This is a genomic window from Streptomyces sp. NPDC001617, from assembly GCF_053596855.1.
In genome coordinates, this window is record NZ_JBSFHA010000084.1 from 1 (window position 1) to 49,333 (window position 49,333).

Sequence of the window (49,333 nt, forward strand, 5' to 3'; positions counted from 1 at the left end):
CGAGCCCCTCACCACCGAGCAGATCGAGCCCAGGCCCCCGCTTCGGCCTGAACGGCCTCGTCCTCAAACGCCGGACGGGCTGGAAGTGGCTGGACCGGTCTTGTTGCTGAGCGTCGGACGGGCTGGAAGTGGCTGGACTGGTCTTGTTGCTGAGCGTTGGACGGGCTGGAAGTGGCTGGACTGGTCTTGTTGCTGAGCGTTGGACGGGCTGGAAGTGGCTGGACCGGTCTTGTTGCTGAGCGTCGGGCGGGCTGGAAGTGGCTGGACCGGTCTTGTTGCTGAGCGTCGGACGGGCTGGAAGTGGCTGGACCGGTCTTGTCGCCGAACGCCGGATGGGCTGAGAGTCTCAGCCCATCCGGCGTTCGCATGTCCGGTTACTTGTCGCCGACCCGGATGCCCCGCAGCGCCCGCGCCGCCGGCACCGCCGCTCCCGCCAGCAGTACCGCCCCCGCGATCGCCGCTCCCTGCATCCCGCTGGTGAACGCCTCCCGGGCCGCCGTCGCCAGGGCGTCTCCCGCGCGCCCCGGCAGCCGGCCTGCGATCGCCAGCGCGCCGCCCAGGGTCTCGTGGGCCGGAGCCGGGGCCGAGTTCGGAATGTCGTGGCGGTAGATCGCCGTACCGATCGAGCCGAGGATCGCCATGCCCAGCGCCCCGCCGAACTCCGCGGCGGTCTCCATCAGGGACGCCGCCGAGCCCGCACGCTCCACGGGAGCGCTGCCCATCGCGAGGTCGGTGATCTGGGAGATGACCATGACGATGCCGGAGGCGAGGACGCCGCAGGCGATGAGGACGAGCACGAGGGAGTCCGTGCCGGCGAAGGCCAGGAGGGCGTATCCGGCGGCCCCGATGACGAAGCCGGCGGTGACGACGTAGGCGCGGTTCACTCCCTTCTGGACCAGGGCCGTCGCCAGGGGGGCCGTCATGCCGATCGGCACCGAGGGGAGCAGCGCCCACAGGGCCGCCTCCAGCGCGCTCTTGTCGAGCACCGACTGCAGGTACTGCGTGGTGAAGAACGCCGAGCCCATCATGCCGAAGGCGGCGACCAGGTTGAGGGCGACGGAGGGGGCGAAGCCCCGGCCACGGAACAGAGCCGGATCGATCATCGGGTTCGCGGCCGTGCGCTGGCGGTGGACGAAGAGAGCGGCGAAGAGCAGGCCGATGGTGATGGAGACGACGTACTGCGCGTGCCAGCCCTCGGACGGGATCTCCTTCAGGCCGTAGATCACGGGGAGGACCGCCGCCATCGACAGCGGGACGCTCGGCCAGTCGAAGCGGCCGGGGTGGGGGTCGCGTGACTCCGGCAGCAGGAACGGGCCCAGGACCAGCAGCAGCGCCATCGCGGGCAGGTTGACCAGGAAGACCGAGCCCCACCAGAAGTACTGGACCAGGACACCGCTCATGACCGAGCCGAGGGCGATGCCGGCCGTCATCACGCCGGACCACATGCCGATCGCCTTCGCGCGCTGGGCGGGGTCGGTGAACATCGTGCGGATCAGCGCCATCGTCGACGGCATCAGGGTCGCGCCGCCGATGCCGAGGGCCGCGCGGGCCACGATCAGGGTCTCGGCGCTGTCCGCGTAGGCCGCGATCAGGGACGCGGTGCCGAAGGCGGCGGCGCCGACGAGCAGGAGCTTGCGGCGGCCTATGCGGTCGCCGAGCGAGCCCATCGTCATCAGCAGGCCGGCCAGGACGAAGGCGTAGATGTCGAAGATCCACAGCTGCTGGGTGCCGCTCGGTTCCAGGTCCGCGCTGATCGCCGGGATCGCGAAGTAGAGGACCGAGACGTCCATCGAGACCAGCAGCAACGGGAGCATCAGCACGCCCAGTGCGGTCCATTCGCGGCGGCCGGCGCGGGGGCCGGCCGGGGTTGTGGTGGTGCTCGGCGGGTCCGTTCGGTTCGTCGAGTTCGTCATGCCGAGGAATGTACGCGCGTCTTAAACGCTTGTCTATGACGCATGTATAAATCGCTCGTCTAGGACGGTTGTATGGATGCGGGGGTACGGTGGTGGCATGGGACACCGTGAGGATCTGCTCGAGGGCGCCAAGCGCTGCCTGCTGGAGAAGGGGTTCCTGCGGACGACCGCGCGGGACATCGTCAAGGAGTCGGGGACGAACCTCGCCTCGATCGGATATCACTACGGGTCGAAGGACGCGCTGCTGGCGCAGGCGTATGTCTCGTTGGTCGAGGCCACCGGTCACCGGTTCGAGCCCGGCGGGGAGGGTGCGATGGCGACGCCTCCCGGGTCGCTGGAGCGCTTCCAGGAGGTGTGGGAGAACATCGTCGGCGCCGTGGGTGAAGCGCGCGCGATCTGGCTGCTGAGCTTCGAGCTGATCGTCCAGGGCGACCGGATGCCGGAGGTGCGCCGGATGCTCGTCGAGGCGGAGGAGCAGGGGCGGACGGGGCTCCTGCCCCTGTTCAACGGCATTCCGGAGGACGAGCAGAGCAAGGAGGCCGCCGAGACCGAGGGCCGCTTCTACCAGACCCTCCTCCAGGGGCTCATGGTGCAGTGGGTCTTCAACCCGGACACGGCGACCGGCGCCGAACAGCTGACGGAGGGCCTGCGCCGCGTCATCGCGGGCGTCGAGAACGCCTGAGCCGGCCGCGGTCCCGCAGCGCCGGGACCAGCGCGGTCAGCATCAGCACCCCCGTCAACGCGAAGGCCCACGGATAGCCGGTCAGCCCCGCGAGGACGCCGAAGCCGGCCGCGCCGACGCCCATTCCGCCGTCGTAGGCGAGGTTCCACAGCGCGCTGACCGTGCCGTACGAGGCGGGGGAGACGTGGGTGTACATGAGCGCGAGGGTGGAGTTCTGGGCGACGCCGAAGCCGGCCCCGAAGAGGGCGGTGCCGGTGAGGACGGCGGCCGGGCTCCCGGTGGCCGCGAGCGCGGCCCGCCGCACCGCCCTCGTCGCGTCCCTCGCCCAACACGCCCCGGCGGTGCGGCTGTCGGGGCTCGCGGCCGGGTTCCACGCGGTGGCGCATCTGCCGTCGGGGGCGGACGAGGAGGCGGTCGTGACCGGGGCCCGCCACCGCGGGGTCGGCCTGTACGGCATGAGCGCGTGCCGTACCTCGGGCGCCACGGCTCCGCCCCAACTCGTCCTGGGATTCGGCAATGTGACGGAGCGGGCGATCACGGAGGGCGTCGCGGCGGTGGCGGATCTGCTCGACGGGGAGCAGGGGGCGGCCGTGGGGGAGGAGGGGTAGCGCCCGGCGCCGGATCAGCGCGGGGCGGCGGTCACGTGACGGATCGCGGCGGCGGTGTCCGGGGTGACATGGGTGGGCCGGTACGGCACGTCGGGCCATGGCCGATCGCCCGACACCCAGACACTCCGTGCCCCGACACCCACCGCACCCTGGATGTCGGCATGCGCCGAATCGCCGATCACCCAGGCGCCGTCGAGCGAGGCCCCGACCGTGTCCGCCGCCGCCCGGAAGATCTCCGGCGCGGGCTTCTTGCAGCCCAGTGCCTCGGAGACCACCCAGCCACGGACGAGCCGGTCCAGTCCGGTGCGCCGGATCTTCGTCTCCTGCTGGGCGACCCGGCCGTTGGTGACGATGACGCAGGTCCAGTCGGCCGCGGCGGTCTCGGCGAGGGCGTGGCGGGTGGCCTCGGCCAGGGTGACGTGAGCGGCCGCCCCGTGATCGAGCAGATCCTGGACCGCCGCCTCGGGAACGGCGCTCGCGTACCGCTGCAGCATGGCCCGGCCCACCTCCAGGCGGGGTGCGTGGCCGCTCGCGTCGAGGGCCGTCAGCCAGGCGAGGTCCGCGGCGGGCAGCGCGTGGTCGGCCAGGAAGGAGGCCGCGGCCGTACGGAAGGCCGCGTCCCGGTCCACGAGGGTGTTGTCGAGGTCGATCAGCAGAAGGGCCATACCGGTAGGTTCCCCGATCGTCGGTTGCCGAAGGCCGACCGCGGGGCTCCCGCGACGACGCCGCCGGACGCGAGGCCTACAGGCGAGCCCCCTTCAACGCCATGTGCAGCAGCAGCCGGTCCTCCCCGTCGTCCAGGTCGAGGCCGGTCAGCTGCTCCACCCGGGACAGGCGGTAGTACAGCGTCTGGCGGTGGATGCCCAACTCCGCCGCCGTGCGGCCGGCCTGGCCCGCGCGGTCGAGGTACACCTCGGCGGTGCGGGCGAGTTCGTGGTGGGCGGGGGAGAGCAGGGTGTGTACGGAGGGGTCGCGCACCGCGTCCGGGGACAGCGAGGTCAGCAGTCGGTACGGGCCGATCCGGGCCCACTCGGCGACCGGCCCGAACCGCGGCTCGGCGAGCGCGGCCCGCGCCGCCGCCGCCGCCTCCTGCCAGGCGGCCCCCAGCTCGGCCAACCCGGCCCGCGCCGAGGCGACGCCGGCGGCGGCCGATCCGGTACCGGAGCCCGACGCGGTACCGGCCGCGCCCGACCGGGGCCCGCCGCCCCGAGGTGCCCCCACCCCGCCCCCGTCCGACAGCCCCGCCCGCTCCAGCAGCCGCCCCGCCGCCGCGGTGGCCGGCGTCAGCGCATCCGCCGACCTCAGCCGCACCAGCAGCGCCAGACACTGGCCCGCCGCTCCCCACGGCACCGTGCACAGCGCCGTCGCCCCCGGCACCGTCCGCACCGAAGGCGCGTCGTCCGGGTCCGCCGAGGGCCAGGGGGCCACGCACACCACCGTGTGCAGACCGTCCGCGCGGGAGCCGAGGGCCGTGCGGAGTTCGGCCACCGCCATGTCCCGCCGCCAGTCCCGCTCGGCGACCAGCACGGCCCGCAGTTCCCGGCTCAGGTCCGCCCCGTGCTGGGCCTCGTCCGCGAGCAGCGCGCCGATGCGGAGCGTCACCTCCATGGCCGCTGCCAGCTGCCGCTCGGTCGGCCCGGGGTCGGAGTCCAGCAGCCAGACGTAACCCAGGACGACGCCCCGATGCCGTACGGGGAGACAGATCCGCCCCCGGTACACCCCCGCCTCCGGAGTCGGCGGAATGCGCACCGGGCCCGTCGCCCGCGTGATGCCGAAGCCCTCGAACCAGGTCCGGACCGCCGCCGTCGAGCGCCGGGTCAGGATCGAGCGGGTGCGCACCGGGTCCAGCGCCGACGCGTCGAGGTCGCCCTCGCTGTCGTAGGCCCCGAAGGCGATCAGCTCGAAGTCGCGGTTCTCCAGCGTCGCGGGGGCGCCGAGGAGCTCCGAGATCTCGTCGACCAATTCCTGGTAGTCACCTCTGTTGTCGGGTGTCACTCGGGCATTCTCCCGCATAATCACCGGCCCTTCATACATCTGTCTGAGATCTGCGGCACGGATGCGTGACAGCTGTCGATGGCTGACGATCGGAGGGATCCTTAGGTTTCACGGTGGTTCTATCTGCTGGTCTGTGGAGGTGCCCCGTGCTGGGTCCCGTGATTCTTGCCGCGTCGCGCAGCGACCGGATGCGACGTCTGATCTCGGCGGCCCCGGTGACCAAGCAGGTCGTCGAACGCTTCATCCCGGGCGAGACGGTCGACGACATCGTGCCGATCGTCCAGGAGCTCACCGGGCGGGGCCTGGAGCTGACCATGGATGTGGTCGGCGAGGACATCACCCGGCCGGCGCAGGCCGCCGCCGCCCGGGACGCGTACCTGGCGCTCATCGACCGGCTGAAGGAGCTGGAGCTGGGTACCAGGGCCGAGATGTCCGTCAAGCTGTCCATGTTCGGCCAGGCGCTCGAAGGCGGCCACGAGCTCGCTCTCGCCAACATCCGGCCCGTCGTCGAGGCGGCCGCCGCCATCGGCACGACCGTCACCCTCGACGCCGAGGACCACACCACCCTCGACTCGATGTTCGCCATCCACGAGGAGCTGCGGAAGGACTTCCCGCAGACCGGCTGTGTCATCCAGGCCTACCTCTTCCGCACCGAGGCCGACGCAAGCCGGCTCGCCGCGGCCGGCAGCCGGGTGCGGCTGGTGAAGGGCGCCTACAAGGAGCCCGCCGAGGTCGCGTACCAGCAGAAGCACGAGATCGACAAGGCGTACGTACGGATCCTGAAGATCCTCATGGAGGGCGAGGGGTACCCGATGATCGGCTCCCACGACCCCCGGCTCATCTCCATCGCCCAGGAACTCGCCCATCGCGCCGGCCGCAAGCCCGACGAGTACGAGTTCCAGATGCTCTACGGCATCCGGAGCGACGAGCATCTGCGCCTCGCCGCGGAAGGCCACCGCATGCGCGTCTACACCGCCTACGGCACCGACTGGTACGGCTACTTCATGCGCAGGCTCGCGGAGAAGCCGGCGAACCTGCGGTTCTTCGCACGCTCGATGATCAGCAAGGGCTGAGCCCGAACACCCGCTCAAGTTCAAGGAGTTACGGAACCCATGGACGCTGTGACCCAGGTCCCCACCCCCGTCAACGAGCCGGTGCACGGCTACGCCCCCGGCACGCCCGAGCGCGCCCGCCTTGAGGCCAGGCTCAAGGAGCTGGCCGAGAACCCGGTCGACCTGCCGATGACCATCGGCGGCGAGAAGCGGCTGGGCGGCGGCGAGCCCTTCCAGGTGGTCCAGCCGCACAACCACAAGGCCGTCCTCGGTACCGGCCGGCACGCGACCCGGCAGGACGCGCAGGACGCCATCGACGCGGCCCTCGCCGCCGCGCCCGCCTGGCGCGCGATGGCCTTCGACGACCGTGCCGCGATCATCCTGCGCGCCGCCGAACTCCTCTCCGGCCCCTGGCGCGAGACCATCGCCGCCTCCACCATGCTCGGCCAGTCCAAGACCGCCCAGCAGGCCGAGATCGACACCCCCTGCGAGCTCATCGACTTCTGGCGCTTCAACGTCCACTACGCCCGCCAGATCCTCGCCGAGCAGCCCCCCGCCAACTCCCCGGGCGTCTGGAACCGCCTCGACCACCGCCCGCTGGAGGGCTTCGTCTACGCGATCACGCCCTTCAACTTCAGCGCGATCGCGGGCAATCTGCCGACGGCTCCGGCTCTCATGGGCAATGTGGTGGTCTGGAAGCCGTCCCCCACCCAGACCCACGCGGCCGTTCTCCTCATGCGGCTGCTGGAGGAGGCCGGACTCCCCAAGGGCGTCATCAACCTCGTCACCGGCGACGGCATCGAGGTCTCCGCGGTCGCCCTGGAACACCGCGACCTCGCCGGGATCCACTTCACCGGCTCCACCAAGACCTTCCAGTACCTGTGGAAGACGGTCGGCAACAACATCGAGAAGTACCGCTCCTACCCGCGTCTGGTCGGCGAGACCGGCGGCAAGGACTTCCTGGTCGCCCACCCGAGCGCCGACCGCGCGGTCCTCAAGACGGCGCTCACCCGCGGTGCCTTCGAGTACCAGGGCCAGAAGTGCAGCGCGACCTCCCGCGCCTACATCCCGGCGTCCATCTGGAACTCCGGTTTCAAGGAGGAGTTCGCGGCGGAGGTCGACCATCTGACCATGGGTGACGTCACCGACCTCGCCAACTTCATCGGCGCCGTCATCGACGAGCGCGCCTTCGCCAAGAACAAGTCCGCGATCGACCGCGCGAAGTCCGACCCGACCTGCACGATCGTCGCGGGCGGCAGCTACGACGACTCGGTGGGCTACTTCGTCCGCCCGACCGTCGTCGAGTGCGGCGACCCGGAGAACGAGGTCTTCCGCACCGAGTACTTCGGCCCGTTCCTCGCCGTGCACGTCTACGAGGACGACAAGTACGACGAGATGCTGACCCAGATGGAGTCCGTCTCCGACTACGCGCTGACGGGCTCGGTCGTCTCGGGCGACCGTGCGGCGGCGGCGTACACGATGGAGAAGCTGCGCTACGCGGCCGGCAACTTCTACATCAACGACAAGTCCACCGGCGCCGTCGTTGGCCAGCAGCCCTTCGGCGGCGGCCGCGCCTCCGGCACCAACGACAAGGCCGGCGCCCCGCAGAACCTGCTGCGCTGGACCCTGACCCGCGCCATCAAGGAGACGCTGGTCGCGCCGACCGACTACGCGTACCCGCACATGGGCTGACCCGTCATCAGGGCAGACTGCCCCCATGACGGGGACGGAGAGGGAGAACGAGACCCCGACCGTGGTGGCCGACGACGGCGTACGTCTGTGGGCCGCGCGGTCGGGGGAGGGCGAACCCCTGGCGCTGTGTCACGGCGGGCCCGGCCTCTGGGACTACTTCGAGGACGTGGCCGAGCGGCTGGCCGACCTGACCCCGGTCGTGCGCTGGGACCAGCGAGGCTGCGGTCGCTCGGAGCGGGAGGTCACCGGGCCGTGGACGATCGACCGCTTCGTCGCCGATCTCGACGCCGTACGACGGCACTTCGGGCTGCAGCGGATACGGCTGCTGGGCCACTCGTGGGGCGCGTATCTCGCGTTGAGGTACGCGCTGGCCCATCCCGAGCGGGTGAGCGGCCTGATGTATGTGGCCGGCACGGGTGTCGGCCCGGACTCCGACTGGCACCCGGCCTTTGTGGCCAACCTCCTCGCCCGGCTCGGCGGGCGACCCGAACGCCTCGCCCGCTGGCAGGAGTTGGCGGAACAGCCCGTGCGATCCGAGGGGGACGACCGGGAGTGGGCGGTGCTCCAGTGGTCGGCCGAGCTGGAGGAGCGCGAGCGGGCGCAGGAGCGGGCCGAGTGGATGGCGGACCCGTGGTTCGGCATCAACCACGAGTGCAGCGGGGCCCTTGAGGAGGAACGCAGGCGCACCTGCGGCACACCCGAGCTGTACGACGCCTGCCAGGCCCTCGACGTGCCGGTCCTGATCCTCGACGGAGCCCAGGACATCCGCCCGCGCTCCGCCGTGGACTCCCTGGAACGCGCCCTGCCCCGAGTCCGGCGGGTGACCCTGCCGGACGCGGGGCACATGGTGTGGACGGACGACCCGAAGGGCTTCTGGGAGGCGGTCGCGTCGGCGCTGGGCTAGCCGGGCATCTCCGTCCGCTCCCACCACTCGTACACCGGGAGGCTGCCCTCCGCGGTGTTCGCCTGGCGCGAGGTCGCCCTGAAGTGCTCATAGCCGTTCCGGAGCTCGATCTTCAGGTCCGGTCCGGAGGTGTCGACCGGGACGATCCGTGCGGGCAGATCCTGCGGGCCGCCCTCGAGAAGTGCCTTGACCGTGTCGGGCATGACCTCACCCTTCCCTCGGTTGGATTCCGGCACAAAAGACATTACTCCTCGCGCACCAGGATCTTCCCGCCGACGAAGACGTCGATGCCGGACGGGGCGGCCTTCGCGAGGAGGTCGGCGACCGCGCCCGTGTGGTAGTCGAAGGCCTCGTCGTAGCGCCCCCGTTCGGTGAGGTACCGGACCTTCTCCGAGGAGCCCGCGCTGCCGATAGCACGCCTTCGTGGTGCGGCAGCCGTCTCACCTCGGCCGGCGTCACCACCGTGTGCGTCCGCCAGCCCCGACGCTGGAGGACGATCTCGCCCTCGGGCAGCGAGGGTTCGCGCGAGGCGACGATCCGGCCGAGCGTGCGGCCCTCCAGCGGGGCGTTCAACTCGAAGTCCCCGTCGATCATTTCGCGATGGTAGGGGTCCACGGACCAGTAGAGGTTCTCGACCAGCGCCGTGCCGGGCAGCAGGGCCGGGACCGGTGACTCGAAGAAGCGGAAGTGGTCGGGGGTGAGCAGTGGTCTCGGAATGGCGATCATGCCCGCCCTCTCCCTGACCGGAGCACCGCTCGCAACAGAGATCACCGATCTCGGTCCGGGGCGGCCCACCCGGCGGGTCGGGTACGTCACCACACCGGAACTCGCCGCCACCGCGGCCGTTCGGGCGCTCGTACGGGAGCGGCGGGAGACACGGGCTCAGGCGAAAGGCCAGCTCAGGGCGGTGTGACCCAATCCACCGTCTCAGATAGTAGGAAGTCCGAGTATTTGTGGAGACAGACCGGGGGCGCTCCCTTACTTTTGTAGGAGCCGAACGTCTCGCTCGACCAAGCGAATGGCGGTCGTGAGCGTGCCCCGTGCAGGCAACCCCTGCGGCACCGCTCCCCGCCCCTTCCGGCGTCTCGTACCCCCTTTCCGCACTCCCGGATTTCGAAGGAGTCGATTTCCCATGGCCGAGACGACCGCACGCCGCCGAGTCCGTCACATCTCCCGCACGAGCGAGTCCGACCGCAAGAACGCCGCAGCCGCCCTCCAGCGCGCCCTGGATCGCAGGGACAACGGCGGTTCGACCGGCCACTGAGCCGGGCATCACTCAAGAAGCCGGGAGCCGCACCCGCACGGGGTGCGGCGCGGGCTCACGCCCCGCGCCGCACCTCGAAATGGTCGATGCGCTCACCGCTCTGCGCCAGTGCCGACACCTTGAGGGCCGGCCGTGTGCCGCCGACGGCCTCCACCGACAGGAACGAGAAGCCGCGGTAGCGCACCCGCGACCACTCCACCGTCTCCTTCGCGGCGGACTGCCCCTGCGCCCACGAGAAACCGTGCACGGCGTCGTGGCGCGTCACATGGCCCTCGTAGCTCTCCTTCACGCCTGACGGGAAGCCGTACAGATCACGGCCGCCGCCGCCCGCCGTGACGTAGACGATCCCGTCCTTGGTCGGGTCGGTCGACGCCCCGATGGGGACCGCGCGGCCGACCCCGCCCTTCCTGATCGCGTCCGTGCGCTCGTAGACGTGGTTGTGGCCGTTGATCACCAGGTCCACCTGGTGCTTGGCGAAGAGCGGCAGCCACGCCGCCCGCACCCCGCCGTCGGAGGCGTGCGTGGACGTCGAGTAGGCGCAGTGGTGGAAGAAGACGACGATGAAGTCGACGTTCTTCGCGCCCCTCAGTTCGGCGAGCTTCCTGTCCAGCCACTGCGTCTGGCGGCCGTCGGTGTAGCCGAGGTTGGCGGGGATCTCGTACGACACGTCGTTGGCGTCCAGTGCGACGAAGCCGACGTTGCCGTAGGTGAAGGCGTACACCCCGGGGGCGTGGCGGGCGTCGAAGCCGCTCGTCGGGAGGGACCAGCGGGCCAGCTGGCCGCCGTAGCCGTCGGGCGAGTACCAGGCCTCCATGTCGTGGTTGCCGGTGGTCACCATCCAGGGGACGGTCTTCGCCACCGACTCGTTCTGCTTGAGGAACAGGTCCCAGTACGAGGGGTCGTAGCCGTCCGACTTCTTGCCCTGGCCGTTGGTGTCGGCGTAGCAGATGTCGCCGGCGTGGAGGTGGAAGGCGGGCTTCTGGCGCAGCAGGACGTGGTCGTTGGCGGCGGCCGCCTGGCTGACGCCCTGGTCGCCGAAGGCCGTGAAGACGAACTTCTCGGGGGTGGCCGGTGCGGTGCGGAGGGTGGAGATCGTCGCGCGGTGGGCGGGGGAGGCCGGGTCGAAGCCCTCGTGGCCGACGCCGTAGTAGTACCTCGTGCCGGGGCGCAGACCGTCCAGGGCCGCGTGCAGGTAGTACTGGTCCAGGGCGAGGCGTACACCGGTGACGCCGGGCGTGTGCAGGTCGCGGACCTCGGCCTCGATCTTGCGGCTCAGGTCGTCGGGCCGGGTGCCGATGCGCACGTACGGCTTCTTCACCGCGAGCGGCACCTGCCAGGACACCCGCATCTGGGTCTTCGGGTCGGCGCCGAAGGCGAGATGGCGGCCGAAGGGGGAGACGACCGAGCCGTGCACCGTGGAGGCCGACGGCGAGGAGGTGGTCGTGCCCTGCGAGGCCGAGCCGTTGCCCCCGCAGCCGGTCAGCAGGCCGCCCGCCGCCACCGCGCCCGCCGTCACCAGCGTGCGGCGCCGCATGAGCTTCGTGCGCAGGTACTCGTGCTGCTCGGCCATGCTCATCCGGCGCGCGAGCTGCGGCGGGATGCCGAAGTCGGGAATGTCCATGGAAGGGAACTTCCCAGCGATGGCCAACGGCCGCCATACGTAGGGGTGAACGGGTGGCGACCAGTTGACGCCCTCCGTCGTCACCCAGTCCGTATCGCGGACATGGTGTGTCATCCCATGGGACGAGGAGTAGGGTGCCGACATGTCTCGCAGCATCAATCTCGCAGTGATCCCCGGTGACGGCATCGGCCAGGAGGTCGTGGCCGAAGGTCTCAAGGTCCTCTCCGCCGTCCTTCCGCAGGATGTGAAGCTGGAGACCCAGGACTACGACTTCGGCGCCAAGCGGTACCACGACACCGGTGAGACCCTCACCGACGCCGACCTCGACGCGCTGAAGAAGCACGACGCCATTCTGCTCGGCGCCATCGGCGACCCGTCGGTCCCCTCCGGTGTCCTGGAGCGCGGCTTCCTGCTCAAGCTCCGCTTCGCCTTCGACCACCACGTCAACCTGCGTCCGTCGAAGCTGCTCCCGGGTGTGGCGACCCCGCTCGCCGGTGAGCCGGAGATCGACTTCGTCGTGGTCCGCGAGGGCACCGAGGGTCCGTACACCGGCAACGGCGGCACCATCCGCAAGGGCACCCCGCACGAGGTCGCCACCGAGGTCTCGGTCAACACGGCCTTCGGTGTCGAGCGCGTGGTCCGTGACGCCTTCGCCCGTGCCCAGGCCCGTCCGCGCAAGAAGCTCACCCTCGTCCACAAGAACAACGTGCTGACCTTCGCCGGCCACCTGTGGACGAACATCTTCAACAAGGTGGCCGAGGAGTTCCCCGAGGTCACCACCGACTACATCCACGTCGACGCGGCGACGATCTACCTGGTCACCGACCCGGGCCGGTTCGACGTGATCGTCACCGACAACCTGTTCGGCGACATCATCACCGACCTCGCCGCGGCCGTCTCCGGCGGCATCGGCGTCGCCGCGAGCGGGAACATCAACCCCTCCGGCGAGTTCCCCTCGATGTTCGAGCCGGTCCACGGTTCCGCGCCCGACATCGCCGGCCAGGGCAAGGCCGACCCCACCGCCACGGTCCTGTCCGTCGCCCTGCTCCTGCGCCACCTCGGCTACGAGGCCGAGGCCGCCCGGATCGAGGAGGCCGTCTCGGCCGACCTCGGCGAGCGCACCGGCAAGCCCGCCCGCAGCACCAGCGAGATCGGCGACGCGCTCGCCGTACGAGTAGCCGGCTGACCCCGCGCTCACTCGAAACCTTTCGAAGCCGCCGGGTCACATCGCACCCGGCGGCTTTCGTTTGTCCCCCGCCGGGTGCCACCATCATCCCCTGGGTCGCATTCACGCCGTTTTCTCCCCCAGTGCTTAACGCCTGGGCGGTGCCCCCACCGGCACCGCGCGCGCGATAATCGAACGCGGAGCCGCGGAATGAGGGAATGCTCGGACGTCCTAGCACTGGTCACTGACAGTAAAGGGGCGTGAGCGCGGCCCGTCACTACACAACCGGTGAAGGACAACCACTCATGACGACGCCCACGATCGAGCTCAAGCCCTCGGCCTCGCCACTTTCCGACGCGGAGCGCGCGGCGATCCTGGCGAACCCCGGATTCGGCCGCCACTTCACCGACCACATGGTGATCATCAAGTGGACCGAGGGCCGCGGCTGGCACGACGGCCAGCTCGTTCCCTACGCGCCGATCTCCCTCGACCCGGCCACCATGGTCCTGCACTACGCGCAGGAGATCTTCGAGGGACTGAAGGCCTACCGCCAGCCCGACGGCTCCGTCGCCACCTTCCGCCCTGAGAAGAACGCCCTGCGCTTCCAGTCCTCCGCCCGCCGCCTCGGCATGCCCGAGCTCCCGGTCGAGACGTTCATCGAGGCCTGCGACGCGCTGGTGAACCAGGACGAGGGCTGGGTCCCGGCGCACGGCGGCGAGGAGTCCCTCTACCTCCGCCCGTTCATGATCGCGACCGAGGTCGGCCTGGGTGTGAAACCGGCCAACGAGTACCTCTTCATGGTCATCGCCTCCCCGGCCGGCGCCTACTTCCCGGGCGGCGTCAAGCCCGTCTCCATCTGGGTCTCCGAGGACCACGTCCGCGCCGTGCCGGGAGGCATGGGCGACGCGAAGACGGGCGGCAACTACGCCGCCTCCCTGCTCGCCCAGGCCGAGGCCGCCGCCGAGGGCTGCGCCCAGGTCTGCTACCTCGACGCGGTCGAGCGCAAGTGGGTCGAGGAACTCGGCGGCATGAACCTGTACTTCGTCTACGGCGACCGGATCGTCACGCCGTCGCTGACGGGCTCCATCCTGGAGGGCGTCACCCGCGACTCGCTGCTCGCGGTCGCCCGCGACCTCGGCTACACGGCCGAGGAGGGCCGCGTCTCCGTCGACCAGTGGCAGCGCGACTCCGAGAACGGCACCCTCACCGAGGTCTTCGCCTGCGGTACGGCCGCCGTGATCACCCCGGTCGGCACGGTCAAGCGCGCGAGCGGCGAGTGGCGGCAGTCGGCCGGCGAGCCGGGCGAGGTCACACTGAAGCTGCGGCAGGCGCTGCTGGACATCCAGCGGGGGACGGCCGAGGACAAGCACGGCTGGATGCACAGGCTCGGCCGGTAGCCAGGTAGTTCGTTCGACGCGTATCGCCTCCCTCGTGCGGGTATTCACTTCTTCCGCGGCACACGGGGGAGGGGGCGCTGGGTGAGTGGTGGGCCGATACCGAGACTGAGGTGGCTGCTGCGGGCGTTGCGCAGTCCGAGGCGCCCGCAGAGCCTCACTGTGCTCGTGCTGCTGGCCGTCGTCGCGGGGGTCCTGCTGTGGCGGGCCCGCGCCATGGACAGCTACGGCGCGAACCTGGCCCTCAACCTCGGCACCGACCTCGTCGGCGTGGTCATCACCGTCTTCGTGATCGGCCCGCTGATCTCCCGCGCCCAGGAGGGCCGGGTGCGCGAGCACACACGGCTCGACTACGAGTGGTTCAGCGCCCAGGTCTACGGCGCCACCTCCAACGTCAAAGTGCTCGACACCTTCTCCAACCTCTTCGGCCCGCAGTTCTCCGAACGCCTCTTCCGCGGCGTCAAGGCGGCCACCGCGCACGGCGCCCGGGTCCAGATCCTGCTCCTCGACCCCGACTCCCTCGCGGTCATCCTGCGCGGGCGCGAACTGGGCGAGCGGAGCGACGACATCCGCCGGGACATCCTCCGCAACCTGCGCACGCTGGACCGGTTCGCGCAACGCCTGGACGAGGCATCCCGCCAACTCCTCGAAGTCCGGCTGTGCTCCACCTCCCCCGGCGTCACGCTCTACCGCTGGGACGAGCGCTGCCTGGTCTCCTTCCTCACCGTCGGACGGCTCTCCGGCGAGGGCGTCCAGCTGGAGGTCGCGGTGCGCTCGCCGCTCGGCACCTTCGTGGAGCAGCGGTTCGACGAGCTGTGGCAGCAGGGCAAGCCGATGGAACGGTTCACCCATCTGCCGGTCACCCTGGTCGACGCGGCCGACGGGCGGCGGGAGTTCAGCTGCCGGTTCGTCTTCGTGGACGACTGTCTGTACGTCTCCGGCCCCGACCTCGTCACCTATCTCGCCCGTCACCGCCTGGACCAACTGTCCGCGTTCAGCGAGGGCTTGGGCATCGCCGGGGCGCACGAGGTCCTCGTCGTGGACGACGAGTCCGACCTGCACGGACGGCTCATCCACCACTTCGCCGAGAAGTACGATGCGTCGGCGACCGCGTTCGTCGAGTTGCGGCCGCCGGTCCTGGTCACGGAATAGAGGGCCTTCGCACAGATGAGTTCAGCGCACCACCCCGCTCCCGCCGGGAGCCCCCGCTTTCGCGCCTTCACACCCCGCGACCTGGACGGACTGCTCGAACGCGCGTCTCTGCCACCGGCCGAACGGCTCGCTCTGCGCGCGGTGGCGGCGGTACTCCCCTTCCGGACGAACACGTACGTGATCGACGAGCTGATCGACTGGTCGGCCGTCCCCGACGACGACCCGATCTTCCGCCTCACCTTCCCGCAGTCCGGCATGCTGCCCGCGCCCGACGTCCGCCGGATGGCCGACCTGCTGTCCCGCGACGCGCCCCGCAGGGAGATCCAGTCGGCGGCGCACGAGATCCGTATGCGGCTCAACCCGCACCCCTCGGGCCAGCTCGACGCGAACGTCCCCGTGCACGAGGGGCGCCGTCTCACCGGCCTCCAGCACAAGTACCCCGAGACGGTGCTGGTCTTCCCCCGCCAGGGCCAGACCTGCCACGCCTACTGCACGTACTGCTTCCGCTGGCCCCAGTTCGTCGGCGAGGCCGAACTCCGTATCGCCACCGACGACATCGCGACCACCTCCGCCTACCTCCGCGCCCACCCCGAGGTCACCAGCACCCTGATCACGGGCGGCGACCCGCTGGTGATGAGCACGGAGGTGCTACGGCGGTACGTCGCCCCCTTGCTGGAGATCGACACGATCCGGTCCATCCGCGTCGGCACCAAGTCCCTCGCCTTCTGGCCCTACCGCTTCACGACCGACCGCGACGCCGACGACCTCCTGCGCCTCTTCGAGAAGGTCGTGGCGAGCGGCCGTCATCTCGCCCTGATGGCCCACTTCACCCACCCGCAGGAACTGCGCCCGCCCGTCGTACGGGAGGCGATGCGCCGTGTCCGCGACACCGGTGCCGTGATCCGCTGCCAGGGCCCGCTGGTGGCCGGCATCAACGACAGCGCGGACGCCTGGGCGGAACTCTGGGACACCACGACCACCCTGGGTGCGGTCCCGTACTACCAGTTCGTCGAACGCGACACCGGCCCCCAGGGCTACTTCGGTGTCCCCCTGCACCGCGCCCACCAGATCTTCCGCGACGCCTACGCCCGCGTCTCGGGCCTCGCCCGTACGGTCCGCGGCCCGGTGATGTCCGCGATGCCCGGCAAGGTCTGTGTGGACGGCGTCGCCGAGGTGGCCGGCGAGAAGGTCTTCGTGCTGCATCTGATCCAGGCCCGCGATCCGGAACTCGTCGACCGGCCCTTCTTCGCCGCCTACGACGAGGGCGCGACCTGGTTCACCGACCTGAAGCCGGCGTTCGGGGCGAGCGCGTTCCTGCCGGGGCTGACCGGATAGAACGACACTCCATGTGAGCTTTCCCATGGGGGAGCCATGCCAGCCATGCCTTTCGTTCCCTTACGCCTTTTGGTTAGAGTGTCGCTCTAAGTGAAGGGAGCGACATGCGGCTCACCCCTACCGAACGCGACCGGCTGCTGCTCTTCGGGGCCGCCGAGCTGGCCCGTGCCCGCCGGACCCGTGGCCTGCGGCTCAACGTGCCGGAGGCCACCGCGCTGATCGCGGACACCGTGTGCGAGGCCGCCCGGGACGGGAAGCGGCTGGCGGAGGCGGTCGAGGTGGCGCGGTCCGTCCTCGGGCCGGAGGACGTGCTGCCGGGGGTCGCCGACATCGTCACCGAGGTGCATGTCGAGGCCGTCTTCGACGACGGGTCACGGCTCGCGGTGGTGAGTGACCCGATCGGCGGGGGCGGGCTGGGGGAGCGGGCGCCCGGTGCGCTGCTGCCGGGGCCCGAGCACGCCGAGCCCGAGGCCGCCGTACGGCTCACGGTCACCAACACCGCGACCGTGCCCGTCTCCGTCACCTCCCACTTCCACTTCTTCGAGGCCAACCCGCGCCTCTCCTTCGTACGCGATCAGGCCTACGGGATGCGGCTCGCCGTGCCCGCCGGGTCGTCCGTGCGCTTCGGTCCCGGTGAGTCGCTGGAGGTCGGGCTCGTGCCGATCGGTGGTGAGCGGGTCGCGATCGGGTTCGCCGGGCTCGTCGACGGGCCGCTGGACGCGCCCGGTGCCCGCGAGGAGGCGCTGCGCCGCGCCGCCGCCTGCGGCTACCTGGGGGTCCGTGACGAGGAGGCCGCCCGATGAGCCGTCCCGGAGGCCACCCGGCCGAGGCCCGCCGCCTCACGCCGTACGAGTACGCGGCCACGCACGGCCCCCGCGCCGGCGACCGTGTCCGCCTCGGCGACTCCGGGCTGACCGTCGAGGTCGAGTCCGACTCGCAGGTCCACGGCGACGAGTTCCTCGCCGGCTTCGGCAAGACCGCCCGTGACGGGCTGCACCTCCAGGCCGCCGCCGTGCGGGAGACCTGTGACGTCGTGATCAGCAACGTCGTCGTCATCGACGCCGTGCAGGGGATCCGGAAGGCGTCGATCGGCATCCGGGAGGGGCGGATCTCGGCCATCGGGCGGGCCGGGAATCCCGACACCCTCGACGGGGTCGACGTGGTGGCGGGGACGGGGACGACCATCGTGTCCGGTGAGGGGCTCATCGCCACCGCCGGGGCCGTCGACACCCATGTCCATCTGCTCTCGCCGCGGATCATGGAGGCCTCGCTGGCCTCCGGCGTGACCACGGTCATCGGGCAGGAGTTCGGGCCCGTGTGGGGCGTCGGGGTCAACTCGCCGTGGGCGCTGCGGCACGCGTTCAACGCCTTCGACGCCTGGCCGGTCAACATCGGCTTCCTGGGGCGGGGTTCGTCGTCGCACGAGGCACCGCTGATCGAGGCTCTCGCGGAAGGCGGCGCTTCCGGCTTCAAGGTGCACGAGGACATGGGCGCCCATACGCGTGCGCTGGACACGGCGCTGCGCGTCGCCGAGGAGCACGACGTCCAAGTCGCCCTGCACAGCGACGGGTTGAACGAGTGCCTGTCGGTCGAGGACACCCTGCGGGTGCTGGAGGGGCGCACCATTCACGCCTTCCACATCGAGGGGTGTGGCGGCGGGCATGTGCCAAACGTGTTGAAAATGGCGGGAGTTCCGCATGTCATCGGCTCCTCCACCAACCCCACCCTGCCCTTCGGCCGGGACGCCGTCGCCGAGCACTACGGCATGATCGTCTCCGTCCACGACCTCAAGACCGACCTGCCCGGCGACGCCGCCATGGCCCGCGACCGCATCCGCGCCGGGACCATGGGCGCCGAGGACGTGCTGCACGACCTGGGCGCGATCGGCATCACCTCGTCCGACGCGCAGGGCATGGGCAGGGCGGGGGAGACGGTCCGCCGTACCTTCGCGATGGCCGGGAAGATGAAGGCCCAGTTCGGCGCCCCGGACGCGCACGACAACGAGCGCGTCCTGCGCTACCTGGCCAAGCTGACCATCAACCCGGCCATCGCACACGGCCTTTCGCACGAGGTCGGCTCGATCGAGGTCGGCAAGCTCGCCGACCTCGTGCTGTGGCGGCCGGAGTACTTCGGCGCCAAGCCGCAGCTGGTGCTGAAGGCCGGCTTCCCGGCGTACGGCGTGGTCGGCGACCCGAACGCGGCGACGGACACCTGTGAACCCCTGGTCCTCGGCCCGCAGTTCGGGGCGTACGGCGCCACCCCCGCCGATATTTCGGTGGCTTTCGTCGCGCGCGCCGCCCTCGACCAGGGCAACGACACCATGCCGACGCGCAGGAGAAGGGTCGCCGTACGGAACACCCGCGGCATCGGACCCGCCGACCTGCGCCTCAACTCCCGTACCGGAGCGGTGGAGGTGGACGAGAGGACCGGTCTGGTCACGCTCGACGGCGAACCCCTGAGCTCCGAACCGGCCGAGTCCGTCTCCCTCAATCGCCTTTACTTCCTCTGAGGATCACTCATGTCCGCTGCCGCCGACGGCTTCCGTATGCCCGCCGAGTGGGCTCCGCACGAGCGCACCTGGATGGCCTGGCCCGGCCCCAACCCCACCTTCGACGACCCGGAGGACCTGGCCGCCTCCCGTGCCGCCTGGGCCTCGGTCGCCCGTGCCGTCCGCCGCTTCGAGCCGGTGACGGTGGTGTGCGGGCCCGGACGGTCGGCGGACGCGCGGGCGCTGCTCGGACCGGGCATCGACACCGTCGAACGCGACCTCGACGACGCCTGGATGCGGGACATCGGACCCACCTTCCTCACCGACGGGCGTGAGCTCGCCGCCGTGGACTGGACGTTCAACGGCTGGGGTGCCCAGCACTGGGCCCGCTGGGAGCACGACGCGAAGATCGCCGCGTATGTCTCGGACCTGGCGGGCGCGAGGACGTACGCCTCGAAGCTGGTGAACGAGGGCGGCGCGATCCAGGTCGACGGCGAGGGGACCGTGCTGCTGACCGAGACGGTCCAGCTCGGTCCCGAGCGCAATCCCGGCTGGACCCGCGACCAGGTCGAGGCGGAGATCCACGCCCAGCTCGGCACCCGCAAGGCGATCTGGCTGCCACGCGGCCTCACCGGCGACTACCCTCCGCACGGCTTCGGCACCCTGGGCCATGTCGACATCGTCGCCGCCTTCGCGCGCCCGGGAGTCGTGGTCGCCCACCACCAGCCGGACCCGGCGCACCCCGACCACGAGGTGACGAAGGAGGTCATCGGCTTGCTGAAGTCCCAGACGGACGCGCGGGGCCGGACCCTGGAGGTCGTCGAGGTGCCCGCGCCCACCACCCTGGAGGCCGACGGCCACTGGGCCGATTACTCCTACATCAACCACTACCTCTGCAACGGCGGCGTCGTGCTCTGCGGCTTCGACGACCCGCGCGACGAGATCGCCGCCGGGATCTTCCGCGGGCTGTTCCCCGAGCGGACGGTGACGCTCGTCGACGCGCGGACGATCTTCGCGGGCGGGGGCGGCATCCACTGCATTACCCAACAGCAGCCGAGGGTGACGGTCAGGTAGAACGTACGGGTGAATGTGCTGATGTGCGCCGCCTGCGGAAGCCGGCTGACCGAGCCCGTCCGGCAACTGGACGAGAAGCCCGAGTACCCCGGCTGGGACGGCCTCCCGGGCCCGGACGGCAGCCGGCACGGCCCGCCGAGCGTGCCCCGCGGGACGTACGTGGTCGACGCACGGCCCTTCGGGGCGCCGTTCGTGCCGTTCGTGCCGGCGTATCCCGATGAGGAGTACGACGGGGTCGTGCCCGGCGGCACGTTCATGTCCGACGAGCGGGGCGACCTGGTCTCCGCCGGGCCGCGCGGCACGTACGTCCTGCATCCGGACGACGTCCTGGGCATCGATCCCCACCCCGACCACCGCCGCCTCACGGGCTGCTGCGGTCCGACCGGGGATTACGGGGTCAACCACGTCTGCCGCTGCGGGGCCGAGGTCGCCATCGTGGCCGCCGACTGCTGCAGCGGATACGAGACACGGCTGGTACCGGACGCCGTGCGCGTGGAGGCGGTCGCGTGACCACCCGCCGTCGTACCCCCGCCCCACCCCGCGACCAACTCCTCGCCGCCGCCATGGAAATGATCGCCGAGCGGGGCCTGGAGAAGCTCACCATGGCGGCGCTCGGCCGGGAGGTCGGTATGAGCAGTGGGCATCTGCTCTACTACTTCCGCACCAAGGACGAGCTGCTGCTGCAGACCCTGGAGTGGAGCGAGGGGCGGCTCGGTGCCGAGCGCGGGCGGCTGCTGGGCCGCACGGGCACGGCCCGCGAACGGCTCGACGCGTACGTCGACCTGTACGTCCCCGACGGCCCCCGCGACCCGCACTGGACCCTCTGGCTGGAGGTCTGGAACCGCTCGAAGAGCGCTGCCGCCGAATCGGCCGCCCGCGACCGGCAGTCCGCGATCGAGGGCGCCTGGCACCGGGACCTGGTGGCGCTGATCGCGGAGGGCGTGTCCCGGGGGGAGTTCCGGCGGGTCGACCCCGACCGGTTCGCGACCCGGCTGCGGTCGCTGATGGACGGTTTCTCCATCGACGTGGCGGTGGGACTGCGCGGCTCGGACCGGGCGTATGTTCTCGGCCATGTGCGGGAGTTCCTGGACGAGGGGCTCCTCGCGGACGCGTGAGCCGACGCCCGGGTTGTACGCAATAAGGCCGATTGACCCTGTGGTCGATGGTGCGTTTGCCTCGAAGGGAGCCTCGGCGCGGGGCCGGGGGCGAAGCGCCATCGGGGACCACAGGGGGGAACATGTCCAGCGTCGTACATGTGTCCAGAGGCGTCTTAGGGGCCGCGCTGCTGCTCGCGCTCAGCGGAACCGTCGTGCCGAGTGCGGCCGCCGCGCCCCACGCACCGCGGGTCGAACGGTCCGGCACCGAGCGGGCGAGCACGGCCTCCGACGGCACGCAGGCCGACGGGCCGTCGTCCGGGGCCGCGATCAGTGCCGACGGCCGGGCCGTGGCGTTCACCTCCACCGCGCCGAGCCTCGGCTGCGCGCAGTTCTTCCCGTGCCTGCGCGTGAAGGACGTCGTCACCGGCGAGCTGACCGCGATCGACCTGGGCCCCGGCTACACGTACGGCTCGCCGACGCTGAGTGCGGACGGGCGGTACGTCGGGTTCTCGGCCGGCACCCGGTTCACGGCCCCGTACGTGTACGACCGGGACACGGGCCGGGCACAGCGGCTGTGGCCCGAGAACCCGCCCGGCTTCGACGAGTTGGGCGCTGTCGAGTCCATCAGCCCGGACGGCACACACGTCGCCTACACCATCGGCAACCGCAACGGCCCGGAGAACACGCGGCTGTTGTACGTCCGCTCCATGGCCACGGCCACCGACCACCTGGTCTCGCCGCCCGAGGAGGGTTCAAAGCGCGGGGCCTCGGTGAGCGGTGACGGCGAGCGGGTCGCCTACCAGGTCGCGGGGACCGAGGACGACCCGAACGACGTCTTCGTCAAGGACCTCGCGACGGGCGAGCGCATCCAGGTCGACGCGGGCCTCGGCCAGGGCACCCTCGTCCGCATCACCGCGGACGGCCGCCGTGTCCTCTTCGAAGCCGAGGGCTGGCTGTACGCCTATGACCTGCGGACGCACGAGGCGCGGCGCGTGGTCCAGGGGAACGTCTTCTCGGCCACGGCGGACGGCCGGTACGCCGTCGTCGCGGGCGAGGACGGCATCCGGGTGCGCGACCTGCGGACCGGGCTGCGCGGGGCCGCCCTGCCGGCGGACGCCCAGCTCATGCCGGACGCGCTGGCCGCCAAGGGGCGTGCGGTGGCGTTCGGTTCGGGGGCGTCGCACCTGGTGCCGGGTGACACCAACGGAGCGGCGGACGTGTTCGTCTTCTCGGGCGCGCTTGGGGCGCACCCGGCCCCGATGCCGTCGGTCACCGAGCGGGTCAGCCTGACCCGGGGCGGACAACAGCGGACCGGGGCGTCGTACGACCCGGTGATGGGAGAGAACAAGGTCGTCTCCTTCACGTCGCAGGACGACGTGTTCGTGGACGTACCCGCAGGTGTCTCCCAGGTCAACGACAGCGCACAGGGCCCCGCCCACGAGGGCACGCCCTGCTCCAGCGGCCGCATGGTCGGCTACGTGGCCCCTTACGCACCGGACGGAGGCCCGGGCGTCTACATCCGCAACCGCTCGGTCGGCAAACTGACCGGACTGGGCACCTACCAGGGCGTCCGCTTCACCTGGATGGGACAGCCCAGGGTGGACCCCAGCTGCCAGTGGATCACCTACGCCGCCACGCTCCCCGCCACCGACACGGATCCGCGGCCCCAGCCCCGCGTCTACCGCTTCCGGTTCAACGGCGGTACGACCGACCTGGTCAGCGCGCCCACGGGTGAACCGGCGGGCAACCCGTCGATTGACTACGACGGCCGGTACATCGCCTTCGAGCAGGGTGGTGCCGTCTACGTCCGCGACCTGGACACCGGCACCCTGGAGAAGGCCGGCGATCGTGCCTCGGCCCCCTCGATCAGCGAGGACGGACGCAAGGTCGCCTTCCAGCGGGGCCGTGAGGTCCACGTCCGGGACCTCGACTCCGGGACCACGAACCGGATCAAGGGCACCCAGCCCTCGCTCTCCGGGAACGGCACGCGGATCGCGTACACGCTGCGAGGCGCCGTGTACCTGACCGAACTCGCCACCGGAAAAAGGCAGTTGATCAGCGTCGACCGCTGGGGCGGCCGGAGTGACCTCCCGGCCGGGCACCCGTCCGTCAACGCCGACGGCACGGTCGTCGCCTTCGAGTCGGCGTCACCCGATCTGGTGGCGGGGGACACCAACGGGGTGTCGGACGTCTTCCTGCGAACAGTGCAGTGACAAGCAGCGACCACCACGGGGGAACAACCATGCACAGGAACAAGCAGCGCGCCGCCCTGACGGCCGCCGCCCTCGCCGTCGCCCTCGGCGGCATCGCCACCCTGCCCGCGACGGCCGCGTCGGCGCCGAGGCCGGGGACCGAGCGGATCACCCTGTCGTCGACCGGGGAGCAGCTCGAGGGCGCGACGGGCGGCGGGGAGCTCAGCGCCGACGGGCGCTACGCCGTGTTCGTCTCGGACGACTCCCATGTGGTGCCGGGCGACACCAACGGTCGGAGCGACGTGTTCGTCAGGGACTTGCGCCGGGGAACCGTCGAGCGGGTCGACCTGGCGTCCGACGGAACGCAGGCGGACGGAGACAGCGCCTACGCGCGGATGAGCGCCGACGGTCGGTACGTCTTCTTCATGTCCTCGGCGACCAACCTCGTCGAGTGGCCCGAACGGCCCGAGCACCCCAGCGACATCTATGTGCACGACCGCCGCACCGGCCGCACGGAACGCGTCAGCATCGCCCCCGACGGCGGCTCCGCCTGGGTGTTCGACAACCTCGACATCTCCGCCGACGGCCGGTACGTCGCCTTCGACGCCTCGTCGCACCGGATGGAGGGTGACGCGGGCTACCAGACCCTCGCGTACGTCCTCGACCGCCGCACCGGCACCGTCAGGAGGATCAGCGACCGCATCCCGTCGGACTGGTACGTCTCCAGCCTCACCCTGAGCGCCGACGGCAGCCATCTGCTTTACGCGCAGCGGCACCCGCGCGGCGGACGCGGTGAGCTGTGGCTCGCCGACCTGCGCACCGGAGAGCAGAAACTGGTGAACGCCGGCTCGGACGGCCGGCCCACCAACGGGTCGCCGGCGGGCGGGAAGCTCTCCGCGGACGGCCGTCTCGTCGTGTACTCCTCCTTCGACGAGGCCACGGTCCCCGGGGCGCCGACGTACACCTGGGAGCTGTACCTGTACGACAGCCGTACCGGGAAGACCCGGTGGATGACCCACCACGGCAAGGGCGGGCTGGGCGCCGGTGTCCTGAGTCCCGACGGACGCCGGCTGGCCTACCGGACCGAGACCCCTTCGGGCGACGAGACGACCGTCGAGAACGTCTACGTGCGGGACCTCAGGACCGGCCGGAACCAGCTCGTCACCCGCACCCTCGCGGGCGGACCGCAGGCCACGGGCTACGCGGCGCCCACCACCTTCGCTCGCGACGGGCGCCTGCTCTCCTTCTACTCGACGTCGTCCGAGCTCGTCCCCGGCGACACCAACGGCGTGGGCGACGGCTTCCTGCGCCGTCTTAAGTGATCGACCGCATTCTGAGACGACCGTGAGCGAAGCACGGGGGCTGTGCGAGACTGCCCCCGTGCTCTCGTTCGCCACGATTATTGGCAGCAGGCGCGCCGGTCCGCAGTGACCGCCACGTACGACCAGGTACGGGCGGACACCGTCGTCCTCGACCCGCGCGCAGACCTCTCGCACCCGCGAGAGGTTTTTCGCTTTTCTGGCCCACCTTCAGCCGGAGGTAAAGCGCGAGGGATCATTGGAGGACGGTGGAGCCGGTCATTCCGGTACGACCGAGATCCAACACAGGAGCCTTGACACCATGACCGAAACCAGCGAGCTCGACGATGCGTTCCACGTCTTCGACACCACCCTGCGCGACGGCGCGCAGCGTGAGGGCATCAACCTCACCGTCGCCGACAAGCTCGCGATCGCACGGCACCTGGACGACTTCGGCGTGGGCTTCATCGAGGGCGGCTGGCCCGGCGCCAACCCGCGGGACACCGAGTTCTTCGCCCGCGCCCGGCAGGAGATCGACTTCAAGCACGCCCAACTCGTCGCCTTCGGCGCCACCCGCCGCGCCGGCGCGAAGGCGAGCGAGGACCCGCAGGTCAAGGCGCTCCTGGACTCGGGCGCCGAGGTGATCACCCTCGTCGCCAAGTCCCACGACCGGCATGTCGAACTCGCCCTGCGCACCACCCTCGACGAGAACCTGGAGATGGTCCGCGACACCGTCTCCTTCCTGCGCGAGCAGGGCCGTCGTGTCTTCGTCGACTGCGAGCACTTCTTCGACGGCTACCGCGCCAACCCCGAGTACGCGAAGGCCGTCGTACGGGCCGCCTCCGAGGCCGGCGCCTCGGTGGTCATCCTCTGCGACACCAACGGCGGCATGCTCCCCGCGCAGATCCAGGCCGTGGTCTCCACCGTCCTCGCCGACACCGGCGCCCGGCTCGGCATCCACACCCAGGACGACACCGGCTGCGCGGTCGCCAACACGCTCGCCGCCGTCGACGCGGGCGCGACCCACGTCCAGTGCACGGCGAACGGCTACGGCGAGCGCGTCGGCAACGCCAACCTCTTCCCGGTCGTCGCCGCCCTGGAGCTCAAGTACGGCAAGAAGGTCCTCCCCGAGGGCAAGCTCCGCGAGATGACGAGGATCTCCCACGCCATCGCCGAGGTCGTCAACCTCACCCCCTCCACCCACCAGCCCTACGTCGGCGTCTCCGCCTTCGCCCACAAGGCCGGTCTGCACGCCTCCGCGATCAAGGTCGACCCGGACCTGTACCAGCACATCGACCCCGAGACGGTCGGCAACACCATGCGGATGCTGGTCTCCGACATGGCCGGCCGCGCCTCGGTCGAACTCAAGGGCAAGGAGCTCGGCATCGACCTCGGCGGCGACCGCGAGGTGGTCGGCCGGGTCGTCGAGCGGGTCAAGGAACGCGAGCTCAAGGGCTACACGTACGAGGCCGCCGACGCCTCCTTCGAACTGCTGCTGCGCGGCGAGGTCGAGGGCAAGCCGCTGAAGTACTTCGAGGTCGAGTCCTGGCGGGCCATCGTTGAGGACCGCCCCGACGGCTCCCACGCCAACGAGGCCACGGTCAAGCTGTACGCCAAGGGCGAGCGCATCGTCGCCACCGCCGAGGGCAACGGCCCGGTCAACGCCCTGGACCGCGCCCTGCGCGTGGCCCTGGAGAAGATCTACCCCCAGCTGGCCAAGCTCGACCTCGTCGACTACAAGGTCCGCATCCTGGAAGGCGTCCACGGCACCGAGTCCACCACTCGCGTCCTGATCTCCACGTCCGACGGAACCGGCGAGTGGTCCACGGTCGGCGTGGCGGAGAACGTCATCGCCGCGTCCTGGCAGGCCCTGGAGGACGCCTACACGTACGGGTTGCTGCGCGCCGGGGTGGAGCCCGCGGAGTAACTCCGCCCGCTTCAGCAGGAGTCCGCGGCGAGCTTCTCGAACTCGCCGCGGCTCATGACCCGGCCGTCGGCCCAGACCTGGCCGGGCTTGAGTTTCTTGATGTCCTCGGTGGAGAAGTCGGCGATCCCGTTGTAGGAGTCGCCGACGATGTAGTGGGCGAAGGTCAGCGAATACTCGTGCTTCGGCAGCAGGCGCTGAACACCCCGGTGCCGGGCCTTCCAGTCGGCCGGCGGGGAGAACAGCGGGAAGTCGGCGTCGCCGTGCAGGTTCTCCTTCTTGACCTCCCACCCCGTGGCGGTCGGCCCGTCCTCCGCGGCCCCGGCCCAACCGTCCAGCCACGGCTTCATGTACTCGTCGTCCCCGCACGGCCGGATCAGCGCGTACGGCGCCCCGCCCGCCCCGACCCGCACCCCGGCGAGCGGCAGATCGACGGCCCCGCACCCGCTCAGCAACAGCACCCCACCCACGACCCCGGCCAACGCCGCCCCCGCACGTCTCATGCGTCGAACATGCCAGCGGCGGAACGCCGTACGGCCACGATTGCGCACCGTTGCGGAATCACTTCACCCGTGCGCGCCTCGTCGGGTACGGTCTCGGGGTTGTTTTCCCAGGCTGAGAGCAGGTTTCGCATGGCATGTCGGATCGGTGAACTCGTCCTCGGTTGCCGCGACCCCGAGCTGCTGGCGCGGTTCTGGTGCGAGGTCCTGGGTTACGTCGTGGTCGACCGCGAGGAGGGTTGCGTGGAGATCGGGACGCCGGAAGGGTTCGGCGGTCCGCAGCCCACGATCTTCTTCAGCCGCAGGGACGAGCCGGAGCCGGGCAAGTCCCGGCTGCACATCGACGTCAACCCCACCGACCGCGACCAGGACGCCGAGCTCGAACGCCTCATGAAGCTCGGTGCGCGCCCGGCCGACATCGGTCAGACCGGGGAGGAGCAGTGGCATGTCCTGATGGACCCCGAGGGCAATGAGTTCTGCCTGCTCAAGGCCCGCCTCAACCCCCTCTGAGTCGTCCGGCGCGAGTTCGGCGTTGCCGGGTGCCTTGACGGCTCTGTGGGCTCCCAGTTCACTCACGGCGTGAAGTAAGTCATGAGTGGACTACGAGAGCCAAGGGGAAGCTCCATGCGAAGAAGCGCCCTGCTCGCCTCCGCCACACTCCTCACCGCCTTGATCCCACTGGCGTCCGCGCGGGCGGCCGACGACCCACCGCCCGTACCCGTCGACCGCTTCGAAGGTGAGGTGCCTTTCGCGAGCCAGCCGGCCGAGGGCATCTTCACCTGGGGCAGCGACAGCGACGACCCGCCACAACTCCAGCTGAGCGCCCGCTCCGACGCGCCCGAGGGGGAGAACGTCCTCACCGGCACCTACGACATCAGTGGCTACGGCGGCTTCACCCACGACTACGCCGCCGACCGGACGCCCCACGACTGGTCCGCCCACAAGGGCATCCGCTTCTGGTGGGACGGCGAGGAAAACGGCAAGAAGATCGCCTTGGAGATCAAGGACGGCGGCGCGAACGGCGAGGCCTCCGAACTCTGGACGACCTCCTTCACCGACGACTTCACCGGCTGGAAGCAGATCGAGATCCCCTTCACCGACTTCCGGTACCGCACGGACTACCAGCCCGTCGGCGGGATCGACCACGTCCTCGGGCTGACGCAGATGTGGGGGTACGCCGTCACGCTCCCCGTGGGCGTCAAGGGCCGGTTCGCCATGGACGACGTCGAGTTGTACGGCAAGGCCGACCAGTCGCTCCGGGCTTCCGTCACCACCGACGCCGCCGTCCACCCGGTCAGGGAAGGCGGCACTGCCACCGTCGAGGTCACCGTCGCCACCACCGGCTCCGCGCCCCTCGACGACCCGGTGACCGTCGCCTACAAGACCGCCGGCGGCACCGCGGACCCCGGCAAGGACTACACACCGGTCACCGGCACACTCACCTTCCCGGCCGGCACGGCCTCCGGTGCCACACAGACCGTCCGGGTGCCGACCCTGAAGGACAAGTCCGCCGAACCCGCCGAGACCATCCCCCTCGAACTGACCGTCACCGGCGCCAAGCCACCCACCGAGAAGCCGCAGATCGTCATCGACGCACACGGACTGCCGTACCTGGACGCGAAGTTGCCCGTGAAGAAGCGCGTCACCGATCTCCTGTCCCGCATGTCCCTGGAGGAGAAGGCCGGCCAGATGACCCAGGCCGAGCGGGGAGCCGTCGGGGAAGGGGGCGACATCGCCACGTACGCCCTCGGCTCGCTGCTCTCCGGCGGCGGCTCCACCCCGACCCCCAACACCCCCGCGGCCTGGGCCAGGATGATCGACGGCTTCCAACTCCGCGCGCAGGCAACCCGCTTCCAGATCCCGCTGATCTACGGCGTCGACGCCGTCCACGGCCACAACAACCTGGTCGGCGCCACGATCATGCCGCACAACATCGGCATCGGAGCCACCCGTGATCCCCAACTCGCCGAGAAGGCAGGCGCGGTGACGGCCTCGGAGGTCCGGGCCACCGGCATCCCCTGGGACTTCGCCCCCTGCCTCTGTGTCTCCCGCGACGAACGCTGGGGCCGCGCCTACGAGTCCTTCGGCGAGGACCCGGCTCTCGTCGAGTCGATGGAGACGATCATCCAGGGCCTCCAAGGCCCTGCGGACGGACGGGAGTTGAAGGACGACGACAGGGTCCTCGCCACCGCCAAGCACTTCGTCGGCGACGGCGGCACCGAGTACGGCTCCTCCACCACCGGCACGTACACCATCGACCAGGGCGTCACCAAGGTCACCCGGCAGCAGCTGGAGGCCGTCCACCTGGCGCCGTACCGGACCGCCGTCGACCGGGGCATCGGCACGGTCATGCCGTCCTACTCCTCGCTCGACATCCTCGGCGACGGACAGGGCCCGGTGAAGATGCACGCCCGCGGCGACATGATCAACGGCGTCCTCAAGGGCCGTATGGGCTTCGACGGGTTCGTGATCAGCGACTGGGACGCCATCGATCAGCTCCCCGGCGACTATGCCACGCATGTCACCACGGCGGTCGACGCGGGCGTCGACATGATGATGGTGCCGTACTCCTACAAGGACTTCAGCGCGACGCTCGTCGACCAGGTGAAGGCCGGGCGGATCGGCGAGAAGCGGATCGACGACGCCGTGGCGCGCATCCTCACCGAGAAGTTCAGGCTCGGCCTCTTCGAGAAGCCGTACGCCGACACGAGCAACGCCCCGAAGATCGGCTCCGCCGCGCACCGGGCCGTCGCCCGGCAGGCGGCCGCCGAGTCGCAGGTGCTGCTGAAGAACAGCGGGGGAGTGCTCCCGCTGAAGAAGAACCAGAAGGTGTACGTCGCCGGTTCCGACGCCGACGACCTCGGCAACCAGACCGGCGGCTGGACCGTCACCTGGCAGGGCGCCTCCGGCACCCACACCCAGGGCACGACCATCCTCGACGCGATGCGCAAGGACGGCGACGTCACCTACTCCAAGGACGCCACCGCACCCACCACCGGCTACGACGTCGGCGTGGTCGTCGTCGGCGAGACCCCGTACGCCGAGGGCGTCGGCGACGTCGGCAACGGCCACGACCTCCAGCTGTCCGCCGCCGACGAGGCAGCCGTCGACAAGGTCTGCGCGGCCATGAAGTGCGCGGTGCTGATCGTCTCCGGGCGCCCCCAGCTGATCGGCGACCGGCTCGGCGGGATCGACGCGCTGGTGGCGTCCTGGCTGCCGGGCACGGAGGGCGACGGCGTGGCCGACGTGCTCTACGGCAAGCGGCCCTTCACCGGCCGACTGCCCGTCACCTGGCCCAGGTCGGAGGCTCAGCTGCCGATCAACGTGGGCGACGCCTCGTACGATCCGCAGTTCCCGTACGGGTGGGGCCTGACCACCCTGACCAAGGTCCCGGAGGGCGGCGCGGCCACCCTGAAGGCGCTCGCGGTGGCCGCCGCGGCCGCCGAGAAGGCCGGGGCGGACACGACCGGCCGCGCGCTCGTGGCCAAGGCCCGGCTGATCGTCCAGCGGAAGGTGGGCGTCGGCATCACCGCGGCCGTCGCGAAACCCTTCGCCGACGCGGACCACCTCGCGCTCACCGGGCGGTACGGGGCGGCCGTCCAGCAGTTGATCATCGCCTGGACGGCTGACTGACCTGCCTCGATGACCACTTTTGGGAGGCTTCGGGTAGCTTCGAACCATGAAGCCCGGCGAATGGACCCGAAGCCTCCCGGGGCTGCTGCTGGCCCTGGCGGCGCTCGCCGCCCTGACCGTCCTCCTGGCAGGCGCCCCACCGGCCTCCGCCGCCACCAGCGTCTCCGCGATCGCGCGGGCGCTCCGCGAGAGCCCCGTCTACGTCGACCCGGCCGCCTCGGCCCAGCTGTCGCGGTCCGACGCCGACGCCCTCGCAAAGAAGATCAAGGACGCCGACAAGCCCGTCTTCGTCGCGGTCCTGCCCGCCGGCTACCCGACCGCGAACCTCTTCTCCGACCTGCGCACCGCCACCGGCATCACCGGCCTCTACGCCATCCGCCTCGGCGACCGCTTCGACGCGCGCGCCGACTCCTCGGTCATGCGGCGCACGGCCGTGCAGAACCTCGTCTCCAGCGTCCAGGGCGACAAGGACGCGGCGACCCAGCTGACCGACTTCACCGACCGCGCCCTCACCAACATCGGCGGCTCGGCGCCGTCGAGCTGGGGGTCCTCGTCCGGCAGCGGCGGGGTGTCGGCCACCGCGCTGATCGCCGTGGGCGCGGTGGTGGTGGCCGGGGGCGGGGGCGCGTACGCGCTCGTACGACGCAACCGTCGCCGCCGGGCCGAGGAGCAGCGGGCCTCCCTGGAGCGGCTGCGGGTCGTGGTCGACGAGGACATCACGGCCTTCGGCGAGGAACTGGACCGCCTCGACTTCCACCCGGCGGAGGCGGGCGCCGACGACGCCATGCGCGCGGACTACGAGCGTGCGCTGGACGCCTACGAACAGGCGAAGTCGTCCATGGCGAACGCCGGGAAGCCTGAGGATGTGCGGGCCGTCACCCAGGCCCTGGAGGACGGCCGCTTCTCCCTGGCCCTGCTCGCCGCCCGCCGCGAGGGCCGCACGCTGCCCGAGCGCCGTCCGCCCTGCTTCTTCGACCCGCGGCACGGTCCGTCCGTCACGGACGCCACCTGGACGCCTCCGGGCGGCGCCCCGCGCGAGGTCCCGGTCTGCGCCGCCGACGCGACCCGTCTCGCCGACGGCCGCGACCCCGTCATCCGCGAGGTCGACACCGACCACGGCCGCCGCCCCTACTGGGACGCGGGCCCGGCCTACGGCCCCTGGGCGGGCGGCTACTTCGGCGGCGGCCTGCTCCCCGGCCTCCTCGTCGGCACCCTCCTCGGCAGCATGATGGCGACCCCGTCGTACGCGGCCGACTACGGCTCCGGATACGGGGACTTCGGCGCAACCGGAGGCTACGACGGCGGCGACTCGTCCGGCGCGGACTTCGACCCCGGCGACTTCGGCGGCGGCTTCGGCGACGGCGGGGGAGGAGACTTCGGGGGCGGAGGCGGGGACTTCGGCGGCGGGTTCTGAGCTGATCAGTCCGCCGCGTGGGTCTGCGCGGTCGTCCTCACCTCGTAGGCTCCTCGCCCGCGGCGTTCGCCGCGTCGGCCCGGTCCGGTAGGTGGCACGGCCAAACCTACGGTCAAGTGAGGGTTGAACAGGCGCTGTCGCGCCCGGCCAGGATCACGGTGGCCGTCACCGCGGGCGCGGTCGCACTCGGCGGGATTCTGGGCTACGTCACCCACCGTCCGCCGCCCGCACCACCCGACCCGTCCGCCGCCCTCAGCGTCCATGTCACGGGTGTCATCCAGCCCGAGCGCGGCAGCCCGTTCTTCGGTATCGGCCTGCGGGCCTTGGCGAGTTCCCCCGTCACTCCGGTCGCCGCACGGACGGGCTACGCGGACCTGATCATGTACGTCAGCCCGGTGCCGGGTCCCGAGCTGCGCCCCGGCGGCACACACCGCTGTACGCCGACGCAATCGTCAGCAGCTGCCAGATCCCCCGCCCGCGGCGCGGTACACCCCTGCTGTATGTGACCGTCCGTAACGAGCGCGGTGACCGGCGCGCCCCGATCGTGCCCACGCGCGCCGAGTTCGACAGCCTCGACCACGCCCTCCGGCCGGCCTGCGGGGAATGACCGGCCTCATCTCGTCCGCGGCACGACCAGCCCCGTCTCGTACGCCATCACCACCGCCTGGGTACGATCGCGCAGCCCCAGCTTGGACAGAATCCGGCTGACGTGCGTCTTCACCGTCTCCTCGCCCACCCCCAGCCGTTCGGCGAGTTCCGGGTTGGACAGCCCCTCCGCGAGCAGCCGGAGCACATCGGTCTCGCGCGGGGTGAGCTCCCCGAGCCGTCCCCGAGCCGGTGCCCTGGGGCGGATGCGCGCGAACTCGGCGATCAGCCGGCGCGTGATCGCGGGCGCCAGAAGAGCCTCGCCGGCGGCGACCACCCGTACCGCCTCGAAGAGCCGCTCCGCGGTCACGTCCTTGAGCAGGAACCCGCTGGCCCCGGCGGCCAGCGCGTCGTACACGTGCTCGTCGAGGTCGAAGGTGGTGAGCACGAGCACCCGCGGCGCCCGAGGGGCCTCCTGGAGCCGCGCGGTCGCCCGGATGCCGTCCATGACCGGCATCCGCACGTCCATCAGGACCACATCGGGGGCCTGTTCCCGGCACACCCGCACCGCCTCGGCGCCGTCGCGGGCGGTGCCCACGACCGTGAAGTCGGCCTGGGTGGCGAGGAGTCCGGCGTAACCGGCGCGGACCACCTCGTGGTCGTCGGCGACGACGATCCGGATGCTCGTGCTCATGCCAGTGCCTCCGCGTGGACCGGGAGGCGGGCCTCGACCAGGAAGCCGCCGCCGGCGGCGGGTCCGGTGCGCAGGGTGCCGCCGACGGTCGCCGCCCGCTCGCGCATGCCGAGGAGGCCGTGACCGGGGGAACCGGAGGGGGTCGGCCCCGGACCGTTGTCTCGTATGCGGAGCGCCAACTCGGCTTCGCCGTACCACAGTTCCACATCCACGGCCGCTCCCGGCGCATGCCGGCGCGCGTTGGTCAGCGCCTCCTGGACGATCCGGTACGCGGTGACCTCGATGCCAGGGTCGAGCGGGGCGATGGATCCGCTGACGATCAGCCGCGTCTTCGACCCGGCCGCCTCCCGCGCCTCGTCCAGCAGCTCCAGCAGCTGGCCGAGCCCCGGCTGGGGCGCCAGCTGCACACCGGGGTCCGCGTCCTCGCGCAGCACGCCCAGCAGCCGCCGCATCTCCGTCAGCGCGCTGCGCGCGGTGTCCCCGATGGCCAGGAAGCGGGTGGCGCCCTCGGGCGGCAGACCGGCCGTGGTCAGCCGGGCGTTCTCCGCCTGTACGGCGATCATCGAGATGTGGTGCGCGACGACATCGTGCAACTCCCTTGCGATACGGGCCCGTTCACCCCGCGCGGCATGTTCGAGCAGCGTGTCCGCGAAGGCCTGTTCGGTCGCGCTGTGCGCGAGGGCGGTATGGCGGAGGTAATGGGTGATGCCGGTGGCCGCGGCGGCGGAGGCCGACGTGGCGAGCAGCACGGCGACGATCCGGGTGGTGCCCTCGTGACCGAGCAGGGCCACGACGAGGTACGGCACGACGAGCAGACCGCCGAGCAGCGGCCAGCCCGTCCGCGCCAGCACATACACGCAGACCAGCTGTCCTACGGCGGCGCCGACGGTGAGCGCCTGGAACGGCACGAGCGCGAGCACACAGGCGGCACTCACGGCCATCGCGGACCCCACCCGGCTGCCCCGCCCGGCCTTGAGGACGAAGGCGAGCGGCAGTGTCGTGGCGAGCGCGAGCAGCAGCACGACGGCGAGGCTGCTCCGCGGATCACCGCTGCGGACGAGTCCCTCGCCGACGGCGAGAACGGTCAGCGCGCCCGGCACCACCCGGCGCAGATTCCGCTCCGTCGCGAGGGCGCGCACCCCCACGGCGGAGTCCGGCGGGGCGGAACCGCCCGGTGCCCATCTCACCTCAGCCACCCGGTCATTGTGCCGACCCGCCTCCCACCCGGCGTCCCCCGCGCGAGGGACCTCCCCGGCGTGACGACACCGCACCACCCCGCCCCTAGCCTCCCTCTCCATGAGCGACGCAACCATCGAAGTCCTGAGCCTGCGCAAGCGGTTCGGCCGGACCCTCGCGGTCGACGGCCTCTCCTTCACGGTCGAGCCCGGCACGGTCACCGGCTTCGTCGGACCGAACGGTGCGGGCAAGTCCACCACCATGCGGGCGCTGCTCGGCCTGGACGCCCCCGACGAGGGCCGCGCCCTCATCGGCGGCCGCCCCTACCACGCCCTGCGCACCCCGCTCCTGGAGGTCGGCGCGCTCCTGGACGCCGCCGCCCTGCATCCCGCCCGCCGCGGCCGCGACCACCTGCGCTGGCTGGCCCACTCCCACGGACTGCCCATGAGCCGCGTGGACGGGGTCCTGGAACAGGTCGGCATGGAGACGGCCGCCCGCAGAAGGGCCGGCGGCTACTCCCTCGGCATGCGCCAACGCCTGGGCATAGCGGCCGCGCTCCTCGGCGACCCCCCGGTCCTTCTCCTCGACGAACCGGTCAACGGCCTGGACCCCGAGGGCATCCAGTGGATCCGCACCCTGCTGCGCCACCTCGCCGCGGAAGGCCGGGCGATCCTCGTCTCCAGCCACCTGATGAGCGAACTCGAGGACACCGCCGATCACTTGGTGGTGATCGGCCGCGGCCGTCTGATCGCCGACACGGCGGTGGCCGACCTCCTCGCCGCGGCCTCCGGCGACCGGGTACGACTGCGCACGAGCAGCCGTACCGAAGCGATGGAACTGCTCGCCCGCGAGGGCGGCACGGTAGCGGTCACCGACCGTGACACCCTCACCGTGACCGGCCTGCCCGCCGAACGGATCGTCGAACTGCTCTCCGCGTCCCGAGTCCCCTTCGCCGAAGTGGGCGCCCATCGCGCGACCTTGGAGGAGGCTTACATGGAACTCACCAGAGATGCGGTCGAGTTCACCTCCGCCGCCACGGGCGAGGACGAGGTGGCGTCCCGATGACGACGACACCCACGCGCACCGTCCCCCCGTACCGCTCCGGCCTCCACCCGGCGCACGCCGGCTTCGTCCGGCTGCTGCGCGCGGAGTGGACGAAGTTCTGGACGGTGCGGTCCTGGCTGCTGGTGCTGGCGCTGGCGGCCGTGGTCACGGTGGTGATCTGCCAGCTCAGCGCGAGTGGTTCCACCATCGGCGGGGACGGTCCCCCGATCACCTACGGTCCCGACGGCGAGATCGTCGACGACTCCTTCCACTTCACCCACCGCCCACTGACCGGCGACGGCACGATCACGGCACGGGTCACCGGGCTGAAGGGTACCGACGGCAAGAGCGTGGAGCCCTGGGCGAAGGCCGGCATCATCGTCAAGTCGAGCCTGAAACAGGGCTCGCCGTACGCGGCGGTGCTGGCGACCCCCGCCCACGGCGTCCGTGTGCAGTGGAACTTCACCCACGACACGGCGGGCGGCGGCAGCGACCTGTCCAAGGCCCCGAAGTGGCTCCGGCTGACGAGGACGGGCGACCACGTCACCGCGTACGAGTCGGCCGACGGCGCGAGCTGGACGAAGATCAAGGACGTACGGCTCTCCGGCCTGCCGAAGACGGTCCAGGTGGGCCTCTTCCTCGCCACCCCCGACCACGATGTCGTCCACCGCTCCTTCGGCGGCACGAGCGAGAGGAACGGCGGCGGCCAGGCCACCGGCACCTTCGACCACCTCACCCTGCGGGGCACGTCGGCAAAGACCCGCTGGACGAGCACGGACCTCGGCGCCTCCGACCCCAACAGCCCGACACCCCAGAACGCGCCACCGGGCGCGACGACGGTGTCCGCGACCGGCGTCTACACCCTCACCGGCCACGGCGACATCGCCCCCGACGAGACCCGCCCCGACATGGTCCAGATGAGCTTCCAGGGAGTCTTCGTGGGCCTCCTGTTCATCGTCGCCCTGGGCACGCTCTTCGTGACCGCCGAATACAAACGGGGCCTGATCCGTACGACGTTCACGGCCACGCCGTCCCGGGTGAAGGTCCTGGCGGCGAAGGCGACGGTGATCGCGACCGTGACCTTGGTGACGGGCCTGGTGGCCACGGCCATCGGTTTCACCCTGGCCCAGAGCCAACTGCGCTCCAACGGCTTCAGGCCCCCCGAGTTCCCCGACCTCTCCCTCCTGGAGAACCCGGCACTGAGGGCGGTGGTGGGCAGCGCGGTGCTGCTGTCCCTGGTGGCGGTCCTCGCCCTGGGCATAGGGGCCGTCCTCCGCAACAGCGCGGGCACGATCGCGACGGTGGTCGTCCTGGTCGTCCTTCCCCAGATCCTGTCCTTCGCCCTCCCGCTCCCCGTCGCGCAATGGATGTTGCGGGTGACTCCGGCGGCGGCGTTCGCGATCCAGCAGGGAGTGACGTACTACCCACAGGTCCAGCACAACTGCCTCCCGGAGAGCGGCTGTTACCCCCTGTCCCCCTACAACGGCCTGGCCGTCCTGGTGGCCTACGCGGCGGCGGCCCTGCTGCTGGCGGCCTGGACCGTACGCAGGAGGGACGCGTGAGGGCCCTGCACGCGGAGTGGACGAAGCTCCGTACGGTGCCGAGCACTTGGTGGCTGCTGGCGGCGGCCGTGCTCCTGACGATGGCGCTGGGCGCCGCGGCGGTCGACTCGCTCACGGCGGAGGTGTGCCCGGATCCCGCGGCCTGCCACGAGGACACGGTCAAACTGAGCCTGACGGGAGTATGGCTGAGTCAGGCGGTGTGTCTGGTCCTGGGCGCACTGTCGATGGGATCGGAGTACGGCACGGGCACGATCCGTACGACACTGACGGCGATGCCGGTGAGGTGGCGGGTGATGGCGTCGAAAGCGGCAGCGCTGTCCCTGTTCACGGGTACGGCGGGGACGGCGGCGATCCTGGCCTCCCTGGGGCTGGCCCGCCTGATCCTCCCGTCGAACGGCTTCAAGGCGGCGACGGGCTACCCCCTCCCGACCCTGACGGACGGCGCGACCCTCCGCGCGGCGGGCGGCTCGGTCCTCGTGCTGGTCCTGGTCACGCTCCTGGGCCTGTCCCTGGCGACGCTCCTCCGCGACACCGCAGGCGCGATCACCCTCGGCCTGGGAATCCTCTATGTCGTCCCGCTCCTGGCCGACCTCTTCCACTCGACGCTCTGGCAGCGCCGCCTGGAACGCTGGGCCCCGATGCCGGCGGGCCTGTCGATCCAGGCGACGAGAAACCTGGACCATCTGGTGATCGGTCCGTGGGCGGGGCTGGGGGTGCTGGCGGGGTACGCGGTGGGGTCGCTGGCGGTGGGGGGAGCGCTGTTCAGGGGGCGGGACGCGTGACGAGACCGACACCATGGGGCTCGGCCACCCGGAGCGCCTGTACCGGGCGAATGATCACTCGGCGTCCTAGACTTGGACCACCGCCACGGGGGACCCCCCACCCCAGGAGGACGCCATGTTCCGTCACACCCGTCTGGCAGGGGAATCCGCGGAGTATCTCGCCGCCCGTGAAGAGCTGCGCCTCGCCGAGATCGAGCTCATGCGGCAGCAGGAGAAGGTCACCGCGCGGCGGCGGGCGCTTCCCGAGGGGCCGGCCCTCGACGACTACACCTTCCTCGAGGGTCCCGCCGACCTCGACGCCGGGGACACCCCGGTCCGCGAGGTCCGGCTGAGCGAGCTGTTCAGCAGTCCCGAACGGCCCCTGATCGTCTACCAGTTCATGTACGGCAAGAAGCAGACCGAGCCGTGCCCGATGTGCACGCTCTGGATCGACGGCTTCAACGGTGTCGTCCACCACGTCACCAGGAACGCCGACTTCGTCATCGCGGCGGCCGCCGACCCGCCCACCCTGCGCCGGCACGCCCGCAACCGCGGCTGGCACCGGCTGCGGCTGCTCAGCTGCGCTGACAGCACGTTCAAGTACGACACCGGCAGCGAGGACGAGGACGGCGAACAGGACTCCACCGTCTCGGTGTTCACCCGCGACGGCGACGGCACGGTCCGCCACTTCTACTCCGCGCATCCGCGCATGGCGGGCGACATCGCCGAGCGTGGCATCGACCTGCTGGCCCCCGTGTGGCACCTCCTCGACCTCACCCCGGCGGGCCGCGGCGACTGGTACCCCAGCATCGAGTACCCGTCCAAGTAGGCCGGAATCCGGCCTACTTGCCTCCTACGGTGACGCCATGACCGACCTCGCCCCCGAAGAACCCCGCGCCTTCGCCTCCGCCGCCGACCTGGACGCCTGGCTGGCCTGCCGTCCCGCGCCCCACCCCGGCCTCTGGGTCAAGGTCGCCAAGAAGGACTCGGGTCTGGTCTCGGTCGACTGGGCCGAGGTCAATGACATCGCCCTCTGCCACGGCTGGATCACCGGTCAGCGCAAGGCACTCGATGCCTCGTACTTCCTCCAGAAGATCACCCCGCGTCGGCCGGGCAGCCTCTGGTCGATGGTCAACGTGCGCCGCGTCGCCGAGCTGACCGCCGACGGCCGTATGCACCCCGCCGGCCTCGCGGAAGTCGCCGCCGCGCAGGCGGACGGGCGGTGGGCGGCGGCGTACGAGCCCCAGAGCGAGGCCGGTGTCCCCGAGGACCTGGCGCGGGCCCTGGACCGGAACCCCGGGGCCAGGGCGGCCTTCGACGCCCTCGGCCGTACGGACCGCTACCAGGTGATCTTCGCCCTGCTCACGGCCCGTACGCCCCAAGGACGAGCGGCCAGACTGGCCGCCGCCCTGGAGAGGCTCAGCCGCCCAGCGCCGCCTTCGCGAACTCCATCAACCCGCTGAAGTCGATCGCCCCGGGATCCCCGTGGTCGTTCTCCGGGACGTGCGTGTGACCGCACACCCCCTTGAAGCCGTTCCACTCCCGCCCGCTCATCCGCTGTCCGCCCGCGCTCCCGAACGACTTCGGATACGGCGGCCACGAGGTCGGCCCGCGCAGCGGCACGTCGTGCTCCTCGTGCATCCACGCCAGGAACCGCGCGACCGCCACCAGCGCCCACTCGGGCGCCTCGGGCCAGAAGACGTGCGCCTTGCCCGCCGCCGTCCACCGGGCGTGCGTGTCGGGATCGCAGGTGCCGACCAGTTCGGTCTGGCAGACGTTGAGCGTGTTGGTCTCGACGCCGCCCGGAAGGTTCCGCAGGGCGCGCGAGGAGACGTCGATGTCGAAGTGCTGGTACCAGACGAGCTTCTGGGCGGCGAGGTCCGGCACCGCCGTGAGGTTCGGTGCGATGAGGCCGCCCTGGTAGTCGGGCAGTGTGCGCCCCTCGGTGGTGTGCAGGACGACGACGTTGACCTCCATCGCGTCGCCGGGGTACCGGTTCTGGTACCAGTGGGTGCGGTCGGCTCCCGGGTAGTGCTGTGGTCCTGACTTCTTGGCCATGTGTCCCCCTGGGTCTGTACTCCCACGGACATGACCGAGCGCCCGCCCTTCTGATACAGGGGCGGGCGCTCTCGGGGCTCACGACGTCACGCGGTCTTGATCGCCGAGATGTCGAAGTTCAGCTTGATCTTGTCGGAGACCAGCACGCCACCCGTCTCCAGGGCCGCGTTCCAGGTCAGCCCCCACTCGGAGCGCAGGATCTCCGCCTTGCCCTCGAAACCGACGCGCTCGTTGCCGAACGGGTCCTTCGCGGCGCCGTTGAACTCGAGGTCGATGGTGAGCGGCTTGGTCGTGCCGAGGATCTCCAGGTCACCGGTGATCCGGTAGTCCTCGCCGCCCAGGGACTCCGCCTTGGTGGAGCGGAAGGTCATGGTCGGGAACTCCTCGATCTTGAAGAAGTCCGCGCTCTTGAGGTGACCGTCACGGTCGGGGGACCCGGTGTCGATGCTCTCCATCTTGACGTCGATGGAGGCCGTCGACGCCGACGGGTCGGCGCCGTCCAGGTGCAGCGAGCCGCTGAAGTCGAGGAACTTGCCCTTGACGTTGGTCACCATGGCGTGGCGCACGGTGAAACCGATCGTGGAGTGGGCGGTGTCGATCGTGTAGTCACCGGTCAGGGCGGTCAGGTCGGGGTTCGCCATGACATGCTCCTTCAGATTCGAGGGGATGTTGAATGTTGAACTAATCAACACGGATGACCGTAGACCTATTCCGTACAAGTTTCAACATCATCCGCAAGGTGTTGGCGTGATGACTCTGAGGTGGTAGATGCCCAGGGCATGAACCGACCCGATCGAGCCCCCATGAGACTCACCCGCAGAGCGGTCTTACTCGCGGCGGCGCTCCTGGCCACGGCCACCCCCGCCGCCCGCGCCGCCCCCGAGGACCCGTACGACACCCTCCGCCGCCGCTGGCTCGGCCTCGCCCTCGGCACCGGCTACGACCCCACCGCCGAGCCGTACGCCTCCCGCCTCGCCCGGACCGGCGCACTGGCCCGCGCCTTCCGGACCGTCATGGCCCCCACCCCCACCTCCCTCTGGCCCGGCTACCCCTACGACCCGCCCGCCGGCATCACCCAGAGCTACAGCCGCCTGTGGACGATGACCCAGGCCTACGTCCAGCAGGGCACCGGCTCCACCGCCGACCCGACCCTCCTCGCGTACATCCTGCGCGGCCTCGACCACCTCTCCGCCACGGTCTACAACCCCTCCACCACCCGCTACGGCAACTGGTGGGAATGGCAGATCGGCAGCCCCCGCCTCCTCATGGACATCACAGCGGTCCTGTACGACGACCTCGGCGCCGCCCGTATCGCCGCCGCCTGCGCGGCAGTCGACCACTTCGTCCCCGACACCCTGCTCACCGACTACTCCGGCACCTCCACCGGCGCCAACCGCGTCGACCTGTGCCGCTCGGTCGCCCTGCGCGGCATCCTGGGGCGGGCGGACGACAGGATCGCCCTCGCCCGCGACGCCCTCTCGCCGGTCTTCCCGTACGTCACCCAGGGGGACGGCCTCCACGCCGACGGCTCCTTCGTCCAGCACACCTGGGTGGCCTACTCGGGGACGTACGGACAGGTCATGCTCGACGGCCTCGGCCGCCTCTTCACGCTCCTCGCGGGCTCCGCCTGGGAGGTGACGGACCCGAACCGGCGGATCATCCTCGACAGTGTCGAGCATGCCTACGCGCCCCTGATCCACGACGGGTTGGTGATGGACAGCGTCAACGGCCGCGCGATCAGCCGGGGTTACCTCACCTCCGACGACCTCCACGTCATGCGCAGCGACCACTTCCACGGCCAGGGCATCATCGCCGCGATCGCGTTGCTGGCCGGCGGCGCGAGCCAGGCGGAACGCGAGCGCTGGCAGTCGTACATCAAGGGCTGGATCGAACGGGACACGGTGACACCGATCCTGACGGCCCCTCAGTTCGACGTGGGCGACCTGGCCCGTCTCCACGCGGTCGCCGACGCGCCCGTCCCCGCCGCCCCCGAGCCCGTCGCCCATCACCTCTTCCCGGCGATGGACCGCGCCGTCCACCGCCGCCCCGCCTTCACCGCGAACATCTCGATGTGCAGCGACCGCATCACGTACTACGAGTGCGGCAACGGCGAGAACCCGCGCGGCTGGCACACGGGTGCCGGAATGCTCTTCTGGTGGCCTGCGGGCCGGAGCGGCCGGTCCGATCAGTACACCGACTGGTTCTGGCCGACCGTCGACTGGTACCGCCTCCCGGGCACGACCGTCTCCACCCTCCGCCTCCCCGACCGCGCCGGCGGCGAATGGGGCGCCCCCAAGCCGGACGTCCGCTGGGTCGGCGGCACGACCGACGGCGAGTACGCGGCCGTCGGACAGGACCTCAGAGGCCTCGGCTCGACGCTGCGGGCCCGCAAGTCGTGGTTCTGCGTCGCGGACGCGGTCATCTGCCTGGGCGCCGGAATCACCTGTGCGGACGGCGTCCCGGTGGAGACCGTGGTGGACAACCGGAACCTGGGGGAGGGCGGTACCCAGGAGTTCGTACGGGGCAGGGGCTGGGCCCATCTGGAGGGGCACGGCGGCTGGGTGGTCCCGCGCGGCGAGCTGCGCGCCCTCCGCGAGGACCGCACCGGCGCCTGGTCCGACATCAACACCACCAGTACGACGGAACGGCGCACCCGGCGCTGGCAGACCCTCTGGCTCGACCACGGGACGGATCCGACCGACGCCACGTATGTCTACGTCCTCATGCCCGGCGCCTCCCGCCGTGCGGTCGCGGCGCGCGCCGCAGGCCACCACCGCTGGCTGTCACTCCTCGCCAACGACACCGCCTGCCAGGCCGTCCGCGTCCCCTCGCTCGGCCTGACGGCCGCCAACTTCTGGCAGCCGGGCCGCGCGGGCCCGCTGACCGCCTCCGCGCCCGCGAGCGTCCTCGTACGCCACCACGGCCGCACCGCTACCCTCTGCGTGAGCGAGCCGCCCCGCACGGGGGAACCCTTCGAGATCACCTGGGACCATCCGGTGCGCGAGGCGATCCGGGCCGACGATTCGGTCGAGGTGCTGTCGACGGGACGCCGACTGGCCCTCCGGGTTACCCCGGGCGTGTCATGTGCGACTCACGGATGTGAGCTGACGCTCGGCTGACGCCTTTGTACGGCCCCTACAAGCCCGACGCCCCCTGAGCAGTCAGAAGGCCTGCATGCCGGTCAGGTTCTGTTCAGTGGTACCAGGAAAACGGGCCGGAGACTGTGAGGAGTCGACGGCTCGCTTTCCTTGGTGTCCTTCGTAAGGTCGCTACATGACCGTTTTGGATGAGGCGCCGGGTGAGTCGACGGGTGAGCCGACGGACGCGCGCGGGCGTGTGGCCGAGCTGCACGAGATCCGTGCGCGGGCGCTGGCCGGCCCGAGCGAGAAGGCGACCGAGGCGCAGCACGCCAAGGGCAAGCTGACCGCCCGGGAGCGCATCGAGCTGCTGCTGGACGCGGGTTCCTTCCAGGAGGTCGAGCAGCTGCGCCGGCACCGGGCGACCGGTTTCGGCCTGGAGGCCAAGAAGCCGCACACCGACGGTGTCATCACCGGCTGGGGCACGGTGGAGGGCCGCACGGTCTTCGTCTACGCCCATGACTTCCGTATCTTCGGCGGCGCGCTGGGCGAGGCCCACGCCACGAAGATCCACAAGATCATGGACATGGCCATCGCGGCCGGTGCTCCGCTGGTCTCGCTGAACGACGGCGCGGGCGCCCGCATCCAGGAGGGCGTCTCGGCGCTGGCCGGCTACGGCGGCATCTTCCAGCGCAACACCAGGGCGTCGGGTGTCATCCCGCAGATCAGCGTCATGCTCGGCCCGTGCGCCGGCGGCGCGGCCTACTCTCCGGCCCTGACGGACTTCGTCTTCATGGTCCGCGAGACCTCGCAGATGTTCATCACCGGCCCGGACGTCGTCAAGGCGGTCACCGGCGAGGAGATCACCCAGAACGGCCTGGGCGGCGCGGACGTGCACGCCGAGACGAGCGGTGTCTGCCACTTCGCCTACGACGACGAAGAGACCTGCATCGCCGAGGTCCGGTACCTGCTCAGCCTGTTGCCCCAGAACAACCGCGAGAACCCGCCGCGCGTGGAGGCCACGGACGCGGCGGAGCGCCGTAGCGACGTCCTGCTGGACCTGGTCCCGGCGGACGGCAACCGGCCGTACGACATGGCCAAGGTCATCGAGGAGATCGTCGACGACGGCGAGTACCTGGAGGTCCACGAGCGCTGGGCGCGCAACATCATCTGCGCGCTGGCCCGCCTGGACGGCCAGGTGGTCGGCATCGTCGCCAACCAGCCGCAGACCCTCGCCGGCGTCCTGGACATCGAGGCGTCGGAAAAAGCTGCGCGCTTTGTCCAGATGTGTGACGCTTTCAACGTCCCGATCATCACGTTCCTGGACGTGCCGGGGTTCCTCCCCGGCGTCGACCAGGAGCACGGCGGCATCATCCGCCACGGCGCGAAGCTCCTGTACGCCTACTGCAACGCGACCGTCCCGCGGATCTCCCTGATCCTGCGCAAGGCCTACGGAGGTGCCTACATCGTCATGGACAGCCAGTCCATCGGCGCCGACCTCACCTACGCCTGGCCGACGAACGAGATCGCCGTGATGGGTGCGGAAGGTGCCGCCAACGTCATCTTCCGCCGGCAGATCGCCGACGCCGAGGACCCCGAGGCCATGCGGGCCCGCATGGTCAAGGAGTACAAGTCCGAGCTGATGCACCCGTACTACGCGGCCGAGCGCGGCCTGGTCGACGACGTCATCGACCCGACCGAGACGCGAGAGATCCTCGCTCGCTCTCTGGCCATGCTGCAGACCAAGCACGCCGACCTGCCCTCACGCAAGCACGGCAACCCCCCGCAGTAACCCAGCGGACCCTCCGCGGCACCCCCGCGGAAACCTCTCTCACGGAGACTGAGACCTATGAGCACCCCTGACATCCGCGTCGAGAAGGGCCACGCCGAGCCCGAGGAAGTCGCCGCCATCACGGCCGTCCTCCTGGCCCGCGCCGCCGCCCAGCCCTCCGAGACCCAGACCCACCGAGGCCGCCCGAAGGCCGGCTGGCGCCGCCTGGAGCGCGAGGGCGGCTTCCGGGCCCCGCACAGCTGGCACTGAGCCCCAGGCGCCCGTACGGCCCCGTTCTCCCCTTCCGGGAGAGCGGGGCCGTCGGCATGATGGGGCGCAGTCGGGGAAGTGAGGGGGAGAGCATGGGGGAGTGGGCCGAGCTCGAGCAGCGGGTCGCCCTCGTCGACGCGAGTATCGAACCCATCGCCACCCGACCGGTGGACCTCACCGACCCCGACTGGGAGCGGCGGATGCGGGAGGGGCCGGCCCCGCTGGACGAGGCGGGCGTCCGGTCCGAGGCGGAGTCCGTCGTGCGTGAGCTCATCGGACGCTACGAGCGCGGGGACGAGCGGGAACGGGCCGCCGTACGCGCGCTGTTGAACCGTCGCACGTCGTTCCGCTGGGCCGCCGGCCCGCGCCTGGAGCCCACCGCCGAGGGCTTTCGGCGCTGTCTGCTGTGGATGTCCGCCGTCGACCACGGCAGCGACACCCGGGACGAGTTGCTGACGCTGCACTACTACCGCGAGAAGGCCTCCGCGGCGGGTGTCGCACTGAGGCCCATCCTGCTGCAGGTCGCCGCACTGTCCAGTGCAGAGGACAAGTTCGGGATGGGCTCCATGCGGGACATCCTGCGGGCCGCGGCCGGAGCCTGACGCGCAAGGGCCCCCTCCCGAGGGAGAGGGCCCTTTTCGGCTTGGGTGCCCGGGCTAGCGCAGGCGTGCCATCAGGGCGTGCTCGACGAGCGTGATCAGGGCCGACTTCGCGTCCGCGCGGTGGCGGGCGTCCGTCGTGATGATCGGGGTGTCGGGGCCGATCTGCAGCGCCTCGCGAACCTCGTCGGGGTTGTACGGCTGGTTGCCGTCGAAGCCGTTGAGGGCGATGACGAAGGGCAGGCCCGAGTTCTCGAAGTAGTCGACCGCGGGGAAGCAGTCGGCGAGACGGCGGGTGTCCACCAGCACGATCGCGCCGATCGCGCCGCGGACCAGGTCGTCCCACATGAACCAGAAGCGGTCCTGGCCCGGCGTACCGAAGAGGTACAGGATCAGGTCCTGGTCCAGGGTGATGCGGCCGAAGTCCATGGCGACCGTGGTGGTCGTCTTGTCTCCGGTGTGGGTGAGGTCGTCGATGCCCGCCGAAGCGGATGTCATCACGGCCTCTGTGCGCAGCGGGTTGATCTCCGAAACGGCCCCGACGAACGTGGTCTTGCCCACGCCGAAGCCACCCGCCACCACGATCTTCGCCGAGGTGGTGGAGCGGGAAGGACCGCCGCTAGAGCTTGCGAAGTCCACTGAGCACCCTTTCGAGCAGTGTCACGTCTGGCTGGCCGCCGGCGTTCTCGTCGCCGCCGGGCTGATGGATCGCGACCAGTCCCGCCTCCGCCAAGTCGGCGACGAGGATCCTGGCCACGCCGAGAGGGATCGTCAGGAGGGCCGAGATCTCGGCCACCGACTTGATCTCACGGCAGAGGTTGCAGATGCGCTGATGCTCGGGCAGCTGGCCCTGCATCTGGTGCGGCTGCGCGGTGGTGTGCACCAGCGCCTCGATGGCGAGCTGGTAGCGCGGGCGGGTCCGGCCGCCGGTCATGGCGTACGGACGCACCAGGGGGTTGCTGGCGCCTCCCGCGGGGGAAGGCTCAGGGGAGCGTCGCTGCGGCTGCACGGGCTGGATGCGCGGGGCCGGCGGCTGGTCGTACGGCGACGGACCGGGACCCTGGGGGCCCTGGGGCGCGTACGGGTGCTGACGCCGCTGGCTCGGTGCAGAGGGGAAGTTGTAACGGTTCGGGTTCTGGGAACCGTCGCCCTGGCCCTGGGCAGGGCCGTACGACCAGTTGCCCGAATTCGAACCGCCTGGGGGTGTTGCCACTCTCTTCTCCTCCTCCGACCGTGCCGGGCACCCATACCTGTGGAGCCGCGTCCCGAAACCTTACGGCCCCGGGACGCCAAAACGCACCGTCCGTCTGTCAGTTGAGCAGGCTGCCTTGGAGCTCGGCCCGGAGATCGGGCGTCAGGACCGAACCGGCTCGGTCCACCAGAAGGGCCATCTCGTACCCAATGAGGCCGATGTCCGCCTCGGGGTGGGCGAGAACCGCGAGTGAGGAACCGTCGGATACGGACATGATGAACAGGAATCCCCGCTCCATCTCCACAACCGTCTGGTTCACGGCGCCACCCTCGAAGATCCTGGAGGCGCCCGCCGTCAGTGACGTCAGACCGGAGGCGACGGCCGCAAGCTGGTCGGCGCGGTCGCGCGGAAACCCTTCGGACATCGCCAGAAGGAGTCCGTCGGCGGAGACCACCACGGTGTGGGACACCCCCGGGGTGTTGTCCACGAAGTTGGTGATCAACCAGTTCAGGTTCTGTGCCGCCTGGCTCATCGGGCTCACACTAACGCTCCTGGTTGTAGGTGCTGTCAGGACCGAAGCCCTGGCCGTTCGTTTCACTGCTGCCTGCGCTGCGTCCTCGTTGGACGCCCCGACGCAGGTTGCTCAGCCTGCCCCGGACGTCCTCCGGAGCGCGGGAGACCGACGGGCCTCCCTGGGGGGTGCTTGCGGCGGCTCCCTCGACCAGGTTGGCCTTGGGCACCCGCCGCGGCAGGCCGGAGGAGGTGACCCCGCCCGCCTTGGGCTTCCGGAGCGCGGAGGCCTGCTGCCAGCGCTCGTCGTTCGCCGAACGCCAGTCGCCGCCGGGACCGATTCCGTTGCCGTTGTTTTCCGGTGCGGCGGCCGGAGCCGGCGCTTCCTGGCTCACGTGCTGCCGCGTGCCGTTCGAACCGCTCGTACCGCCCGCGAAGGATCCGCGGCGGGGGAGCCCGGCGTCGGTCAGCGCGTGAGCGGCGGAAGGGGCCGGTCCCGGACGGTCGAAGCCTACGCGGTCGCGCTCGCTCACGTCAGCGGCCTGCACAGGTTCCGCTTCCGGAGCGTACTGGTCCGTGTAGCCGTTCTGGTAGCTGTCCTGCTGCGGCCAGTCGTCCTGCTGACGGCGCTCCTGGAAGGCCGGGAAGGCCTCCGGAGCCGATGCGCGCAGCGGCGCCTGCTCCTCCTGGACCGGCTCCGCATACGAGGGTTCGGGGTAGCCGCCGTTCGACGAGAAGGTGTCGTTCTGCGGCAGTGAGCCGTTCGGCGCGAAGTACGGCTCGTCGTACGACGGCTGCGGGGCCGGCTCCTCGTACGAGGTGCGCTGCTGCTCCTCGTACGGGGACTGCTGCTGCTCCTCGTACGGGGACTGCTGCTGCTCGTCGTACGCCGGGCGGGGGTCGAAGGAGCCGGTGTGCTGCTCCGGGAAGCCGTTGTCGTACGACGGCTGTGCGTCGAAGGCGTCGGCGTACGAGGACGCCTCGGCGCCCTGCTCCTGGGGCTGGCCCTGACCGTGCTGGGCCTCCAGGGCCGCGCGGCGCTCCTCGCGCATCAGCGAGCGGCCGACCGGGTCCAGCTCGCGGATGTCGTCGGGGACGTCGGAGTAACGGGTGTCGTCGAAGCCGAGCTCCGCGGCCGTGCGCATCGGCAGACCGTTGTTGAAGTCCTCACCGTGGAACTGCTGCTCCGGGATGATCTGCGAGACGGTGAACTCGTCGCGGTTGAGCTGCTGCTCGCCGCCACCACCGTGGGTGATCGCGTCCGGCAGCATGACCAGCGAGGTGGTGCCGGCCTGCTCGCCGGAGGGGCGCAGCTGGACGCGGATGCCGTGCCGGTCGGAGAGGCGGCCGACCACGAAGAGGCCCATGCGCTGCGAGATCGCGGCGTCGACGGTGGGCGGGTTCGCGAGCTTGTGGTTGATGTCCGCGAAGTCCTCGGCGGTGAGGCCGATGCCCTTGTCGTGGATCTCGATCATCACGCGGCCGTCGGGGAGACGGGTCGCGGTGACGCGGACCTTGGTCTGCGGGGAGGAGAACGTGGTGGCGTTCTCCAGCAGCTCGGCGAGCAGGTGCACGAGGTCGGTGACCGCGCGGCCGTGGATCTCGGCCTCCGGGACGCCGGAGAGCTCGATGCGCTC

General features: G+C 70.9%; 46 protein-coding genes and 2 pseudogenes. 32 read left to right on the forward strand and 16 right to left on the reverse strand.

Features of this window, described 5'->3' with window-relative positions:
• Positions 1-374 precede the first annotated feature (374 nt).
• Positions 375-1,913 (reverse strand): MFS transporter, encoded by a 1,539-nt coding sequence (locus ACWC09_RS41440; protein WP_450856218.1) that lies wholly within the window; start codon positions 1,911-1,913, stop codon positions 375-377.
• A gap of 97 nt (positions 1,914-2,010) precedes the next feature.
• Here ACWC09_RS41440 and ACWC09_RS41445 point away from each other — a divergent pair, with 97 nt between their 5' ends.
• Complete coding sequence (locus tag ACWC09_RS41445; RefSeq protein ID WP_450856219.1) at positions 2,011-2,595, forward strand: TetR/AcrR family transcriptional regulator; 585 nt, start codon at positions 2,011-2,013, stop codon at positions 2,593-2,595.
• Here ACWC09_RS41445 and ACWC09_RS41450 read toward each other — a convergent pair.
• Positions 2,570-2,791: a hypothetical protein gene (locus ACWC09_RS41450; RefSeq protein ID WP_450856220.1), complete on the reverse strand. Its 222-nt coding sequence runs from the start codon at positions 2,789-2,791 to the stop codon at positions 2,570-2,572. The genes ACWC09_RS41445 and ACWC09_RS41450 overlap by 26 nt on opposite strands.
• Here ACWC09_RS41450 and ACWC09_RS41455 point away from each other — a divergent pair.
• Entirely contained in the window at positions 2,790-3,203 is a 414-nt protein-coding gene (locus tag ACWC09_RS41455) for a hypothetical protein (RefSeq protein ID WP_450856221.1), read from the forward strand. The genes ACWC09_RS41450 and ACWC09_RS41455 overlap by 2 nt on opposite strands.
• A 14-nt stretch (positions 3,204-3,217) precedes the next feature.
• On the opposite strand, the gene ACWC09_RS41460 is transcribed toward ACWC09_RS41455, so the two are convergent.
• Both ACWC09_RS41460 and ACWC09_RS41465 read right to left on the reverse strand, forming a co-directional pair.
• Positions 3,218-3,868: an HAD family hydrolase gene (locus ACWC09_RS41460; RefSeq protein ID WP_450856222.1), complete on the reverse strand. Its 651-nt coding sequence runs from the start codon at positions 3,866-3,868 to the stop codon at positions 3,218-3,220.
• A gap of 76 nt (positions 3,869-3,944) precedes the next feature.
• Positions 3,945-5,216 carry a PucR family transcriptional regulator gene (locus tag ACWC09_RS41465; protein ID WP_450856223.1) on the reverse strand — a complete coding sequence of 424 codons (1,272 nt, stop codon included), beginning with the start codon at positions 5,214-5,216 and terminating at the stop codon, positions 3,945-3,947.
• 128 nt (positions 5,217-5,344) lie between these two features.
• Between ACWC09_RS41465 and ACWC09_RS41470 the strand changes: the two genes are divergently transcribed.
• The 3 genes from ACWC09_RS41470 to ACWC09_RS41480 are packed head-to-tail and all read left to right on the forward strand — an operon-like array spanning position 5,345 to position 8,846.
• The gene (locus ACWC09_RS41470; protein WP_450856224.1) at positions 5,345-6,271 is read left to right on the forward strand and encodes a proline dehydrogenase family protein; all 927 of its coding nucleotides are present in this window, start codon (positions 5,345-5,347) and stop codon (positions 6,269-6,271) included.
• A gap of 39 nt (positions 6,272-6,310) precedes the next feature.
• The gene (pruA, locus tag ACWC09_RS41475; protein ID WP_450856225.1) at positions 6,311-7,942 is read left to right on the forward strand and encodes an L-glutamate gamma-semialdehyde dehydrogenase; all 1,632 of its coding nucleotides are present in this window, start codon (positions 6,311-6,313) and stop codon (positions 7,940-7,942) included.
• A 25-nt stretch (positions 7,943-7,967) separates the two neighbouring features.
• Complete coding sequence (locus ACWC09_RS41480) at positions 7,968-8,846, forward strand: alpha/beta fold hydrolase (RefSeq protein WP_450856226.1); 879 nt, start codon at positions 7,968-7,970, stop codon at positions 8,844-8,846.
• Here the strand turns inward: ACWC09_RS41480 and ACWC09_RS41485 are convergent.
• Together ACWC09_RS41485 and ACWC09_RS41490 are read right to left on the reverse strand one after the other, a co-directional pair.
• Positions 8,843-9,049 (reverse strand): DUF5988 family protein, encoded by a 207-nt coding sequence (locus ACWC09_RS41485; RefSeq protein ID WP_450856227.1) that lies wholly within the window; start codon positions 9,047-9,049, stop codon positions 8,843-8,845. The genes ACWC09_RS41480 and ACWC09_RS41485 overlap by 4 nt on opposite strands.
• Before the next feature lie 71 nt (positions 9,050-9,120).
• Positions 9,121-9,572, reverse strand: a pseudogene (locus ACWC09_RS41490) (NADP-dependent oxidoreductase); the annotation flags it as partial.
• Here ACWC09_RS41490 and ACWC09_RS41495 point away from each other — a divergent pair.
• Positions 9,538-9,759 (forward strand): annotated as a pseudogene (locus ACWC09_RS41495) (LysR family transcriptional regulator); the annotation flags it as partial. The pseudogenes ACWC09_RS41490 and ACWC09_RS41495 overlap by 35 nt on opposite strands.
• A gap of 219 nt (positions 9,760-9,978) precedes the next feature.
• Entirely contained in the window at positions 9,979-10,110 is a 132-nt protein-coding gene (locus ACWC09_RS41500) for a hypothetical protein (protein WP_107056436.1), read from the forward strand.
• Between the two features lie 55 nt (positions 10,111-10,165).
• Here the strand turns inward: ACWC09_RS41500 and ACWC09_RS41505 are convergent, their stop codons facing one another.
• Positions 10,166-11,731, reverse strand: coding sequence for a purple acid phosphatase family protein (locus ACWC09_RS41505; protein ID WP_450856228.1), 1,566 nt, complete (start codon positions 11,729-11,731; stop codon positions 10,166-10,168).
• A gap of 142 nt (positions 11,732-11,873) precedes the next feature.
• Between ACWC09_RS41505 and ACWC09_RS41510 the strand changes: the two genes are divergently transcribed.
• The 12 genes from ACWC09_RS41510 (at position 11,874) to cimA (ending at position 26,853) form a co-directional block, all read left to right on the forward strand.
• Complete coding sequence (locus ACWC09_RS41510) at positions 11,874-12,917, forward strand: 3-isopropylmalate dehydrogenase (RefSeq protein WP_450856229.1); 1,044 nt, start codon at positions 11,874-11,876, stop codon at positions 12,915-12,917.
• A gap of 284 nt (positions 12,918-13,201) precedes the next feature.
• The gene (locus ACWC09_RS41515) at positions 13,202-14,293 is read left to right on the forward strand and encodes a branched-chain amino acid aminotransferase (protein WP_450856230.1); all 1,092 of its coding nucleotides are present in this window, start codon (positions 13,202-13,204) and stop codon (positions 14,291-14,293) included.
• Positions 14,294-14,419: 126 nt separating this feature from the next.
• Complete coding sequence (locus ACWC09_RS41520; RefSeq protein ID WP_450856231.1) at positions 14,420-15,442, forward strand: hypothetical protein; 1,023 nt, start codon at positions 14,420-14,422, stop codon at positions 15,440-15,442.
• A 15-nt stretch (positions 15,443-15,457) separates the two neighbouring features.
• Positions 15,458-16,777, forward strand: coding sequence for a KamA family radical SAM protein (locus ACWC09_RS41525; protein ID WP_450856232.1), 1,320 nt, complete (start codon positions 15,458-15,460; stop codon positions 16,775-16,777).
• A 104-nt stretch (positions 16,778-16,881) separates the two neighbouring features.
• The gene (gene ureA / locus ACWC09_RS41530; RefSeq protein WP_450856233.1) at positions 16,882-17,580 is read left to right on the forward strand and encodes an urease subunit gamma; all 699 of its coding nucleotides are present in this window, start codon (positions 16,882-16,884) and stop codon (positions 17,578-17,580) included.
• Positions 17,577-19,286 (forward strand): urease subunit alpha, encoded by a 1,710-nt coding sequence (locus tag ACWC09_RS41535; protein ID WP_450856234.1) that lies wholly within the window; start codon positions 17,577-17,579, stop codon positions 19,284-19,286. Before ureA ends, ACWC09_RS41535 begins: the two co-directional genes overlap by 4 nt.
• Positions 19,287-19,295: 9 nt before the next feature.
• Positions 19,296-20,339: an agmatine deiminase family protein gene (locus ACWC09_RS41540; RefSeq protein ID WP_450856235.1), complete on the forward strand. Its 1,044-nt coding sequence runs from the start codon at positions 19,296-19,298 to the stop codon at positions 20,337-20,339.
• Between the two features lie 9 nt (positions 20,340-20,348).
• Positions 20,349-20,849, forward strand: a complete 501-nt coding sequence (locus ACWC09_RS41545) for a hypothetical protein (RefSeq protein WP_450856236.1) — start codon at positions 20,349-20,351, stop codon at positions 20,847-20,849.
• The gene (locus ACWC09_RS41550; RefSeq protein ID WP_450856237.1) at positions 20,846-21,454 is read left to right on the forward strand and encodes a TetR/AcrR family transcriptional regulator; all 609 of its coding nucleotides are present in this window, start codon (positions 20,846-20,848) and stop codon (positions 21,452-21,454) included. The genes ACWC09_RS41545 and ACWC09_RS41550 overlap by 4 nt, the downstream gene beginning before the upstream one ends.
• A 122-nt stretch (positions 21,455-21,576) precedes the next feature.
• Positions 21,577-23,649, forward strand: coding sequence for a TolB family protein (locus ACWC09_RS41555; RefSeq protein WP_450856238.1), 2,073 nt, complete (start codon positions 21,577-21,579; stop codon positions 23,647-23,649).
• A gap of 29 nt (positions 23,650-23,678) precedes the next feature.
• The gene (locus ACWC09_RS41560) at positions 23,679-24,950 is read left to right on the forward strand and encodes a TolB family protein (RefSeq protein WP_450856239.1); all 1,272 of its coding nucleotides are present in this window, start codon (positions 23,679-23,681) and stop codon (positions 24,948-24,950) included.
• A gap of 298 nt (positions 24,951-25,248) precedes the next feature.
• The gene (cimA, locus tag ACWC09_RS41565) at positions 25,249-26,853 is read left to right on the forward strand and encodes a citramalate synthase (protein WP_450856240.1); all 1,605 of its coding nucleotides are present in this window, start codon (positions 25,249-25,251) and stop codon (positions 26,851-26,853) included.
• 11 nt (positions 26,854-26,864) lie between these two features.
• On the opposite strand, the gene ACWC09_RS41570 is transcribed toward cimA, so the two are convergent.
• Positions 26,865-27,353, reverse strand: coding sequence for a hypothetical protein (locus tag ACWC09_RS41570; RefSeq protein ID WP_450856241.1), 489 nt, complete (start codon positions 27,351-27,353; stop codon positions 26,865-26,867).
• 129 nt (positions 27,354-27,482) lie between these two features.
• On the opposite strand from ACWC09_RS41570, the gene ACWC09_RS41575 reads away from it, so the two are divergent.
• The 4 genes from ACWC09_RS41575 to ACWC09_RS41590 all read left to right on the forward strand — a co-directional run bounded on the left by ACWC09_RS41575 (position 27,483) and on the right by ACWC09_RS41590 (position 32,903).
• Positions 27,483-27,860 (forward strand): VOC family protein, encoded by a 378-nt coding sequence (locus ACWC09_RS41575; RefSeq protein WP_450856242.1) that lies wholly within the window; start codon positions 27,483-27,485, stop codon positions 27,858-27,860.
• Between the two features lie 114 nt (positions 27,861-27,974).
• Positions 27,975-30,983 (forward strand): glycoside hydrolase family 3 protein, encoded by a 3,009-nt coding sequence (locus tag ACWC09_RS41580; RefSeq protein WP_450856243.1) that lies wholly within the window; start codon positions 27,975-27,977, stop codon positions 30,981-30,983.
• Positions 30,984-31,029: 46 nt separating this feature from the next.
• On the forward strand, positions 31,030-32,397 hold the full coding sequence (locus ACWC09_RS41585) for a hypothetical protein (protein ID WP_450856244.1): 1,368 nt from the start codon (positions 31,030-31,032) through the stop codon (positions 32,395-32,397).
• 116 nt (positions 32,398-32,513) lie between these two features.
• Positions 32,514-32,903: a hypothetical protein gene (locus ACWC09_RS41590; protein ID WP_450856245.1), complete on the forward strand. Its 390-nt coding sequence runs from the start codon at positions 32,514-32,516 to the stop codon at positions 32,901-32,903.
• Between the two features lie 107 nt (positions 32,904-33,010).
• Here the strand turns inward: ACWC09_RS41590 and ACWC09_RS41595 are convergent, their stop codons facing one another.
• Positions 33,011-33,676, reverse strand: a complete 666-nt coding sequence (locus ACWC09_RS41595; protein ID WP_450856246.1) for a response regulator — start codon at positions 33,674-33,676, stop codon at positions 33,011-33,013.
• Positions 33,673-34,815 (reverse strand): sensor histidine kinase, encoded by a 1,143-nt coding sequence (locus tag ACWC09_RS41600; RefSeq protein ID WP_450856260.1) that lies wholly within the window; start codon positions 34,813-34,815, stop codon positions 33,673-33,675. The genes ACWC09_RS41595 and ACWC09_RS41600 overlap by 4 nt, the downstream gene beginning before the upstream one ends.
• Before the next feature lie 157 nt (positions 34,816-34,972).
• Here ACWC09_RS41600 and ACWC09_RS41605 point away from each other — a divergent pair, with 157 nt between their 5' ends.
• From ACWC09_RS41605 to ACWC09_RS41625, 5 genes are all read left to right on the forward strand, one after another.
• Complete coding sequence (locus ACWC09_RS41605) at positions 34,973-35,917, forward strand: ABC transporter ATP-binding protein (protein ID WP_450856247.1); 945 nt, start codon at positions 34,973-34,975, stop codon at positions 35,915-35,917.
• Positions 35,914-37,458 (forward strand): hypothetical protein, encoded by a 1,545-nt coding sequence (locus ACWC09_RS41610; protein WP_450856248.1) that lies wholly within the window; start codon positions 35,914-35,916, stop codon positions 37,456-37,458. The genes ACWC09_RS41605 and ACWC09_RS41610 overlap by 4 nt, the downstream gene beginning before the upstream one ends.
• Entirely contained in the window at positions 37,455-38,240 is a 786-nt protein-coding gene (locus tag ACWC09_RS41615) for an ABC transporter permease (RefSeq protein WP_450856249.1), read from the forward strand. The genes ACWC09_RS41610 and ACWC09_RS41615 overlap by 4 nt, the downstream gene beginning before the upstream one ends.
• A gap of 115 nt (positions 38,241-38,355) precedes the next feature.
• A complete protein-coding gene (locus ACWC09_RS41620; protein WP_450856250.1) occupies positions 38,356-39,048 on the forward strand; it encodes a DUF899 family protein in 693 nt (230 codons plus the stop codon).
• Positions 39,049-39,085: 37 nt separating this feature from the next.
• A complete protein-coding gene (locus tag ACWC09_RS41625) occupies positions 39,086-39,682 on the forward strand; it encodes a YdeI/OmpD-associated family protein (RefSeq protein WP_450856251.1) in 597 nt (198 codons plus the stop codon).
• Here the strand turns inward: ACWC09_RS41625 and ACWC09_RS41630 are convergent.
• Both ACWC09_RS41630 and ACWC09_RS41635 read right to left on the reverse strand, forming a co-directional pair.
• Positions 39,639-40,277, reverse strand: a complete 639-nt coding sequence (locus ACWC09_RS41630; protein WP_450856252.1) for a hypothetical protein — start codon at positions 40,275-40,277, stop codon at positions 39,639-39,641. The two genes, ACWC09_RS41625 and ACWC09_RS41630, sit on opposite strands and share 44 nt — an antisense overlap.
• A gap of 86 nt (positions 40,278-40,363) precedes the next feature.
• Entirely contained in the window at positions 40,364-40,918 is a 555-nt protein-coding gene (locus ACWC09_RS41635; RefSeq protein WP_450856253.1) for a YceI family protein, read from the reverse strand.
• 162 nt (positions 40,919-41,080) lie between these two features.
• On the opposite strand from ACWC09_RS41635, the gene ACWC09_RS41640 reads away from it, so the two are divergent.
• The 4 genes from ACWC09_RS41640 to ACWC09_RS41655 all read left to right on the forward strand — a co-directional run bounded on the left by ACWC09_RS41640 (position 41,081) and on the right by ACWC09_RS41655 (position 45,997).
• Complete coding sequence (locus tag ACWC09_RS41640) at positions 41,081-43,396, forward strand: polysaccharide lyase 8 family protein (protein WP_450856254.1); 2,316 nt, start codon at positions 41,081-41,083, stop codon at positions 43,394-43,396.
• A 154-nt stretch (positions 43,397-43,550) separates the two neighbouring features.
• Positions 43,551-45,146 carry an acyl-CoA carboxylase subunit beta gene (locus ACWC09_RS41645; RefSeq protein WP_450856255.1) on the forward strand — a complete coding sequence of 532 codons (1,596 nt, stop codon included), beginning with the start codon at positions 43,551-43,553 and terminating at the stop codon, positions 45,144-45,146.
• 57 nt (positions 45,147-45,203) lie between these two features.
• Positions 45,204-45,395, forward strand: coding sequence for an acyl-CoA carboxylase subunit epsilon (locus tag ACWC09_RS41650; protein ID WP_450856256.1), 192 nt, complete (start codon positions 45,204-45,206; stop codon positions 45,393-45,395).
• Between the two features lie 92 nt (positions 45,396-45,487).
• Positions 45,488-45,997 carry a hypothetical protein gene (locus ACWC09_RS41655; protein WP_450856257.1) on the forward strand — a complete coding sequence of 170 codons (510 nt, stop codon included), beginning with the start codon at positions 45,488-45,490 and terminating at the stop codon, positions 45,995-45,997.
• A 54-nt stretch (positions 45,998-46,051) separates the two neighbouring features.
• On the opposite strand, the gene ACWC09_RS41660 is transcribed toward ACWC09_RS41655, so the two are convergent.
• The 4 genes from ACWC09_RS41660 to ACWC09_RS41675 all read right to left on the reverse strand — a co-directional run.
• Positions 46,052-46,633, reverse strand: coding sequence for a GTP-binding protein (locus ACWC09_RS41660; RefSeq protein WP_026248371.1), 582 nt, complete (start codon positions 46,631-46,633; stop codon positions 46,052-46,054).
• Entirely contained in the window at positions 46,614-47,207 is a 594-nt protein-coding gene (locus tag ACWC09_RS41665; RefSeq protein WP_450856258.1) for a DUF742 domain-containing protein, read from the reverse strand. The genes ACWC09_RS41660 and ACWC09_RS41665 overlap by 20 nt, the downstream gene beginning before the upstream one ends.
• A gap of 97 nt (positions 47,208-47,304) precedes the next feature.
• Positions 47,305-47,718, reverse strand: a complete 414-nt coding sequence (locus tag ACWC09_RS41670; protein ID WP_007384910.1) for a roadblock/LC7 domain-containing protein — start codon at positions 47,716-47,718, stop codon at positions 47,305-47,307.
• Positions 47,719-47,728: 10 nt separating this feature from the next.
• Positions 47,729-49,333: ATP-binding protein (locus tag ACWC09_RS41675; RefSeq protein WP_450856259.1), on the reverse strand; the 1,605-nt coding region annotated here is incomplete at its 5' end.

Excerpts from the sequence above, each read along its gene's own strand:
- ACWC09_RS41580 (WP_450856243.1), top strand. The coding sequence starts at position 27,975 with ATGCGAAGAAGCGCCCTGCTCGCCTCCGCCACACTCCTCACCGCCTTG.
- ACWC09_RS41510 (WP_450856229.1), top strand. The coding sequence starts at position 11,874 with ATGTCTCGCAGCATCAATCTCGCAGTGATCCCCGGTGACGGCATCGGC.
- ACWC09_RS41650 (WP_450856256.1), top strand. The coding sequence starts at position 45,204 with ATGAGCACCCCTGACATCCGCGTCGAGAAGGGCCACGCCGAGCCCGAG.
- ACWC09_RS41535 (WP_450856234.1), top strand. The coding sequence starts at position 17,577 with ATGAGCCGTCCCGGAGGCCACCCGGCCGAGGCCCGCCGCCTCACGCCG.
- ACWC09_RS41570 (WP_450856241.1), bottom strand. The coding sequence starts at position 27,353 with ATGAGACGTGCGGGGGCGGCGTTGGCCGGGGTCGTGGGTGGGGTGCTG.
- ACWC09_RS41440 (WP_450856218.1), bottom strand. The coding sequence starts at position 1,913 with ATGACGAACTCGACGAACCGAACGGACCCGCCGAGCACCACCACAACC.
- ACWC09_RS41610 (WP_450856248.1), top strand. The coding sequence starts at position 35,914 with ATGACGACGACACCCACGCGCACCGTCCCCCCGTACCGCTCCGGCCTC.
- ACWC09_RS41500 (WP_107056436.1), top strand. The coding sequence starts at position 9,979 with ATGGCCGAGACGACCGCACGCCGCCGAGTCCGTCACATCTCCCGCACG.
- ACWC09_RS41450 (WP_450856220.1), bottom strand. The coding sequence starts at position 2,791 with ATGTACACCCACGTCTCCCCCGCCTCGTACGGCACGGTCAGCGCGCTG.
- ACWC09_RS41595 (WP_450856246.1), bottom strand. The coding sequence starts at position 33,676 with ATGAGCACGAGCATCCGGATCGTCGTCGCCGACGACCACGAGGTGGTC.
- ACWC09_RS41630 (WP_450856252.1), bottom strand. The coding sequence starts at position 40,277 with ATGGCCAAGAAGTCAGGACCACAGCACTACCCGGGAGCCGACCGCACC.
- ACWC09_RS41560 (WP_450856239.1), top strand. The coding sequence starts at position 23,679 with ATGCACAGGAACAAGCAGCGCGCCGCCCTGACGGCCGCCGCCCTCGCC.
- ACWC09_RS41645 (WP_450856255.1), top strand. The coding sequence starts at position 43,551 with ATGACCGTTTTGGATGAGGCGCCGGGTGAGTCGACGGGTGAGCCGACG.
- ACWC09_RS41455 (WP_450856221.1), top strand. The coding sequence starts at position 2,790 with ATGAGCGCGAGGGTGGAGTTCTGGGCGACGCCGAAGCCGGCCCCGAAG.
- ACWC09_RS41525 (WP_450856232.1), top strand. The coding sequence starts at position 15,458 with ATGAGTTCAGCGCACCACCCCGCTCCCGCCGGGAGCCCCCGCTTTCGC.
- ACWC09_RS41460 (WP_450856222.1), bottom strand. The coding sequence starts at position 3,868 with ATGGCCCTTCTGCTGATCGACCTCGACAACACCCTCGTGGACCGGGAC.
- ACWC09_RS41575 (WP_450856242.1), top strand. The coding sequence starts at position 27,483 with ATGGCATGTCGGATCGGTGAACTCGTCCTCGGTTGCCGCGACCCCGAG.
- ACWC09_RS41625 (WP_450856251.1), top strand. The coding sequence starts at position 39,086 with ATGACCGACCTCGCCCCCGAAGAACCCCGCGCCTTCGCCTCCGCCGCC.
- ACWC09_RS41515 (WP_450856230.1), top strand. The coding sequence starts at position 13,202 with ATGACGACGCCCACGATCGAGCTCAAGCCCTCGGCCTCGCCACTTTCC.
- ACWC09_RS41505 (WP_450856228.1), bottom strand. The coding sequence starts at position 11,731 with ATGGACATTCCCGACTTCGGCATCCCGCCGCAGCTCGCGCGCCGGATG.
- ACWC09_RS41605 (WP_450856247.1), top strand. The coding sequence starts at position 34,973 with ATGAGCGACGCAACCATCGAAGTCCTGAGCCTGCGCAAGCGGTTCGGC.
- ACWC09_RS41670 (WP_007384910.1), bottom strand. The coding sequence starts at position 47,718 with ATGAGCCAGGCGGCACAGAACCTGAACTGGTTGATCACCAACTTCGTG.
- ACWC09_RS41465 (WP_450856223.1), bottom strand. The coding sequence starts at position 5,216 with ATGCGGGAGAATGCCCGAGTGACACCCGACAACAGAGGTGACTACCAG.
- ACWC09_RS41640 (WP_450856254.1), top strand. The coding sequence starts at position 41,081 with ATGAGACTCACCCGCAGAGCGGTCTTACTCGCGGCGGCGCTCCTGGCC.
- ACWC09_RS41480 (WP_450856226.1), top strand. The coding sequence starts at position 7,968 with ATGACGGGGACGGAGAGGGAGAACGAGACCCCGACCGTGGTGGCCGAC.
- ACWC09_RS41555 (WP_450856238.1), top strand. The coding sequence starts at position 21,577 with ATGTCCAGCGTCGTACATGTGTCCAGAGGCGTCTTAGGGGCCGCGCTG.
- ACWC09_RS41635 (WP_450856253.1), bottom strand. The coding sequence starts at position 40,918 with ATGGCGAACCCCGACCTGACCGCCCTGACCGGTGACTACACGATCGAC.
- pruA (WP_450856225.1), top strand. The coding sequence starts at position 6,311 with ATGGACGCTGTGACCCAGGTCCCCACCCCCGTCAACGAGCCGGTGCAC.
- ACWC09_RS41445 (WP_450856219.1), top strand. The coding sequence starts at position 2,011 with ATGGGACACCGTGAGGATCTGCTCGAGGGCGCCAAGCGCTGCCTGCTG.
- ACWC09_RS41540 (WP_450856235.1), top strand. The coding sequence starts at position 19,296 with ATGTCCGCTGCCGCCGACGGCTTCCGTATGCCCGCCGAGTGGGCTCCG.
- ureA (WP_450856233.1), top strand. The coding sequence starts at position 16,882 with ATGCGGCTCACCCCTACCGAACGCGACCGGCTGCTGCTCTTCGGGGCC.
- ACWC09_RS41485 (WP_450856227.1), bottom strand. The coding sequence starts at position 9,049 with ATGCCCGACACGGTCAAGGCACTTCTCGAGGGCGGCCCGCAGGATCTG.
- ACWC09_RS41585 (WP_450856244.1), top strand. The coding sequence starts at position 31,030 with ATGAAGCCCGGCGAATGGACCCGAAGCCTCCCGGGGCTGCTGCTGGCC.
- ACWC09_RS41655 (WP_450856257.1), top strand. The coding sequence starts at position 45,488 with ATGGGGGAGTGGGCCGAGCTCGAGCAGCGGGTCGCCCTCGTCGACGCG.
- ACWC09_RS41620 (WP_450856250.1), top strand. The coding sequence starts at position 38,356 with ATGTTCCGTCACACCCGTCTGGCAGGGGAATCCGCGGAGTATCTCGCC.
- cimA (WP_450856240.1), top strand. The coding sequence starts at position 25,249 with ATGACCGAAACCAGCGAGCTCGACGATGCGTTCCACGTCTTCGACACC.